The sequence below is a fragment of the Nocardia arizonensis genome (assembly GCF_001310275.1).
Lineage (GTDB): Bacteria > Actinomycetota > Actinomycetes > Mycobacteriales > Mycobacteriaceae > Nocardia > Nocardia arizonensis.
Genome location: NZ_LGYZ01000129.1, coordinates 115,344 through 172,300 on the forward strand (window position 1 = coordinate 115,344; position 56,957 = coordinate 172,300).

Sequence of the window (56,957 nt, forward strand, 5' to 3'; positions counted from 1 at the left end):
TTGAGCGCCCAAGGCTTCCAGATCACCGGCCGGGCCAACTACTCACAGGGCATGTCGGCGACGACCAAGGTCAGGTACGGCCCGGGGCACGAGGCCGACGCGGCCACGGTCGCGACCGCGGTGCCCGGCGCGAGCCTGGAATCCGACGGCGAACTCGGTTCCATCGTCGAGGTCGTCCTCGGTCAGGACTACACCGGCACCATCCGCACGCCGACTCCGGTGGGCGATCCGATCAACAATGTGACCACCACGACCGGTTCGAGTGCATCGACGCCCACCGCGCTGCCATCGGATCTGGAAGCGGTGAACGCGGCGGACGAGACCTGCAAGTAACGTAGGAAGAGGATCGCGACCCGCCAGTTACATACCGACAGGTATTCTCACCGCACATTCACTCCCTGTTGGTGACTTGGACAGCGCCTCGAACTAGTGTCTGTCTTCATGCGTGTCATCTACAACGAGCAAATGGCCGAGCTCGCCCACCTGCTGGGTGAGATGGCCGGTCTCGCGGGTTCGGCGATGGATCGGGCCACCCAAGCATTGCTCCAGGCCGATCTCGCCCTCGCCGAAGCGGTCATCAGTGAACACGACCGGATCGCGGAAATGATCAGCGACGCCGAGGAGCGCGCGTTCGCGCTGCTGGCGCTCCAGGCCCCCGTCGCGGGCGACTTGCGTCAGGTGGTGGCCGCCATTCAGATCGTGCAGGACGTGAACCGTATGGTCGCGCTCGCACTGCACGTGGCCAAGGTGGCCCGTCGCCGCCACCCCAACCACGCGCTACCGGAATCGGTCAACGGCTACTTCGCCGAGATGGGCCGCATCGCGGTCAATATGGGCGAGGGTGCGCGCGACGTGCTCGAGAACCGCGACCCGGAACGCGCCGCCCAGCTCAAAGAGGACGATGACGCGATGGACGATCTGCACCGTCATCTATTCACCCTGCTGATGGACCGGGACTGGAAGTACGGGGTGGCGGCCGCGGTCGACGTGACCCTGCTCGGCCGCTACTACGAGCGTTTCGCCGATCACGCGGTGGAGATCGGCCGCCGGGTGATCTTCCTGGTCACCGGCGTTCTTCCGCCGGATCCCGAAGCGGAGGTCTGACCGACCCGACCGGACACGTGTCGCCTGCCCCGGACATATCGACATGTCCGGGGCAGGCGCGTTCATCCGCGGCTTACGGGCGATCCTCCGGCAATGACCCCCGGCGTGCCGATAGCCGAGCGCTCGCCACAATGTCTCCGAAATACGAACAGGCCCACACGGTTTCCCGTGCAGGCCGTTGTCGTCGCCGGATTTATCCGAAGCGGCCGGAGATATAGTCTTCGGTCGCCTTCTGGCCCGGGTTGGAGAAGATCTTCTCGGTGTCGTCGATCTCGATCAGTTTGCCGGGCTTGCCCTGGGCTTCCAGGTTGAAGAATCCGGTCTGATCACTCACGCGCGCGGCCTGCTGCATATTGTGCGTGACGATGACGATGGTGAATTCCTTCTTCAGTTCGGTGATCAGATCCTCGATCGCCAGGGTGGAGATCGGGTCGAGCGCCGAACAGGGCTCGTCCATCAGCAGCACGTCGGGCGAGACCGCGATGGCACGCGCGATGCACAGACGCTGCTGCTGACCGCCGGACAGGCCGCCGCCCGGCTTGTCGAGCCGGTCCTTGACCTCGTTCCAGAGGTTGGCGCCGCGCAGCGAGCGCTCGGCGACCTCGTCGAGTTCCTTCCTGTTGCGCACGCCCTGGAGCTTGAGCCCGGCAACCACATTGTCGCGAATGGACATGGTGGGGAACGGGTTCGGCCGCTGGAACACCATGCCGATCGTGCGGCGCACACCCACGGGGTCGACGTTCGATGCGTAGATGTCCTCACCGTCGAGCAGCACCGCACCTTCGACGCGGGCGTTCGGGGTGACCTCGTGCATGCGGTTCAACGACCGCAGCACCGTGGACTTACCGCAGCCGGAGGGGCCGATGAAAGCGGTGACGCTGCGGGGCAGCACGGTCAGATCCACGTCGGCCACCGCGTGGAACTTGCCGTAGAAGATATTCAGGTCTTTGACGTCGATGCGCTTGGCCATGCGAGTATCCGTTTCGCTTTATCGGTTGCGGGTGAGCAGCTTGTTGACAACCGCCGCGGCCGCGTACAGCAGGGCGATGAGCAGGATCAGCGTCAGGGCCGCGCCCCACACGCGTTCACGACCCGCGGGCTCCGGGTTCGCCAGCTCTTGGTAGATGAGCAACGGCAGGGAGGCCATGTTGCCGTCGAACATGTTGGTGTTGATCGACTTGGCGTAGCCGACCAGCACGAGCACCGGGGCCGTCTCACCCATGACGCGGGCGAGAGCGAGCAGGATGCCGCTGATCATGCCCGGCGCCGCGGTGGGAACCACGATGCGGACGATGGTCTTCCACTTCGGCACGCCGAGTGCGTAACTCGCCTCGCGCAACTCGTCGGGGACGAGTTTGAGCATCTCCTCGGTGCTGCGCACCACCACCGGCAGCATCAGCAGCACCAGGGCCAGCGACACCGCGAAGGAGCTCTGTGGGAAGCCGAGCGTGGCGATCCACAGGGCGAAGATGAACAGCGCCGCGACGATGGACGGCACACCGGCCAGGATGTCGACCATGAAGGTGGTCACCCGGGCCAGCCTGCCGCGGCCGTACTCGACCAGGTAGACCGCGGCCATGATGCCGAGCGGCACCGCGAGGACCGCCGCCACCAGGGTCTGCACGATGGTGCCGTAGATCGCGTGATAGACACCGCCGCCGGTCTGGTCCGGCAGGATGCCCTTCTGCGACTTCTGCCACCAGTCCAGCGATGCGACGGCATCGATGCCCTTGCTGACCACCATCCACAACACCCACACCAGCGGGACGAGCGCGATGGCGAAGCAGGCCGCCACCAAGCCGGTGGCGAGGTTGTTCTTGATCTTGCGGCCACGGCTCACTTCGCGGAACGTGGGCGCCTTGACCGGCTTGTCGAGCGTCGAGGTGGTGGCCATCACGAGTTAACCTTTCCGCCCGCCGCGAGCCGAGCGAGCGCGTTGACCACGAAGGTCAGCGCGAAGAGCACGAAGCCCGCCGCGATGTAGGCGCCGGTCGGCAGGGGTGAACTGAATTCCGAGGCCGCCGAGGCGATCTTGGAGGCGAAGGTGTAGCCGCCGTCGAACAGCGACCAACTGCCCGCCTGCGCCGAGGTGCGCAGCACCACGAGGACGGCGATGGTCTCACCGAGGGCGCGGCCGAGGCCGAGCATGGAACCCGCGATCACACCGCTGCGCCCGTAGGGCAGCACGGTCATGCGCACGACCTCCCACTTCGTGGCGCCCAGCGCCTGGGCGGCCTCGATGTGATTGACCGGGGTGAGGTTGAACACCTCGCGCGAGACCGAGGTGATGATCGGCAGGATCATCACCGCGAGCACGACGCCCGCGGTGAAGATCGTGCCACCGCCGCCGATCGACACGTTGCCGTCGGCGAACAGGAAGAACCAGCCGAGGTTGTCGTTCAGGAATTCCTGTACCGGTCCCAGCTGGGGCGCCAGCACCAGGAAGCCCCACAGGCCGAAGACGATGGATGGCACCGCCGCCAGGAGGTCGACCAGCGCGGCGAACGGGCGCGCCACCCGCTTCGGCGCGTAGTGGGTCAGGAACAGTGCGATACCGACGCCGATGGGAACCGCGATCACCAGCGCGAAGATCGAGCTCAGCACCGTGACCATGAACAAGTCCTTGATGCCGAACTTCAGGTGGTTGGCATCGGTGGTACTGAACTCGGTGCTGGTGAAGAAGTTGACTTCGTCCGCCCTGAGCGAGGGAACCGCGCGAATCAGCAGGAACAGCGCGATCAACACGATCGACGCGACGATGGTCGCGCCCGCCGCGACGGCCAGGGACCGGAAGATGGTCTCGGCTCGCTTACTGTGGGGCTGACGCACCGCCGGGGATCCCTTCGCTGAAGGCTCCTTCGTAAGGCTCACGTCGTCTTTCAGTTCGCTCGACATATGCGCAGTTTCTCCGGCCGCCTGCGGGCCCGTCGTGTCCGACGAGCCCGCTGCGGTCACCTCTTCAGGGTGCACGGTCATGATGCTGCGATCAGGAGATGGCGTTGATCGCGGTGGTCAGCTTAGCCTTGAACTGCTCGGGAACCGGGATGTAACCGGCCTCGTCGAGTCCCTTCTGGCCGTTGGTGACCGCCGAGGTCAGGAACGCCTTGACGGCCTTGGAGGTCTCCGGATCGGCGTACTTCGAGCAGACGACCTCGTAGGTCGGCAGGATGATCGGGTACGCGCCCGCCTCGGTGGGGGTGTAGAACGAGGAGACGTCCAGGACGAGGTCGTTGCCCTCACCCTTGATCTTCACGCCGTTGATGGCCTTGCCCGCCGAATCCACCGACAGCTTCACCGGGGTCTTGGAGGCGGTGGTGACGATCTGGGCGATCGACAGGTTCTGCGCCTTGGCGAAGGACCACTCGTTGTAGGTGATGGAGTTCTTGGTGTTCTTGATCGCGGCCGAGGTGCCCTCGTTGCCCTTGGCGCCCTCGCCGACACCGCCGTTGAAGGTCTTGCCGGCACCCTTGCCCCACGCGCCGGCCGAAGCGGCGTCCAGGTAGAGCTGGAAGTTGTCGGTGGTACCCGACTCGTCGGAGCGGAAGATCACGGCGATCTTCTCCGAGGGCAGCTTGGCGCTCGGGTTGAGTGCCTTGATCTCGGGGGCGTCCCAGGTGCTGATGGCGCCGTTGAACACCTTGGCGGCGGTCGGGCCGTCGAGCACGAGGTCGGTCACGCCGTCGATGTTGTAGGTGATGGCGATGGGGCCGAAGACGGTCGGCAGGTTCCATGCCGGGGCGCCGCAGCGCTCCTGCGCTTTGGCGGGCTCTTCCTTCTTGCTGCTCAGCGGGGAGTCGGAGCCGCCGAAGTCGGTCTGGCCGCCGATGAACTCGTTGACACCCGCGCCGGAACCGCTCGAGGTGTAGTTCAGCGTGTAGCCGTCGCAGTTGGCCTCGTAGGCGGCGATGAAGCGCTCCATGGCGTTCTTCTGGGCCGAGGAACCACTGGCCTTCAGGGACTTCTTACCGCCACAGGCGACGCTGCTGTTGGCGGCGTTGCTCGAACCGGTCGACGAGTTGTCGTCGCTGCCACAGGCGGCCAGCGGCATGGCTACAACGGCCAGCACTCCGATAAGGGCGCTGCTGCGCTTGAGCTTCACTATTCCTCCGGGAATCACGTCCGAACACGCCCGATCCCTCACCGGCCCGGGCGGGTGCTGTGGTGCCGTTCGCGGGGAACTTGCGCACCAGGCAGCAAATGCGCTGCCCCTTAGTAACGTAAAGTCGCCCGGTTGACAGCTGGACCAGTCTCGGTGAACGGAAAATGAACAGGCCGGCGCGATTGATCAGAGCTCGTGTGAGGTTTGCTCCGATTTTACTGGGATACCTTCTATGATGCGATACCCATTCGGTCGGAGTTGCCGGAGACGCCCGCCGGCATCGTGTAGGCGACATCGATATGAGACGGCGCGAAACCAAGTCGGGTGTAAGTGCGCACGGCCGCGGTGTTGTCGGCCTCGGTGTAGAGCAACACCTCGGCCGCACCCCGCTCGCGCAAGTGGTGCAAACCCGCCAGGGTGAGCAACCGTCCCAGGCCGCGGCCCTGCGCCGCGGGATCGACACCCACCACGTACACCTCACCGACCGGGGTCTGTTCCTCGGCGTGCACCTTGGTCCAATGGAACCCGAGAACATGTTCCGGCGCACCGGTCTCCGAGACCAGGAACACCCCGTCGGGATCGAACCATGATTCGGCCCGGCGCGCCGCTATTTCACGTTCGGACCAACCGCCCTGTTCGGGATGCCAGGCGAACGCCGCATTGTTGACCCGCAGCAACTCGGCATCGTCTGCCGGGCCCGCGTAGGTCCGCAGCGACAGCCCCGCCGGAATGACAAGTTCTGGTAGCTCAGGTGTTGCCAGCGGGCGACGCATCTGCCACAATTCGCGCGCGGTCAGCAAGCCGAGCCGCGCCGCCACGGCCTTGGCCGGACCGAGATTTCCGTGCGCCCACACCCGCGCGCCCGCACCGCCCTCCGACAGCGCCGCCGACACCGTTTCCGTGCCGATGCCCGCGCCCCGCGCGCCCGGGTCGACCGCGACCTCGGCCATGGCCGGATGCTCGTCATGCGGGTCGGTCAGATTGGCGTAGCCGACGACGACGCCAGCTTCTTCCACGATCAGGTGCCGCGCCGCGCCCGGTTCGGCCAGCGAGAGGACGGCCTGCTCGGAGACCGGCGCGACACCGTCGGCGGTCCGCGCGCGGAACAGCAGCTCCCGCACCGTGTCCGCGGTGTCGCCGTCGAGTTCTCGCAACCATCGCGCCCGCGTCATCGCCTCACGCCCCTGTCTCCGGCCGCACCGGAATCTGTCCTCGGATTCACCTACCGACAGCATCGCCGCGGCGGTGCGCATTCCCGCGCCGCCGAACCGGACACCGCCGTGGCCCCGCGCTACGGCACGGAACCGTTGGCGGGCGTCAGTGGGGAATCGTCGCCCTCGGCGGACTCGCCATCGGGAAACGGCGCCGAGTCGCCCTTTGCCGCGGCACGGGAGGGACGCACCGCCTTGTAGCCGACATTGCGCACCGTGCCGATGAGCGATTCGTATTCGCTGCCCAGCTTGGCGCGCAGGCGCCGGACATGGACATCGACGGTGCGGGTGCCGCCGAAGAAGTCGTAACCCCACACCTCCTGCAACAGCTGCGCCCGGGTGAAGACCCGGCCCGCGTGCTGGGCGAGATATTTGAGGAGTTCGAATTCCTTGTACGTCAGGTCGAGTGGACGGCCGCGCAACCGGGCGGTGTAGGTGCCCTCGTCGATGACGAGTTCACCCAGGGTGATCTTGCCGGTGTTCTCCGGACTCGCCACGCCGCCGTTGCGCCCGACCAGCAGGCGCAGACGCGCGTCCAGTTCGGCCGGGCCGGTGCCCGGCAGCAGGATGTCGTCCAGGCCCCAGTCGGCGTTCACGGCGACCAGACCGCCCTCGGTGAGCACCGCGACGACCGGCACCGACGACCCGGTGCTGCCCAACAGCCTGCACAGTCCGCGGGCGGCGGCCAGATCCGTGCGCGCGTCGACCAGTGCGACATCCGCGGTGCCCGCCTCCAACAGCGATGCCACCTCGGTCGGCGCGGGCCGCACATTGTGCGCCAGCAGGGCGAGCGAGGGCAGCACCGACTCGGGATCGGGGTCGGAGGTCAGCAGGAGCAGCTCCACGGCACTCCTCCTATCTCGTAGCTCCGCAGGACACAGCAACACTGCTTGGCCACGTCGCTGATCACAGGTAATTCGGATGCAAGATTAGCGCGTGATGCCCGATGACCTCGCCCTCCGGGTGAACTGTCAACCAAGAACGAGACCATCGATAGCCGAAATGCGCGGCCAAGTACTGTTTCTGGCATGCGCAAGCTGATCATCGGGTTACTGGTACTCGCCGGATTGGCCGTCGTCATCGATTTCGGCGCCGCGGCCTATTCGGAGTACCGCGTGTCCCGTGCCTTGCGCGTCGGCGCCGATCTCAGCGCCGACCCGGAGGTGACGATCCACGGATTCCCCTTCCTCAGCCAGGCGCTGGACAGTCGCTACCAGAGCGTCGGCATTCGGGCGCAGGTGGTCCGGCCGGATATTTCTGGGCAGATCTACGTCGAGGCCAATATGACGGGCGTGCGGCTGCCGTTCGGCGATCTGTCCGAGGGAAATGTGCGCCGGGTGCCGGTGGAGAAGTTGGACGCCAGGATGGTGATCGAACCGGTCGAACTGGGCAGGCTGTTCGATATCCCGGATCTCCAGGTGCATTCACGACCCGCCGACAAATCCGACGGCACCGGCGGATCCGGCGGCTCGGGGATGACCACCGCCGACGGGTTGATCCTCACCGGCACACTGCCCGGTCTGGTGACCAAACCCGGCGGCAACAACGCGCGGTTGTCCGGCGACCGGGTCAGCGTGCAGGCGGAACTGCGGCTGGTCGGCGACCAGGTCGAGATCACCGCGACCGGCTTCTATCGCGGCGCGGGCCCCGAGTTGCCACCGAGCACGGCCGAGGTGCCCGAAGCCGACCGCCCGGCGGTGCTCGCCATGTTCTCCCGCATCATCGATACGAAGGAACTGCCCTTCGGCATCAAGCCGACCAAAGTGTTCGCCCTCGGCGGCCAGATCCACGTCGAGGGAAAGGGCGAGAACGTGACGATCGATCTGGACAGATTGCAGAGACCATGATTCAACTCACAATTCTGGCGGTAATGCTTATCGCCGCCACCGCCATCGGCCTGGCGATACGGAGCCGCGAGGGCGCGGTGCGGGCCACCGAAAGGCCCGACGATGCCTCGACGCGGGCGCAATTGCTCGCCGCGGCCGGTGTCACCGGATCGGTGCCGGCGGTGCTGCACTTCTCCGCCGACTGGTGCGGTCCCTGCGCGGCCGTGCGGCGGGTGGTCGCGGGAGTCGCCGAGGATCTGGCCGACGCCTCGCTGCCGCCGCGCGATATCGAGATCGATATCGACGACGATCCGATGCTGGCGCGCGCGCTCAACGTCCTGTCACTGCCCACCACGTTCGTCTTCGACGCCGAGGGTCGCGAGCGCTTCCGTATCTCCGGCGTGCCCAAGGCGGGCGATCTGCGCAGCGCGCTGGCCCCCTTGACGGCCCGGAATCCGGCCTGACATCGACCGATCGGGTCCGTCCCCGACCCCGGGGTCCAATTCCCCTGCGGAATTGGGTAAACTGCTCGACGTGCAATCCGACCACGAGCTGATGCTCACCCGACGTCGCACAGTTGACCTGTGTCGACTCGGCGGTTGTTGCTGCCTGTGCCGCTGACCGGTCGGCCGTCCGTTTCCTGACGCCCGACCCCATTCACCGCGCGAGTGATCCGCGATCCCCCGGTGAATCGGCGAATATCCCGCCTTCCGAGATGTTTCAGCGCAGGAGTACCCCGATGTCGTCACATTCCCCCACCGTCACCGATCCCGACCGCGTCGATGTGCGCGGCCCCCGCTTCGCCGCCTGGGTCACCACCGCGGTCCTTGTGCTCGTCCTGTTGGTCGCGGCCTTCTCGCCCGCCCTCGCGGCCGTGCTGATCGCAGTCCAGGCCGTCGTCTTCGCCGTCGGCGCGGCCCTCGGACCGCGCCGGCACCCATACGGGCGGATCTTCGCCGTGCTCGTCGCGCCACGGCTCGGCCCAACCGTCGAAACCGAACCGGCGACGCCGCTGCGGTTCGCCCAATTGCTCGGCCTGGTCTTCAGCGCCGTCGGCCTGCTGGGATTCCTGGCAGGCTCCACCGTGGTCGGCGGGGTCTTCGCCGGCTTCGCCCTGTTCGCGGCGTTCCTGAACGCGGCGTTCGGGATCTGCCTTGGTTGCCGGATCTATCCGCTGGTGACCCGCCTGCGCCGGGTCGAACCGGTCGAGGTTCCAGCACCGAACTGATCTCTCCTGCAAGTCACCACCCCGAAAGGAACAACATGGCTCGCTCCGATGTCCTGGTCTCCGTCGACTGGGCCGAAGAGAACCTCAACGCCCCCGGCGTAGTGTTCGTCGAGGTCGACGAGGACACCTCTGCCTACGACAATGGACATATCGAGGGCGCCGTCCGGCTCGACTGGAAAAAGGACCTGCAGGATCAGGTTCGCCGCGACTTCGTGAATCAGGAGCAGTTCTCCGACCTGCTCTCGGCGCGCGGCATCTCCAACGACGACGAGGTCGTGCTCTACGGCGGCAACAACAACTGGTTCGCGGCCTACGCGTACTGGTACTTCAAGCTGTACGGCCACAACAACGTCAAACTGCTCGACGGCGGCCGCAAGAAGTGGGAGCTCGACGGGCGCCCGCTGTCCACCGAGCCCGTGAACCGCCCGGCCGCCCAGTACAAGGCCGCCGCCCCCGACCTGTCCATTCGCGCCTTCCGCGACGAGGTCATCGCCGCCATCGGCACCAAGAACCTGGTCGACGTGCGTTCGCCCGACGAGTTCTCCGGCAAGATCCTCGCCCCCGCGCACCTGCCGCAGGAGCAGAGCCAGCGTCCCGGCCACATCCCCGGCGCCATCAACGTGCCGTGGAGCAAGGCCGCGAACGAGGACGGCACCTTCAAGTCCGACGCCGAGCTGACCGAGATCTACAAGGACGCGGGCCTGGACGGGGAGAAGGACACCATCGCCTACTGCCGGATCGGTGAGCGTTCGTCGCACACCTGGTTCGTGCTGCAGGAACTGCTCGGCCATCAGAATGTCAAGAACTACGACGGCAGCTGGACCGAATACGGCTCGCTCGTCGGTGCACCGATCGAGTTGGGAGAGTAATCACATGTGCGCAGCACCTACGCAGGGTCAGGCCATTCCCGCGGGCGTCGATGTGGAAAAGGAGACGGTCATCACCGGCCGTGTCCTGAGCACCGACGGCCAACCGGTCGGCGGCGCCTTCGTGCGCCTGCTCGACGGTAACGGCGACTTCACCGCCGAGGTAGTCGCCTCCGGCACCGGTGATTTCCGTTTCTTCGCCGCTCCGGGCGCGTGGACCGTGCGCGCGCTGTCCTCCTCGGGCAACGGCTCCGCCGAGGTCCGTCCCGAGGGCGCGGGCATCCACAGCGTGGACGTCGCGGTCGCCAAATAGGCCGCGGACCGCAACGGCCCCGACGCCTCCCGAACGGGTGGCGCCGGGGCCGTTGTGTCGGATGCGGTGCGAGTGGTTAGACTCCGAATGTGGTCCTCTTCTTCGAGATTCTGCTGGTGGCCGTCGCCATCCTCATCGGGTGGTTCGGGCTGTACGTCTTCTACCGGCTTTTCACCGAATCATGAGCGATCTCGCGAGCGAAGGTTCCGATCCGGCCGAGCGAGCGAGTGAACACATGAACGGCAACGGGCATCCCGCGCGTCGCAGTGGCGACGAAGCGGTAGCCGAGGCGGCCGAACGGGCGAAATCGACCGGCATCCGCAATATTCCGGTCCTGCCGGATCTTCCGCTGCCCGAGGACACCGCCAATCTGCGGCTCGGGCCGGATCTGAGTTCTTCCATGCTCGCACTGCTGCCGATGGTCGGCGTGTGGCGCGGCGAGGGCGAAGGCAATGCTCCCGACCGCGGTGACTACCGCTTCGGCCAGCAGATCGTCGTCTCACACGACGGCGGCGACTTCCTGGCCTGGGACTCCCGTTCCTGGGTCATCGAGGCGGACGGCTCCTACGGCGGCCCGGACCTGCGCGAGAGCGGTTTCTGGCGGGTCGGCGTCGACGGCGACGACGAGGTCATCGAACTGCTGCTCACCCACAGCACCGGCATCGTCGAACTCTTCTACGGCACCGCACTCACCCAGTCCTCCTGGGAACTGGCGACCGACGTTGTCATCCGCTCCCAGTCCGGCATCGTCGTCGGCGGCGCCAAACGCCTCTACGGGATCGTCGAAGGCGGCGACCTGGCCTACGTCGAGGAACGAGTGGTAGCCGACGGCCCACTCGAACCCCGCCTCTCCGCCCGCCTCCGACGCTACATCGGCTGAGCTGTTCGCCTGGCCTCGGACGGGGTCAGGCGCCGCCGCTTCCGCTTCCATCGATCGGCATTCGCACATATCGCCCATACGGAACGGCCCCCGAGCCATACCGGTGCGGTGGATAACCTGCACGGGTCCCGGTCGGACAAGACCGGGGGCTCGGGGGCCGGGTGGCTGTTTTGGATTCACCAGCGCTCGCGCGGATGGAATCCACCTACAGCGGTGGCGCTAGCGGACAGCCACCTCACGTGTCCGTTGATCTACCATTCTTCGAACCACCTCCTTCCTGTGTATGGACGAAGGTAGCGAAGGTGTCGGGGGCGTGCAACGGATTATTCGGGAGGCGGAATCCGGCGGTCGCCGATGGTGACCCTTCCGGCAACGTCGAGGTGGACGACTTGGTCGGCGCGGTGATCGGCCGGGAGTTGGTGGGTGACGACGACCACGGTGCGGTCCGGGTCGACCAGACCGCTCGCCGGGTCGAGTAGGTCGCGCAGGAGGCGGGCGCCCGCTTCGGCCTCCATGTGTTCGGTTGGTTCGTCCAGCAGGAGGACGCGAGCGGGGCTCACGAGGGCGCGCGCGAGCAGGATGCGGCGGCGTTGACCGCCGGAGACCGCCGCGGCGCCGCCGACGAGGTCGGTGTCGACGCCGTTCGGGAGGGTGTCGAGCCACTCGCCGAGGCCGACCGCGCGCAGCGCCTTCTCCGCTTCCGCTTCGGTCAGGTCTCCGCGGGCGACGCGCAGGTTCTCGAGGACGGTGGTGCCGAAGAGGTGGGCGTCCTCGGCGAAGAAGGTGACTTCGGGATGCCGAGTCGTGAACAGTCCCGCCCAGTGCATGAGCAGGGTGGTCTTGCCCGCGCCGCTCGGGCCGACGACCGCGATCCGCTTACCCGACGGGCGGTCCGGGAAGGTCGACGGCAGTGGGTCGCTATCGGCCTTCGGGCGGTCGGCATCGAGATCGACCAGTCGGTGGTACGCGGCGCGGGCGGTGGTCAAGGTCTGGGCCGCGACGGGCAGCGGACCCACCGCTTCGAAGGCCGACAGCGGGAGCAGGACGAGGATGGTCAGCGCCATCGGGGTCATGGCCACGGGCGTGCCGCCGTACGCGGTGACGCCGATGAGCAGCGCCGCCAGGACACTGATCCCCACCGAGGCGGGAGTCATGGCGACGGCCAAGGCGCTGCGCGACGCCGCGGCGTCCTCGGCTGCGACCGCCCGCCGACCGGCCTCGCCCGCCGACCGAACGGCCCCGTCCAGTCTGCCCGCGACCCGCAACTCGGCCGCGTGGTCGAGGACGGTGAGAGCGCGGGCGGTGAACTCCGCGCGATCGGTACGCACCGCGATCTCGGCATCCCGGGCCGCCCGCGCCGACAACCACGGGGCCACCGCACCGGTGACCAGCAATGCCACCGCCAGAATCCCCGCCGCGGCGGGCGAGATGGTCGCCAACAGCCCCACCGCGGCCGCCGACAGGACCAGCGCGACCGCGACCGGTACGAGGACACGGACCACCACCGCACCGAGATCATCGATATCGCCACCGACCCGGACCAACAGATCCCCGCGCCGCACTTCCGGTTCGCGCTCGTTCGACTCGCCTCCGCGGTCCGCGTATCGGTCGGCGGCCACCGTGATTTCTCGGTCGGCCGGGACAACGCGATCGGCACGCACGCCCTCTACACCGGGCGCATCCCGGTTCGACTGCGCGCCAGTCGTTTTCGAGGTGCGCCGACGCAGCCAGATGTCGGACCCGGCCAGTGCCCGGTACACCGTCGTTCGGGCGATGGTCATCGACCGCAAGGCGACATCGTGGGTGGCGAGGCGTTCCAGGTAGCGGGCCAGACCGCGCGAGATGCCCAAGGCGCGCACCGCGACCACGGCCACGCTCAGATCGAGTACCGGCGGCATCTCCCACGCCCGCGCGATCAACCACGCCGAGAGTGCGGCCAGCCCGAGCGCGCTGCCAAGAGCGACCGTGCCCCAGGCGACGGCGACCGCGACCCGCCACGGTGACAGCTCGAGCAGTCGCCACATACCCCGGAGGTCGCCGATCAGCGATTTGTCCCTGCCGTGTTCGCGGGGATCCTTCGCGGGCTGGTCGGCGCGATCGCGCCGGCGCGTGGTCCTCACGGGATCGCTGGTCGGCGCGCTATCGGCCACCTCGACCGACCCGGTGTTCGCCGAGTCGGACGCTGTCGACGCGGCTGAGGTGTCGAGGACATTCCGGCCGCTCATGACCTCACCCGACCTCGGCCATCGCCCGGACCGGCACGATGTGGTCGGCGGCGGCGATGACGGTGGGGCGGTGACCTACCACTATGACCGTCGCTCCCCGGGCGGCGCGAGTGCGCAGGGCGGTGAGGACCGTGGCTTCGCTGTCGGGGTCGAGGTGGGCGGTGGGTTCGTCGAGGAGCAGGACGGGGCGGTCGGCGGCGAGGACTCGGGTCAGGGCCAGGCGTTGGCGTTGCCCGAGGGACAGACCGAGGCCACCCATGCCTACGACGGTGTCCCAGCGGTCCGGTAGTCGGGCCAGAACGGTATCGAATCCGGTTGCCGCGCAGGCTGCTTCGAGTCCGTCGCGAACACCGGCCGCGCCGAAGAGTTCGAGGTTCTCGCGCAGGGTGCCCGGCACAACGACGGGCCGCTGCGGCAGCCAGGCCACCCGCGACCACCACACCTCGGAGTCGAGTTCGCGCACGTCGACGCCGTTCACCGTGACCGAACCGCTGTCCGGTTTCACGAGCCCCAGAATCGCTTGCAGTGCAGTCGATTTACCGCTGCCGTTCGGCCCCGCGAGAACCGTGACCGCGCCGGGCCGCAGCACCGCGGACAGATTCGCCGGAGCCCGTGCGCCGCGGGTGTCGACGCACAGACCGTGAATCACCACCAGCGCACTGGATTCGGCTTCGCTCGCCGCGTCGGGATTCCCGTCGCCCGTCGCCACGACCGCGTTGCCGGCGGCCGAGACCGCACCGGCGACGCCTGCGGTCCGCACCGTCACCGAACCCGCGCGAGCCGACGCACCCTCCTGCGGATCGAGTACCGCGAAGGCCCGCTCGGCGGCGGCGATGCCGTCCTGGGCGGCGTGGAAGCGCTCGCCCACCGTGCGCAACGGCAGATAGACCTCGGGGGCGAGGATGAGGGCCACGAGTCCGGCGTAGAGGCTCATACCGCCGTAGACCAGCCGCAGGCCGATGGAGACGGCGATGAGCGCGACGCTGAGGGTGGCGAGCAGTTCCAGGACCATCGAGGATAGGAACGCCACGCGCAGCGCGCGCATGGTGCGGACGCGCAGGGCCTCGCCGAGGGCGCGGACTCGGGGCGCCATGGTGCGCGAATGGTCCGAGGTCTCGCGGCCGAGGGCGCGCAGGGTCGGCATGCCCGCGAACAGGTCGAGGAGCTGGTCGGACAGGCGGGTGGCGGCGGTCAGGGTTGCGGCTGCCCTGCCGTGGGTGAGCAGGCCGATGAGGACCATGAAGACCGGGATGAGCGGCAGGGTCACCACGGCGATAACGCCCGAGATCGGATCGTGCGCGGCGATGACGATCAGCACGATCGGCGGGACCAGACAGGCCAGTATCAGCGCGGGCAGGTATCCGGCGAGGTATGCGCGCAGTCCGTGCAGCCCGGAACCGATGACGATCGCGAGTTCGGTTCGGCGGGTGTCGAGTTCGCGCGGCGGGAGTCGCGCGCCGGTGACGAGTGCCGCGGTCTCCAGTTCGGTCACCGCGTCGGCGCCCGCGCGGTGCGCCAGTCGTGACTGCCACCAGGCGGCGAGGACCCGCACGCCGATCGCGCAGGCCGCCAGCGCGATCTCGGCCGTCCACCCGCCTACCGAGCGCCGCGCGGGATCGGTGATCACCCCGGCGAGCACGCGGGCCAGCGTGACCCCGGTGACCACGATGCACACCGTGACGACCACGGACAGGCCGACACTCAGCGCCAGGTACCGGCGCGTCGAGCGCGCGTATTTCCACAAGCGCGGGTCGACGGGCGGACGTGCCATGCGTATCAGTCCTTCACGGGCCGGAGCGGCAGGCCGATCGGCGCCGGAATCTGTTCCACCGTCAGGCGTTTGCGGAACACCCAGTACGTCCAGCCCTGGTAGCCGAGCACCACGGGAGTGACGATGACCGCCGCCCAGCTCATGACCTTCAGCGTGTACGGGGTCGAGGACGCGTTGTCCACCGTGAGACTGAAGGCGTCATTGATGCTGGAGGGCAACACATTCGGGAACAGCGACCCGAACAGCAGCACCGTCGCCGCGGCGATGGTCATGGTGGTGCCGGCGAAGGCCGAGCCGTCCCGGTCGACGAGCACCCCCGCGCCCGCGAGCACCAATCCGATCACCGCGACCGCCAAGGCAATCCACGTCCAACCGACGCCGTGGGCGAGCTGGGTCCAGATGCCGAACGCGGCCACCACCACCGCGGTCGGCGCCAGCAGCAGCCGCGCGATGCGCACCGAGTCGGCGCGCACCTCGCCGCCGGTCTTGAGGGCGAGGAAGATCGCGCCGTGCAGCGCGAACAGCAGGCCGGTGGTCAGTCCGCCGAGCAGCGCGTACGGACCGAACAGGTCGCCGATCGAGCCGCCGATGTTCTTGTCGGCCTCGAGCGGAACACCGTGCACGACATTGCCGAACACCCATCCCCAGGCCAATGCCGGTATCCAGGAACCGATTCCGATGCCTGCGTCGCACCAGGCCCGCCAGCGCGGGTCGTCGATCTTGCTGCGGTACTCGATGGCGCAGATACGCAGGATCAATGCGACCAACACGAGCAGCAGCGCGATGTAGAACCCGGAGAACAGGCTCGCGTACCACTCGGGAAAGGCCGCGAACATGGCACCGCCCGCGGTCAGCAGCCACACCTCGTTGCCGTCCCACACCGGTCCGATGGTGTTGAGCACCACGCGCCTGCGGGTGTCGCTGCCCCTGCCGAGTACGGGCATGAGCATGCCGACGCCGAAATCGAATCCCTCCAGCACGAAGTAGCCGGTGAACAGGACGCCGATGAGCAGAAACCAGAACTCTTGCAGATTCATCGTCGGCTCCTAGTAAGCGAAGGAGAGTTGTTCGACCGCGGGTTCTTCGGCGCGATGCCGCCCCGGCGTGCCGTCGTCCGGCCCGCCCGGCTTCGGCGGGCTCGGCGGCTCCTCCGGCCCGGCGATCACGTAGCGCCGCATGAGGTAGAACCACACCACCGCGAGCGCGCCGTAGAGCAGCGTGAACACCACCAGCGAGGCGATGACGGTGCCCGCGACGTGATCGGAAACACCCTGCTGCACGGTGAGTCGCAGGCTCTGGTCGCCGGTGGGATTCGGCGCGACCACCCAGGGCTGGCGGCCCATTTCGGTGAAGACCCAGCCCGCGCTGTTGGCGAGGAACGGCGTCGGTATGGCGAGCAGGCACAGCCACGAGTACCACCGTCTGTCGGTGACGCGCCCGCCCCTGGTCATCCACATGCCGACGAGCCACAGCAGGATCGATCCGGCGGACAGGCCGATCATGGCGCGGAAGGACCAATAGGTCACGAACAGGTTCGGCCGGTAGTCGCCGGGTCCGAATTTCTCGATATACGCCCGTTGCAGATCCTGGACGCCGTCGAGGGTGACTCCGCTGAATTTCCCTTCCGCCAGATACGGCAGGACATAGGGCACCTCGATGACGTGGGTGACGCTGTCGCAATTGTTGTGCGTGCCCACGGTGAGGACGGAGAAGTCCGGATCGGTCTGCGTGTGGCACAGCGACTCCGCCGAAGCCATCTTCATGGGCTGCTGCTGGAACATGAGTTTGCCCTGGATGTCGCCGGTGAAGAACAGCGCGACGCCCGCGACCAGGATCACCCACATGCCGGCCCGGCCGCCCGCGCGCCACATCGTGCGCGCCTCGACCATGCGGGCCTCGTCGCCGCTGCGGGCATTGCGTACCATCCACCAGCCGCAAATGCCCGCGACGAAGGTGCCCGCGGTGAGGAAGGCGCCTGCCACCACGTGCGGGAACGCCGCCAGTGTCGTGTTGTTGGTGAGCACTTCCCAGATGCTGGTGAGTTCGGCGCGCCCGCGTTCGGGGTTGTAGCGCGCGCCCACCGGATGCTGCATGAACGAGTTGGCGGCCACGATGAAGTAGGCGCTGGCGTTGACGCCGATGGCGACCAGCCAGATGGTGCCGAGATGCAGCAGTTTCGGCAGTCGGCTCCAGCCGAATATCCACAGTCCGAGGAAGGTGGATTCCAGGAAGAAGGCGACCAGAGCCTCGAGGGCGAGCGGCGCGCCGAAGACGTCGCCGACGAAACGGGAGTATTCACTCCAGTTCATGCCGAACTGGAATTCCTGCACGATCCCGGTGGCGACGCCGAGCGCGAAATTGATCAGAAAGAGTTTGCCGAAGAATTTCGTGAGCCGGTACCAGTGGTCTTTACCGGTGACGACCCACGCGGTCTGCATACCCGCGACCAGGGGTGCGAGCCCGATGGTCAGCGGAACGAAGATGAAGTGGTAGACGGTCGTTATGCCGAACTGCCAACGGGATAGGTCGAGAACGCTCATGCGTCCCCCTCACCGCGGCTCGGCCCACTGCGTTCGCTCATAACCAGCCTCCAGCGATCTACGACGTGTCGTAGTAAAGCGTACGCCCGGCCGGTACCACGAAAAACGTGCTCTAGGACACGACATGCCATCAATTAGCTGTGTCGCCTCCGATGCGATGCGTGAGCCCCGTTTCCACCCCGAATCGGGGCCGGCCGCACCGCGCGAACTCACCAGTCGCCGATAGCCCCCGCCCGCTCGACTCCCTTGTCCACCAGCGCGATGATCTCCTCGGCGTTATCGGGAGCCATCATCCGCAGCCCGTCGAGCGAATTGACCCGGGCGGCCAGGGTGATACTCGACAGCAGCCAAATGCTGTCGCAGGTGAGCAAATCCGCAGTGAACAACTGGTCGTACTTGCATTCCCAGCCGGCCTTCTCCGCCTCGATGAAGAGCGCCCGCTGGGTGACGCCCGGCAGCACGCCGTTCTTGGCGGGCGGGGTGATGAGCGTCTTGTCCCTGGCGATCACCACCGTCGAACGCGGCCCCTCGAGCACCCGGTTCTCGGTGCTGGTGAAGATCACGTCGTCGGCGCCCATCCGGTGCGCGAACCGCAGCGCGGCCATATTCGTCGCGTAGGACAGGGTTTTCGCGCCGAGCAACTGCCAGGGCGCGGCCTGGGCCAGATCGATCGAGATACCGCGCGACAGACTCACCACCTTGATGCCCTCGGTCCTGGCCCGCGCGACCCGCTCCGGCACCGGAAGCACGAGGACGTAGCAGGTGGGCACCGGCACCGCGGCGGCCAGATCCCCGGATTTCACGCTCGACGGCGCACCCGAGAATTCCGACTCGCGGCCGCGGGTGAGCACGAGGCGCATCATGGCTTCGCTCTCGTCACCCCACTCCTTGGCCGCCGCCTCGATCGCCGTGCGCCAGCGCCCCAGTTCGGGTTCCGGCAATTCGAGTGCCTGAGCCGAACGCCGTAACCTCCCTAGGTGGTATTCGACCGCACACGCGGCGCCATTGCGCACCAGCAATGTCTCGAATACGCCATCACCGCGCAGCACTCCGATATCGTCGGCAAACAGCAACGGCGCGTCCGCATCTCGGACCGCACCGTCGAGCGTCACAAGAACTCGATCTACCATGCGTCGAGCGTAGGCCAGTCGGCCCCGGCGCGTGCCCAAGCCGACCCGGTCTCGGGGGATTTTCGTCGAGCGCGCCCGGTGCGGTGCTCGCGCGCGGAGGGTGACCGCGACGGATGTCGGAGGGCACGCCTAGAGTGGATGACGTGTCGGTGGTCGCAGTGCCCAGTCCGCTTCTCACAGTGCCGGGTGCCGTACCGGGTGCGCCCGGATCGGTCGATGCCGCGGTGGCGTGGCATTACGGCGATCCATTCGGGGAGCAGAAAGCCGCCGTGGAGCGGGTCGCGATCGTGGATCGGTCGCACCGGTTCGTCCTCGTCATCGGCGGCGGCGAACGGCTCACCTGGCTGCACACCATCAGCAGCCAACACGTCGCGAACCTCGGTGACGGCCGTTCGGCGGAGAATCTCGACCTCGACCTCAACGGCCGCGTCCTGCACCATTTCGTCCTCACCGACCTCGACGGCTCGGTCTGGATCGACACCGAGGCCGAACGCGGCCCGGATCTGCTGTCCTTCCTGACCAAGATGGTCTTCTGGGCCGATGCCGCGCCGCGCGAGGCGAGCGACCACGCGGTGCTGAGCCTGCTCGGTCCGCGCGTCGGTGATCTCGCCGAGGCGCTCGGCGTGGCCGAACTGCCCGGTGTCTACGAGGCCGTGCCGCTGCCCGACGGCGGTTTCCTTCGCCGCATGCCGTGGCCCACCGCCGAGTCCTACGATCTCGTCGTCCCGCGCGAGAAATTGGTCGACCTCTGGACGCGGCTGACCGGCGCGGGCGCGGAACCCGCGGGCATGTGGGCCTTCGAGGCGCTGCGAGTGGCGGCGCTGCGCCCCCGGATCGGCCTCGACACCGACGAGCGCACCATTCCGCACGAGGCCCGCTGGATCGGCGGCGTCACCGAATTCGGCGCGGTGCACTTGGACAAGGGCTGCTACCGGGGTCAGGAGACGGTGGCCCGAGTGCACAATCTCGGCAAACCGCCGCGGCAACTGGTCCTGCTGCATCTGGACGGCTCCGCCGACGAACGTCCCGCGCCCGGCGCCGATGTCACCGCGGGCGGGCGGGTGGTCGGCCGCCTCGGCACGGTGATCGACCACTACGAATTCGGCCCGATCGCCCTCGCGCTGGTCAAACGCGCCGTCCCCGCCGATACCGAACTTGTCGTGGGTTCGTCCGCGGCCGCCATCGACCCGGATTCGGTGCCGGTCGACGACGCCCCGCAGGCGGGCCGACTCGCCGTCGACCGACTACGCGGACGGTGATCCGCCCGCCCGTCGCGGGCCGCGACGCCGCCGTGCCCGCCAAGACCGTGCCCGCCACGACTGTGCCCGCCACGACTGTGCCCGCCACGACCGTCATCCCAGTCCATCGTTCAGCGTCGAACATCCCACGACACCGCGACGAGAGGGACCCATCGATGCCATCGAAGGATTCGGCGCCATCGGAAGATTCGGCCCGCGTGCTGGCGGTCTGCACCCTGCACGCCGAAATCACCGTGCCCGGCCGGGTCGGACGCACCGCGATCGACAAGCGGCCGCGACCGGACCGCGTGCGGGTCGGGACGCTCGGACTCGACGGCGACCACGTCTGCAATACCGAGCACCACGGCGGCAGCCACCAGGCCGTCTACGCCTACGCCGAACACGACGCGCACCGCTGGGCCGCGGAACTGGGCCGTGACCTGCCCGCGGGATGGTTCGGCGAGAATCTGCGCATCGAGGGTCTGCCGGTCAGCGATGCCGTGATCGGCGCGCGCTGGGCGATCGGCGACACCCTGCTCGAGGTCAGCGCGCCACGGGTGCCCTGCGCCACCTTCGGGCACTGGTCCGGCGAGCGGCAGTGGGTCAAACGCTTCGCCCGGCGCGGCGACACCGGCGCCTACCTGCGGGTCCTGGTCGAGGGCAGTATCGGCGCGGGCGATCCGGTGCGCATCGTGCACACCCCGGCCCACGGCGTCACGGTCCGCGACCTGTTCGACGGCGTCGACATGGACCGGCTGGCGCTGTTGCTGGCCGAGGAGCCCACCGTTTCCGAGGATGTGCGCATGCAGATAGACCGGCACGAACGCAGGCACGCGAATGCGGCGCGCGCGCTGCGGCAGCGCGCGGTATCCGGTCGACCGGATACCGAACCGGCGGCGGAGGCGAGCTGATGGGCGTCGAACTCGTCGAAGTGGTCCGGTCGGGATTCCGGGAGTGCGTGCACCGCGGGTCGGCGGTCATCCTCGGCCCGGACGGTGCGCCCACCCATGCCGTCGGCGAAGTGCACGTGCCGATCTTCCCGCGCTCGACCAACAAGCCCATGCAGACGATCGCCCTGCTGCGCAACGGCTTCGAACCCGCCGACGACGCGGAGCTGGCGATCGCGACCGCCTCGCATTTCGGTGAGCCCGACCATGTCGCGCTGGTGCGGCGGCTGCTCGACCGGTTCGGATTCGACGAGGACACGCTCGAATGTCCGGCGGACTATCCGTTCGAAGACCGCGCCCGCGCCGCCGCACTCGCCAACGGCCCCCGGCGGATCTACATGAACTGTTCGGGCAAACATGCCGCGATGCTGGCGACCTGCGCGGTCAACGGCTGGCCCACCTCGGGCTACACCGACCGCGCCCATCCGCTCCAGCAATCGGTGATCTCCACGGTCATCGAGTTGACCGGCGAACCCGAAACCGATCTCGGCATCGACGGCTGCGGTCTGCCGATCATTCCGGTGTCGTTGATCAATCTGGCTCGCGCCTTCTCCGCGATGGCGACGGACTCGCCCGAATCACCCGGCCGTCGCGTCGCGGAGGCGATTCGGGCGAATCCCCGAGTGATTTCGGGCACCAACGGTCCCGATTTCTCGATCATGCGGGCAACCCCGGAATTGTTCTGCAAGATCGGCGCGGACGGTGTGCACGCCGGTGCGCTGCCCGACGGGCGGGCCTTCGCCTACAAGATCGATGACGGTCACGACCGGGCCCGCATCCCCCTGACGCTGGCGATTCTGCATCGAATGGGGATCGATTGGAGCGACGCCCACGCCGATCTGGCGGCCATGCCGGTGCTGGGCGGCGGTGCCAGGGTCGGAGTGATCCGAGCCATCCCGGGTGCACTCGACTAGCACGGACGATGGCGAAAGACGGGCAAACGGCGGCGGTTCCCGAGTTCTTCCCCCACTCCTGGAAGCGCGACCGCCGGACACACGCTAAAGTGTCTGACAGGAAGAGTATTAATTCGAACGGGGCCGCCAACAAACCCCAGGCCGCCCCGCAGTGACGCGAGGGGGTCAGCCATGGGCCGTGGCCGGGCTAAGGCAAAGCAGACCAAGGTCGCACGCGAGCTGAAGTACAGCTCAGCGCCGACCGACTTCGCGAGCCTTCAGCGCGAGCTTTCGGGTAGCCCCAACTCCCAGCGGAGTGGTGGTGTGCTGTCCGATGAGCACGACGCGGACGCGTCCTCATCCCGCTGGGATGAGGACGATGACTACGACGACTGGCGCCGCTGACTACGGATTCACGTCCGAAGGGGGAGGCCGACGGGCCTCCCCCTTCGGACGTTGGCCCGTGGTGCGGACATCGCCTTAGAGGCTTGCCACACCGACATCGGTGTCCCGCATCGAAAGATGCGGGACACCGATGTCGATTCTGCCGTTCCCGCGAGGGAACATCGGATTGCGGCCGATCCGAAACGAAGAAACCCCGTGGGCGCACCCACGGGGTTCTTTTTTGCGTCCCTGTTCAGAAGCGGGGATGCTCACCCACCAGGACGGCGCGAACGGCATCGATGTCCTTGGCCTTCTTCACGCTGCCGAGGGTCCAGCATTCGATATGCCGCGCGGTCAGCACCGCGAGTGCGCGGTCCACATCCTCCGGCGCGACGACGGCGACCATGCCGACGCCCATATTGAACGTCTTCTCCATCTCGGCGCGGTCGACGCGACCGCGCTGAGCGATCATCTTGAAGACCGGCGCGGGATTCCAGGTGCCGCGATCCAATTCGGCCATCATGCCCGCGGGCAGTACGCGACCCAGGTTCGCGGCCAGTCCGCCGCCGGTGACGTGGGCGAAGGTGCGCACATCGGTTTCGGCGATCAGCGCCAGGCAGTCCTTGGCGTAGATGCGGGTCGGCTCCAGCAACTCCTCGCCGAGGGTTCGGCCGAATTCCTCCACGTGACCGGTCAGCGACATGCGGTCGATATCGAGCAGCACCTTGCGCGCCAGGCTGTAGCCGTTGGAGTGCAGACCCGAGGACCCCATCGCGATCACCACGTCGCCGGGCCGCACCCGGTCGGGACCGAGCACCGAATCGGCCTCCACCACACCGACGCCGGTCGCGGACAGGTCGTAGTCGTCGGGATCCATCAGGCCGGGATGTTCGGCGGTCTCACCGCCGAGCAGCGCGCAGCCCGCCTTCACACAGCCCTCGGCTATTCCGGAAACCAGTTCGGCGACCTTTTCCGGGACGACCTTGCCGACGGCGATGTAATCCTGGAGGAACAGCGGCTCGGCGCCGCAGACCACGAGATCGTCGACGACCATGGCGACCAGGTCGAGTCCGACGGTGTCGTGCTTGTCCATCGCCTGCGCGACCGCGATCTTCGTGCCGACTCCGTCGGTGGAGGCCGCGAGCAACGGCTCGCGGTAACCGCCCTTGAGCGCGAACAGGCCGGCGAATCCACCGAGTCCGCCCTGCACCTCGGGACGGCTGGCCTTCTTCGCCAATGGTCCGAACAACTCGACTGCGCGGTCACCGGCTTCGATGTCCACACCTGCCGCGGCGTAGGAGGCGCCGCTGGGGGTCTGTTCAGTCATTTTCGGGGAAAGCTCCAAACCGATTCGGCGGATAGATGCCTGCTCACGCTACCGGAGTCGGATAACGGTTCCCCCGCCCGCCCGCGACTGTCCCCGGTGGTGAGCGCCGCGAATCCACGTACCCGGGGTCGCGCGGCTAGGAAACATTGTGCCAGTTCGCCGCTGAACCGTGGGCCACTCCGCGTACGCGGGCCGATATACGCGCGCGGGCGCTAGGGACGGCTCAGGGCGCTCGCATTCGCGTTCTCACCCAACAGCATTGCCTCGGACTGACCGGTGAGTACACCCTCGAGGACGTTCTTGCCGATCGCCGCCTCGGCGGGCAGCTCGATCGGGTATTTGCCGTCGAAACAGGCACAGCACAACCGTGAGCGCGGCTGTTCGGTGGCGGCGATCATGCCTCCGGTGGAGATGTAGCCGAGGCTGTCGGCGCCGATGGACCGCCGCACGCCCTCGATCATCTCCTCGTAACTGTCCTGCGCGCCCGCGCCGTTGGCGATCAACTCGGCGCGCGAGGCGAAGTCGATGCCGTAGAAGCAGGGCCATTTCACCGGCGGCGAGGCGATGCGCACGTGGATCTCCACCGCGCCGGCCTCGCGCAGCATGCGGATGAGCGCGCGCTGGGTGTTGCCGCGCACGATGGAATCGTCGACCACGACGAGCCGCTTGCCGCGGATCACCTCGCGCAGCGGATTGAGTTTCAACCGGATGCCGAGTTGGCGAATGGTCTGGCTGGGTTGGATGAAAGTGCGCCCGACATAGGCGTTCTTCATCAGACCCTGCCCGTACGGCACGCCCGAGCCCTGCGCGTAGCCGACCGCGGCGGGGGTGCCCGACTCCGGGACCGGGATCACCAGATCGGCCTCGACCGGATGTTCCTTGGCAAGGCGGCGGCCGATCTCGACGCGGGTCGAGTGCACCGAGCGGCCCGCGATGGTGCTGTCCGGGCGGGCGAGGTAGACGTATTCGAAGACGCAGCCCTTCGGCTCCGGATTGGCGAAACGGGTCGAGCGGACACCGTCGGCATCGATAGCCAGTAGTTCGCCAGGCTCGATTTCGCGGACGAAGGCGGCGCCGACGATATCCAGTGCCGCGGTTTCGCTGGCTACGACCCAGCCGCGCTCGAGGCGGCCGAGGCACAACGGCCGGACACCGTGTGGATCGCGGGCGGCGTAGAGGGTGTGCTCGTCCATGAAGGTCAGGCAGAACGCTCCGCGCAGGGTCGGCAGCAGTTCCATCGCGGCCTGTTCGATGGTGGAATCGGCGGAGCCGTGTGCCAGCAGCGCCGTCATGACGTCGGAGTCGGAGGTGGCGGCGATCGGCTGGGCGCGCCTACCGGAGCTGCCGATGAGGCCCAGTTCCCTTGCGCGACCGGCTAATTCCGCGGTGTTGACCAGATTTCCGTTGTGGCCGAGCGCGAGTCCTGAGCCAACGGAGGTGGTGCGGAAGATCGGCTGGGCGTTCTCCCAGGTCACGCCGCCGGTGGTGGAGTAGCGGCAGTGTCCGACCGCGATATGTCCCGGCATCGCCGCGAGGGTCTGTTCGTCGAATACCTGACTGACCAGACCTAGATCCTTGAACACCAAGATCTGCGAACCGTCGGAGACCGCGATGCCCGCCGCCTCCTGGCCGCGGTGCTGGAGAGCGTAGAGACCGTAGTAGGTGAGTTTGGCCACATCCTCGCTCGGCGCCCAGACTCCGAAGACTCCGCACTCCTCGCGTGGCTCGTTCTCGTCGACATCCGCGGGGGCGGATATCGCGGTGGAGGCGGCGGCGGAGGGAAGAGATTCGCAGGACACCGTCATTTCGGCGTTGGTCACCGTTTGCTCCCTGTTCGGGCGGGCTGGGGGCATATGTCATTCTACGGGCGAAAGTGAAGTGGTGATCACCGCCGGTCATACCCGCCTCCGTCCCGCAGCAATCCTCCGGCGAAGGTTGCCGGGAGTTCGACGCGGCAGCTGTTAGCGTCCGAGACGTGACGACGACGGAGAGCGGGAGCACGGCGCACAGCGGTCGAAATCGGTCGGGACCGGGCTTCTGGCTACGCATGACGGGTGCGCCGGTGGTCGTGCTGGCGCTGCTGACCACGTTGCTTGGCATCATGTATCTCGACTACGTCATCGATCCGAACCAGAACCTGCACCACTTCGGGATCGCTCTGGTCAACCAGGATGTCGGCGACACGCTCGGTCCACAGGGGCAGCGGGTGAACTTCGGTGATCAGGTCGCCGCGGGCCTGAAGCAGGCCGTGCCCGCCGATCGGATCGACCTGCGCGAGGTCGGCATCAGCGAGGCCGAGCGGCAGATGCGCTCGGGCAAGATCTACGGCGCGATCATCATCCCGAGCGACTTCACCAAACGGCTCGGCATCCTCGGCGTGGCGAGTGTGGTCGCGGGCGAGGTGGAACGCCCGATCATCACCTTGCAGACCAATCCGCGTACCGGCGCGTACGCGACCTCGATCGTCGACCAGATCGGCGACCAGGTCTTCCGGCAGGTGAACTCTCAGCTCGGCGAGCAGCTCACCGACCAGGTGCGCGCCCGGCTGACCCCGCCCGCACCAGAACTCAGCGGCGCGGCCCTCATCACCCTGCGAGAGCCGCTGCGACTGGTGACCGCACAATTCCACCCGCTGCCCAGCGGGACCGGCCAAGGACTCACCGCCTTCTTCTACGCGCTGCTGCTGCTCCTGGCCGGGGTGATCGGGTCGATGACGATCCACACGATGGTCGACGCGGCGCTGGGGTTCGTGCCGACCGAATACGGACCCTGGTTCGTCCACTACCCGCCAACACCCATCTCGCGACTGCGCACCCTGCTGATCAAGTGGGGCGTAATGCTGGTGGTGGCGAATCTGGTGTCGGGCATCTTCATGCTCGTCTCCTACGCGCTCGGCATGCCGATCGAGGAACCGCTGACACTGTTCCTCTACGGCGCGTTCGCGATCCTCGCGGTGGGAATCACCGGACTGTCGATACTCGCCGCGATCGGGTCGGCGGGTCTGCTGGTGAACCTGATCCTGTTCGTCATCCTTGGCCTGCCCTCCTCGGGCGGCACCGTCCCGATCGAGGCAACCCCGCGGTATTTCGGCTGGCTGTCGCGGTTCGAGCCGATGCACCAAGTCTTCCTCGGTATCCGCGCGATCCTCTATTTCGACGCGAGCCTCGACGCCGGACTCGGCCGCGCGGTGTGGATGACCTCCGTGGGACTGGTCATCGGCCTCGTCCTCGGTTCGACGATCGCGCGGTACTACGACACCAAGGGCATGGCGCGCGGCGCGAGGATGACGTCGTGAATTCCTAGGATGTCGGGCGGGTGATGGGCAGCCAATGCGCGACCTCGCCCGCCCGACTCCCCGACGCCGACACCGCACCCGACTCCACCGCGGAATCGAAATCCATCAGCCCCGTCGCCAACAGCAACCACGTCCGCGGATCGGTCTCCACCACATTCGGCGGCGTCCCCCGCGTATGGCGCGGTCCCTCGACGCACTGCACCGCGACGAACGGCGGCACCCGCACCTCCACCGAATGTCCGGGCGCGATGGCCGCCAGGGTCCGCGCGGTGGTCCGTACCGCCGCCGCCAACTCCGTCCGCGCGGGCGCGCCGACCCCTTCGTCACGCAACCACCCACTGACGGCCCGCACCGCGTCCCGCAACTCCCCCGGATCCACATTCCCACGTCGTGCCACCCGCCCGAGGCTACCGGCCTGCTCCTGTACTCAGGTAGTGAGATGATTGTCGAATCTACCCACGTACACTTGATCATCTTTCACCGCGAAATGCACCCGATTGCGATGCGGTTCGAGTTTCGCATGCCACTCACACACGATCTCTCGGTCGCCGAATCGCACTCGGCGCTGCCGCATCGCCCCTCGATTCCGGTGAGTACGAGCGCTTTCCGGCGAGCAGTCGACGCCTGCGATCGAACTCATCAAACGTTGCCGCTTGTCCGACTCGACATCTTGGTCCCATATGCGAACAGCATGATCGTCCAGCCCAGCGAGGTTGTGCAATAAGCGCGGCCAGACATCGCGAAGAGAACCCGCGAAACTGTCGAGTTGGTTCCATACCGATGCGGCAAAAACAGTGTTAGGAAATGGAAGATGGCTGTGCGATGCGAGCCGAACCACAGAATCGGGCTCAGAGTAAAATAGATCACGCCAGTAGGCAGGTCCATCGCTGCGGTTGACGAGAAAATGCATAATGCCCGCGAGTTCACTTCCGTACACGCGGACCTCACGCGCCCCGCTGATTTCAGCGACCTCTGTCGTGAGACACGCCATCGATCGACCATCAGCGGTCAACGACAATCCCAACGCCGCGCTCGGAGCCATGTGCATCAGCCGTCCATCGACAATGATATCCAGGCCTGGCGGATTCGCGTCATATACTCCGATCTTGTCCAGCCTCCTGAATAATTCGTGACGCAAGTCACGATCGAAATCCGCGCTTGTCAGCACCTCGTGCAACTCTCGGCCATCAACTGACTGAATCTCGAAAAGTATCTCCGATCGCATAACGATCCCATCCGACTCACGGATATATTCAAGAAGGTCGAGAAACTGCGCCAAGATATTATCGACAACTGCGGGCTCGAGTACGCGGAACGCGAAGCCGCATTCATCGACAAGAAATCGCCACCCCCACATGGATTCTTACCTACGCCTCTTTCGGTTGATGAAACCCAAGTCAATTTCCATTTGATCGAAAAATCCATCCGGCCATGCGCTCATGGCTCCGGTAGGGCCAATGGCGAGCCGCTCCGGATCACGGTCACGCCCGAAGTAATGAACGACAACCGCAGTATGCGACAGCGGAGGTACGCCGTCGCCAACAGACGTGCCATTCGCGATCGCCCGACGAATACCGTTAAGGATGTGATCGCTGTGCGTCTCGATCAGTATCTGCACCCCGCCGGCGGCGGCGATAGTGAGGAACTGACCGAGCGCCGACTGCGCGGACGGGTGTAGATGCGCTTCCGGGCTGTCGATGATCAACAATCCCCCCTCCGGAACAGACAGAGCCGCTACCACAATCGGAAGGCTATAGCTGATGCCGAACCCGGTATTGGTCAAGAGCATCCACTCGGATTCGAATCCGCCCGCGTGAACATGAACTGTCGCGAGACCGGTTCGCGGCACCAGGCCGGCGTCGATCCGCAGTCGGCCGACCAGCTCGGACATCCATGCCTCGACCTGGGCCTGAAGCAGGATCGATGTCGCGTCCGGGTGGCGACGCGCCTCTGACACGATTTTGTCCGGCTCGGCAAGCGCATGGCCTACATATCGGCCATCCGCGCCCAGAGCCACACCGCCATCGGTCCACGGAGACATCGGGTGCGCGATACGGGGTCCCATTCGCTCGGCCGCGAGATATGTGAAGTCGTTCCCTCGGCGCCCGATCGGATGCGGCGGCTCCGACGGGCATTCCAGCACCGCCAGGCAGCTGGCATCCGGGTTGTCTCCGACTCCGAATCGCCATTGACGTAGCTCGGGGGCGTCGATGCCGATCACGATCTCGTCGGCACTCGCACTGGCGCACAGCACGTCCGACGCTTGCCCCAAGTCGAGTCCAGGCAAACCGCTCAGCGGCGCGATACGTTGATCCGCCAATGCGCACTGGTGGAGCAGGTTCAGCGCCTGCACAACGGTACTTTTCCCGCCGCCGTTCACACCCGTCAATACGGTCAAACGACCGAGTTCGAACACTGCGTCATCGAACTTTTTGAAGTTGGAAATCGCGAGACGATCGATCATGAAATTGCCGCGCGCAGGATTTTGCGAGGAAGTTCGAACCGCACTCGAACTCTGGACATACTGGCCGTGGATGAACTGATAGAGTCGACATAGCCAGGGTTATGCGCCATCTCGTAGCGGGCCGCATTCAGGACTTCTTCGCGAACCGGCATTACATCTTCCGGACTGAAATCGGCTAGCGCGACCGCCCAGCTTTCGAATAGCGCACGATTGAATGGCGCTCGCCTTCCAGAACCTGACGGCCACTTTCTGAAGGCTCGATCACCGAAGACTATCTTCGCATTGACCATTGCACTCTCGAATTCTGTGAAACGATTCTCCAGTTCATCGTCTGTCAGGTTGCCGGGCTCATCGATTGTGCGCACGGTTTCATCGAGAAGGCCCTCCAGCGATTCGAACTCGCTATATTCTTCTATGTCCGCAAGACCCCGAAAGGCGATAAAACGCAGCGCCGCTTCCCGGTCCTGCATTCTGACATGATTCAGTAGAACTTTACCGGTAGCCTCGATGAACGCTTCGCTTGCGGCGAAGCGTTTCAGGAGGTTCCTGCTACGCGCACCGCTCATACAGTGCCGGATCTCCATCGAATTCAAGGGCTCGCCGCCCGTGTTCAATCGTTTGAAAATATCGAAAGTCACCCTATGCGGGGTCGAAGGCTCGATGACATGCACGTTGATCTGGGAGTTCAACAATCTCCGCCGCAATGGCCCGGCAAGATTCGCAATTTCCTTTCCATGTTCTTCATGAAGATACTCCAGATCCCCGAGTTCAAAGGTTCCCTTCACGAATTCATGGATTGTGGACAAGCGCTGCAAGCCATCGACGACTCTGAATTTTCCATCACTGTCCGATGCAAAATAGAAAGCGGGCAACGGGATCTGTAGCAGTAGACTCTCGATCAGACGTGATTTCTGACGCCCTTTCCAGACGCGATTCCGCTGGAAATCTGGAGCCAATTCGAGATCGCCGCCATCGATCATGTCCATGACATTACGCAGAGCGAAGCTTTTGGTGGACACACGAATCTTTTCGGGATCCCATGGTCTAATGGGAGCCTCGTCGTCGGGCACCGAGGTCCCTGGGCTCGACTCGGACTCTCTTTCCACTTCGACCCCGGTTGGTTCCCCGTTGAACAGTTCCTCAACAATCTCGCCGAAGTCATCGGCCACCGACTCGTCCACGCCCGCCATGGCACCGAATTGTACGCACCGCCCGATCGCGGCACGGCTCCGAATCCATTTGACGACAGCAGGTGATCACTGAACCCAGTCGAGATGGACGCGCGGCCGAGGGCACATCAGCGACGAGATGTCTTCACCGCGCGACCAGCAGACGGGCGAGTCGAGGAGCGAGAACTCCGCCCGTGTTGACTGCCAGGTGTAAGAGAGCGGGGGCGGTCGTACTGCCCGTGCGACGGGCTAGGGCGCTGAGGATCGCGCCTCCGAGAGCGGTGGCGAAGACCGTGGCCGGGATGCTGTCGCCCGCCGCGCGGGCCGGGTCGATATGCCACAGGCCGAAGGTCGCCGCGCCGGCGATCGGGCCGAGTCGGGGGCCGAGGACGGTATCGAGGACGGGATCGAGGGTGGCTCGGAAGACGAGTTCCTCGCTGTAGACGGTGCCGATCGGGATGTGGATCGCGACCCATTCGGCCGTATCGGCCTCCGCGTCGCGGCCGGCGAATTCCCCGACTCGGGCACGCAGGGGCGGTACGGCCACCGCGACCGCGTACCCGGCGATGACGGCGGCGGCCGCGCCGAACCCGGAGCGCAGCCCGCGCCGCGAATTCCAGTGCGGGCGGCCGCGCAGGGCCAGTGCGTAGCTCGTGGCGAACACGACGTTCGCGGCCGTGCGGCCGCGCTGATCCAGCGCCGACGCGGGGCGAATCCTATTGGCCCACAGCAATGGAACGGCGACGGCGACGGTCGCTTTCACCACCGAAGCCGCGGCGCTCACCCCGATCTGCCGATCGGCGGTGGCCTTCGTCACCGCGGCATTCACTTGGTCTCCCGTTCGAAATCCTCGGCGGCCTCGAGTTGGAAGCGGACCTTCTCGGCGAGTTCGGGAGTCCAGTCCGGCGGCTGGGCGACGGCGGCCCAGCCGTCGAGCACCAGACTTCCGTAGCGGTGACCGTGGCCGTCGGATACCCCTTGGGCATTGGTCAGATCCGCGGCGACCTGCCAGAACGTCACGAACGGCCACCAGCGCATCTGGGAGGAGACATCGGAGCCGCGCGGTTCGGACAGCCAATCCGGTTGGGAGAAGATCAGATCCGTCGACCACCAGACGATGGGATCGGAGGCGTGCTGGAGGTAGGCGATACGCGGGGGGCGCCATTCGGTGTCGGGATACGCGAGATCGGCGCTGTCGGAGGCGAATCGGACCACGAGTCCGTCGGCGTAGACCGGCTCGACCTCGCGCGAACCCGGATCGCGGCGCGAGATGAACTGGTCCCACAACCGATTCGAATTCGGTGGCCCCACCCACAGCGCCCCGTCCACTTTGGCCCGCAGATCGGCCAGACCGTCGAATGCCGCCTCCGACCCCTGCGAGCCGAGACTCTCGCCGTATACGAGCAGCTTGGGCCGATGCTCCGGTGGCCGCCGCGACCAGCGCTGATACACCGCGTCGAACAGGTCGCGCCCCGCGGCCGCGGCCTTGCCCCGGTCCGCCAGGAACGACAACACGCTGGGCAGATACGAATACTGGGTGGCGACTATGGCGCTGTCGCCGCCGTACATGTATTCGATCGCGCCCGCCGCCATCGAATTGACCCATCCGGTCCCGGTGGTGGTGACCACCACCAGCGCCGCGCGGTCGAACGCTCCCGTGCGCTCGAGTTCATCGACGGCCAACTGGGATTGATCCACGCCCGCGGGCGCCGACTCCAGGCCCACGTAGGCGCGAATCGGTTCGCGCGCGGGTCTACCGGTCACCGCGGCGATACGACTGGCGGTCGGTCCGTGCGAGACGAACCAGCGGCCCTCGAATCCGAGGCTCTGCCACGACGCCAGCGACGCGGGACTGCCCGAGCGCTCCGGCAACTGCGGCTGCACGGCGTTCGGCGAGGTGTGATCGTTGCGCACGCTGAAGGCCGAATTGGCCACGGCGAACAACGCCCGTGACGCCACACCGTTGAACAGGGTCACGGTGAGGACCACCAGCAGCAGGATTCCCACGGCGGGCGCGAGTTCGCGCGGCACCTTGACCCATCGGTTGAGCTGGCGGGCCAGCGCCAGCACGATCTCGCGCACGGTCCGATATACAGCCACCACCGCCGCGCCCACCGCCAGACTCAGCAACCCGGTCCGAAGATAGGCCGCGGTCTCGGTGCCGACCATTCCCATGAGCGCGGTGATCTCCCGCTGCCAGCGCGCCGACTGGACCAGCATCAGACCCGCGCACAACGCGCAGGTCAGCAGCACGGCGGATTTCACGGCGTACCGCACCCAGGTGGGTGGCGGGCCAAGCGGTATGCGCGGCCTCATCCATCGGCGATACACCCATTCCAGCAGGCAGCCGAGCCCGTAACCGAGCGCGGCATTGACACCGCTGATCAGCCCTTGGAACAACCAGTCCCGGGGCACCAGCGACGGCGTCACCGACAGCGCGAAGAACAGTGTCGCGACCACGAGTCCGGCGTAGTTCAGATCGATGGTGTCCTCGACCCGCCGCACCACGACGATGCCGCGCTTGCGCAGTTTCGCGAGGGTCGAGGCCGACTCGAACATTCGAACAGTATGGCCCGCGGCCCCGAATGCGGGCCGGCTCGGCCCGCCGCCACGCGGTGGATCGGGCGCAGATCACACCGCGCGCGATACGCGCTGTTGATCCCGCCGACCAGCCCCGGACCGGCTCACATCGCTGCGGCCCCGAACAACTTCGGCAGCGTGCCCTCGTACGCCGCACGCAGTTCCGCCAGCGGCACCGAGAACTGGCCCTGCACCTCGACCGAATCCGAACCTTGGTCGACCACGCCGATCCTGGTCCACGGCAGCCCGCGGGCGTCGCACATCTTGGTGAACCTGGTCTCCTCGGTGCGCGGCACCGCGACCAGTACCCGGCCCGTCGACTCGGAGAACAGCGCGACGAACGGGTCGGCGCCCTCCGGCAGCAGGATGCGGCATCCGGTCTCGCCCGCAAGCGCGGCCTCGATCACCGTCTGGGCGAGCCCGCCCTCGGACAGATCGTGCGCGGCGCTGATCAGGCCGTCACGCGACCCGGCGGTGAGGATTTCGGCGAGCAGCTGCTCACGCGCGAAATCGACCTTCGGCGGTTCACCGCCGAGATGGCCGTGTTCGACCTGCGCCCAGATGGATCCGCCGAATTCGTCAGCGGTGTCACCGAGCAGGATCAGCGTCTCGCCCGGCTCGAGACCGAGGCCGGTGGGGATGCGACGGTGCACATCGTCGATGACGCCGAGCACGCCGACCACGGGGGTCGGCAGGATGGCGTCCTGACCGGTTTGGTTGTAGAAGCTGACATTGCCGCCGGTGACCGGAATGCCAAGTGCCACGCATCCATCGGCGAGCCCGCGCACGGCCTGCTGGAACTGCCACATGACGCCGGGATCCTCCGGGGAGCCGAAGTTCAGGCAGTTGGTGACGGCCTTCGGGGTCGCGCCGGTGGTGGCGACATTGCGAAACGCCTCGGCCAGCGCCAGCTGCGCGCCCGCGTACGGATCGAGTTTGGTGTAGCGGCCGGAGGCGTCGGTGGCCAGCGCGATACCGCGGCCGGTCTCCTCATCGATGCGGATGACGCCCGCGTCGGCATGTTCGGCCAGCACCGTATTGCCGCGCACGTAGCGGTCGAACTGTTCGGTGATCCACTTGCGGCTGCACAGCTGCGGGCTCGCGATCATCCGCAGCAGGGTGGCGCGCAGTTCCGCCGGGGTGTTCGGGCGCGCGAGCCGATCGGGAGTGTCCGCGACCAGGGCGTCCTGCTCGTCCGGGCGGCACACCGGGCGCTCGTAGACCGGGCCCTCGTGTGCGACGGTGCGCGGCGGCACGTCCACCACCGTCTCTCCGTGCCAGTTGACCACCAAGCGCTCACCGTCGGTGACCTCGCCGATGACCGTGGCGAGCACGTCCCACTTCTTGCAGACGGCCATGAAGGCGTCGACGTTCTCGGGGGTGACCACCGCGCACATGCGTTCCTGCGACTCGCTGGACAGGATCTCGGCGGGGGTCATATTGGCCGCGCGCAGCGGCACCTTGGTCAGGTCGATGCGCATACCGCCGTCGCCCGCAGCCGCGAGTTCGGAAGTGGCGCAGGACAGGCCCGCGCCGCCGAGATCCTGGATGCCGACGACCAGACCGGCCGCGTACAGCTCGAGACAGCATTCGATGAGCACCTTCTCGGTGAACGGGTCGCCCACCTGCACGCTCGGCAGTTTCTTGCGACCCGACCCGGATTCGTCGCCGGAGAAGGTGTCCGAGGCCAGCACCGACACACCGCCGATACCGTCGAGTCCGGTACGCGCGCCGAACAGGATGATCTTGTTGCCCGCGCCCGACGCGAAGGCCAGATGCAGATCCTCCACCCGCATCACACCCGCGCACAGCGCGTTCACCAGCGGATTGCCCTGGTAGGAGGCGTCGAAGACGGTCTCACCGCCGATATTGGGCAGGCCGAGCGAATTGCCGTAACCGCCGATGCCGCGAACCACGCCGTCGACCACGCGCTTGGTGTCGGCCGCCTCGGGTGCGCCGAACCGCAGCTGGTCCATGACCGCGATGGGCCGCGCGCCCATGGCCATGATGTCGCGCACGATGCCGCCAACGCCGGTGGCCGCGCCCTGATACGGCTCGACGTAAGAAGGATGGTTGTGGCTCTCGACCTTGAAGGTGACCGCCCAGCCATCGCCCACGTCGACCACGCCCGCGTTCTCGCCGATGCCCGCGAGCATGCTCGAACGCATCTGCTCGGTGGTGGTCTGGCCGAAGTAGCGCAGGTGCACCTTCGAGGACTTGTAGGAGCAGTGTTCGCTCCACATCACCGAATACATCGCCAGCTCGGCATCCGTCGGCCTGCGACCGAGGATTTCCTTGATGCGGGCGTACTCGTCGTCCTTGAGGCCCAACTCCTTGTACGGCTGCGGGGCATCGGGTGTTGCTGCGGCTGCGCTGACGGTATCGACCTGCGGAGTCACGGAGTACCAAGGTCCTTTCGGCCGGGCAGGGACGGCAAGCCGGCGTATCACTGGAGAGCGGCGTCACTGGGTTGCGGCGAGATGCCTGCGTTCAGTCTAGATGGGTGGTCGCGGCGGGTACGCACGCGACCGCCCGGTCGTGACCGGTATCGCGTTCACGGGTTCGAAACAGCCCGTACGCGGGGCGGATCGATGTCACCGCGGCGGCACGACTCGGTCCGGCCACCGCGGCCACGGCGGCCACCGATACGCTGTCGGCGTGACAGAACGAGCGCGGGTCGCGAAAGCGGTGAATCCCCCGACTGCCACCGACTCCACCCCGCCCGTCCCGGCGGACGAATCCGTCTCCACGGCGCATCCGTTCGCCGACCACCGCAACCGTTGGCTGCTCGCCGCCGTCGGACTGTTCGCGGTGTCAGTGCTGGTCTCGCTGCTGATCCACTGGTGGAGCGGCTACCTCGACCTGCGCGTCTACCGCAATGGCGCCCGGGTCTGGCTCGACGGCGGCGAACTGTACGGTCCGATGCCGCCCGTCGACGGGATCGGCCTGCCGTTCACCTATCCGCCGCTGGCCGCGCTGTTCTTCGCACCGCTGGCGGTGATGCCGCTGCATCTGGCCGAGGTACTGGTCGTCCTCACCAACGTGGCGAGTCTGAGCATCACGCTGTGGCTGGTCCTCACTCGCATCCGTCCCGAACTCGACCGGCTCGCCACCCTGACCCTGCTCATCGCGGCGATCGGATTCGCGAACTTCCTTGAACCGGTCCGCGCCACCTTCGGCTTCGGCCAGATCAACCTGGTGCTGATGGCGGCCATCACCTTGGACGCGCTGGTGCGCAAGCCATTCTGGCCGCGCGGCATGCTCATCGGCATCGCGGTGTCGGTGAAGCTGGTGCCCGCCGGATATCTGCTGTACTTCCTGCTGCGCCGGGACTGGAAGGCGGCGGGCACCCTGGTCGCCTCGGCCATCGCCGCGGTCGGTGTCGGATTCCTTTTGTTCCCCGACGATTCGGCCGAGTACTGGTTCGACAAACTGGCCGATACCGGACGCATCGGCCCGCCCTATTTCGCGAGCAATCAGTCGCTCAAGGGATTGGCCTTCCGGCTCGGCGTCCCCGATTCCGCGGCCACGGTGATCTGGATCGGCCTGTCGGTGGTGGCGGTCGCGCTGGCGGCGGTGTGGATGCGGCGGCTCATCGACGCGGGCGCGACGGTGGCGGCGCTGCTGGTCAATGCCGCGGCGGTGCTGCTGGTCTCGCCGGTGTCCTGGTCGCACCACTGGGTGTGGGTCGCGCCCGCCTTCGTGGTCGCCGCGGACAGCATAGTGCGCGGCCGACGCGGACGCCGGTATGTCGGCGCGGTCGGCGCGATCACCGTGCTGTTCCTCATCGGACCGCATTTCCTGCTGCCGCATTCCAAGGATCGCGAACTGGACTGGGCGTGGTGGCAGCAGCTCATCGGCAGCAGCTATGTGTGGGTGACCTTCGCGGTGCTCGTCGTCGCGGTCCTCACCTACCACCCGACGCGCCGGCGAGCTGCCTCCACAGTCAGCGCGTGACCGATCGCGAGACCTTCGCTCCCCTGGTCTTCTTCGAATACGACCACAAGCCCGACAACTCGGCCTCCTGCTCAGCAATGACGAGATGCTCGCCGCGCAGGGGTTTTCGCCACCGCGCGGGCCACGAGGGCGGCGGCGGCTACGACCGGGCGGGCGTGGCCCGTTCGGCCGTGCACACCCTGATGCGCTTCGACTGATCAGTTCCCCGCGGTCGGGGTGAGGAAGGCGGCCAGCGCGGCGGCGTAGGCCCCGACGTCGGCGGCACCCATCATCTCCCTGGCCGAATGCATCGCCAGCTGCGGTGCGCCCACGTCCACGGTGGACATGCCGGTGCGGGCCGCGGTCATCGGGCCGATGGTCGAACCGCACGGCAGATCGGCGCGATGCACGTACCGCTGCAACGGAACTCCCGCCTGCGCGCAGGCCAACGCGAACGCGCCCGCGCCCGCGGCGTCGGTCGCGTAGCGCAGGTTCTGATTGACCTTCAGCACCGGACCGCCGTTGACCTCGATGCGGTGCGCGGGTTCGTGGCGCTCCGGGTAGTTCGGGTGGGTCGCGTGCGCCATATCTCCCGAAGCGCACACCGATCCGGCCAGCGCCGCGAGGTAGTCCGCGCGACCGCCGCCGCGCGCCAACACGATTCGTTCGAGCACGCTCGGCAGCAGATCCGATTGCGCGCCGCGATCGGATTGACTGCCGACCTCCTCGTGATCGAACAACGCGAGTACCGGCGTCGCCGCGCCCGGTGTGTCGGCGGCAGCGAGGAAGGCGCGCAGTCCCGCGTAGCAGGTGCCCTGATTGTCCAGTCGCGGCGCGCTGACCAGGTCAGCGTCGCGTCCGATGACGCGGCTCGGGTCGAGGTCGTGCGTCATCAGCTCCCAGCCGAGCACGTCCGCCATCGGCACCCCGGCCCGCTCGGCGACGTACTCCACGAACGACCGCGGCTCGTTCCCCAGACCCCACACGCCGTTGAGGTGCCGCTGCGGGTCGAGGGTGACCCCGCGCCGATCCTCGGACAGGTGGATCGCCAACTGCGGGACCCGCAGAATCGGATCGTCTATGCGGACGAGCTTCTCGCGCACCGCGTTTCCCTCGCGCACGCTCAGCCGCCCCGAGATGCCGAGTTCCCGGTCGAGCCAGGAGTTCAGCAGCGCACCGCCGTAGGGTTCCAGCCCGACCACCTGCCAACCGGCGACCACCAGATCCGGATGCTGCTTCACCCGCAGATTCGGGCTGTCGGTATGCGCACCCACCACCCGGAACGGCCCGGGCTCGGCATCCGGCACCGCCCACGCCACCAGCGACCCGCCGCGCACCACGTAGTACCCGCCCGGCGCGCTCCCCGGCCATACGGCCGCCTCGGTCAGCCGGGTGAACCCGCGTCCATCCAGTTCCTCCGCGACCGTCCGGCACACGTGGAACGGCGAGGGCGAGGCATCGATGAAGGCACAGAGCCCTTCGGCGGAGGCGGTGGTACTGGAAACCGGCATATCCGCGATCCTAGGTCCACCCCCGCCTCCTCGATCGTCGACGTTCGCCCGGCCGCCCCGAACCGCCCTATTACCGCCCACAGTCCGCCCGACAGCGGCAGCACGCCGACGGTGCCCGACCCGGCGACGACCGGCAGGCGGTAATTCCGGTGCGAAGTGAGTTATGCGGGGCGATGGCTCGAAATGAAAACATCGGAATTCTTCCGTGGCGGACCCATAGTTGTCACGACAACCGGGCGACCTGAATTTGCCCGACCCGCGTGTCCGTTATGTCACCCTGGTCCGAATTATCGTTAGAGGTTCGAACGGCTTTCATCGAGTCGTCCGATAATTGGGCAAACGTCCACTTCGGAATTCGTCCATCAATTCATCGGACGAATTCCGGCCGACTCGGTGCGGCCGGTAATCCGCGTTCCGTATCAGTCGACATCAGTCGACGCTGGCGGCAACGAGATCGAGCAAACGCAGGAGTTCGGCGTATCGGCGTGCACCCATGCGCGACTGTAATGCCTGCTCAGCGCGGCTTTCCTCGGCTCGTACGGCCGTGACGAGCTCCGCGCCGAGATGGCTGAGACCGATCAGGATGCGGCGGCGGTCCTCTTCCGCGGCGACACGGAAGATCAGGCCGCGTTCGGCGAGATAGTCGGCATGTCGAGTTGCCGATGAAGGCGGTAACTGACTGCGGGACGCCAATTCGGTCATCGTCATACCGACCTCGGTGGACAAATTGCACAGCATTGTCCATTGGTCGGCCGACAGCTGTTTGGCGCACAACGTGTCGTCCAGGTGATGCAGCCAACGGCGCTCCGCGGCTCGCAGCGCACCATGCAGCGTGGAATGTCCGCTTACAATGGTCGTCATCAATTTCCGCCCGCCGTGAATTCGCTCGAACGAAAAGAAGAGTACCCAATGCGCGCGTTCGGCGAGCGCCCAGACGGGGTGCTGGAGATCATCAACATCGTGCCGCGACAGGGTCCCGGCGGGATCCTGGCGCCCTCATGCGATGCCGCGACCGCCCTGGCGGTACACGAAATCAACAGCGGCACAGGATGCTCGGCCATGTGGACGCGAATCGAGGACTGTTCGTCCCGTCCAGCTTCTTCCTCGGCGACCGCCTGCCCGACGGACGTGACCGCCGCGAGCGCTATCGCCGCATGCACGGCGACTTCACGCCCGCGCTGACCTGCTTCGGCAACGCGACCTACGAAGGCATCCACACCCTACGCGCGCTCGTCGAATCCATACGCTCGCTGGATGTTTCGCGCCTGCACCGCGCGTTGTCCACGGCAATCAGGCCGTGCGGCCGGGCCATATCGCCCGCGCCGACGGCGTCGACTTCGAGATAGTCGACCGAATCTACTGAGCGTGGTCCAAAGGTCAGGCGCCGACCAGACTGTCGAGCACCGAGAGGAACAGGCCCATACCGTCATCGCTGGGACCGGTGAGCGGTTCCGTGGCGTGTTCGGGATGCGGCATGAGTCCGACGACCCGGCCGTTCGCCGAGGCGATACCGGCGATACCGCGCTGCGAACCGTTGGGATTGTCGCCCGCGTAGCGGAACACCACGCGACCCTCGCCCTCGAGTTCGTCGAGCACCTCGGCCGAAGCCTGGTAGCGGCCCTCACCCGACTTCAGCGGGACCAGGATCTGCGCACCGGGTTCGTAACGCGAGGTCCACGCGGTCCGCACCGATTCCACCGTGAGCCATTCGTCACGGCAGACGAAGTGCAGGCCCTCGTTGCGGGTGAGCGCGCCCGGCAACAGACCCGCCTCGCACAGCACCTGGAAACCGTTGCAGATGCCGAGCACCGGCAGACCCTGCCGCGCGCCCTCGACGACCTTGCCCATGACCGGGGCGAACCGGGCGATCGCGCCCGCGCGCAGATAATCACCGTAGGAGAAGCCGCCCGGCACCACGACCGCGTCGACCTGTTTGAGGTCGGCGTCGGCGTGCCACAGGGTGACGGCCTCGGCGCCCGAGCGCCGCACCGCCCGCGCCGCGTCGACGTCGTCGAGCGTGCCGGGGAAGGTGATCACGCCGATCCGCGCGGTCACAGACGGACGACCTTCCACTCCTCGATGACGGTGTTGGCCAGCAGCGCCTCGGCGATCTGCTCGAGTTCGGCATCGCTGACGCTGTCGTCCACGTCGAGCTCGAACCTCTTGCCCTGCCGCACATCGGAGATTCCGGCGAATCCCAGGCGCGGGAGCGCACCGACGATGGCCTGTCCCTGCGGGTCCAGGATCTCGGCCTTCGGCATCACCTCGACCACGACTCGTGCCACGCGTTGCTCCTCAAGTGGTATCCGGGGGGTTACCACGAAATCCTAGTTGCCGTCACCGCCCGCGCACATGTCGGGGTCGGGTGATGTCGGCGCGGTCGCTTCGCGCGAACCCGCAGGCAAATAGCATGGTCCCATGCGCATAGCCCACTTCGGTCACTCCTGCATCCTCGTCGAGCTGCAAGGCAAGAAGGTGCTGTTCGATCCGGGCAATTTCTCGCACGGATTCGAGGGCATCACCGGACTCGACGCCATCGCGGTCACCCACCAGCATCCCGACCACATCGATCCGGCCCGCGTCGACGCGCTCGTTGAGGCCAATCCCGGCGCGCGGCTGTTCTCCGATCCGCAGACCGCGGCGCTGCGCGGCGACCGCTGGGAGGCGGTGCGCGCCGGTCAGGTCGTCGACCTGGACGGTCTGCGCATCACCGGCGGCGGCGGTAGGCACGCGGTGATCCACCCCGAGATCCCGGTGATCGACAACACCGTCTTCCAGCTCGGCACGGCCGAGGATCCCGCCCAACTGGTGCATCCGGGAGATTCGCTGTGGGTGCCCTCGACACCGGTCGGCGTGCTGGCGACCCCGGCGGCGGCGCCGTGGATGCGGATCAGCGAGGCGGTGGACTATCTGCGCGCGGTGAATCCGCGCACGGCCTTCCCCATCCACTTCGGCATCATCGAACCGCGGGCCCAGGGCATCTATTTCGGCAGGCTCGCCGAAATGGCGCCCACCGGAACCGAATTCACCGTCATGCGGCCCGAGGACGATCGCGAACTCTGAGCGCGGCTACCCCGCGGGCCGATCCCAGCCGCCGTCCGCGCCGTAGGTGGTGAGGAACAGGGCCTCGGCGAGCGCGATGTGTTCGATCTCGCTCGGGTCGACGCTCTCGTTGGGCGCGTGGATCAGACATCTCGGTTCCTCGACGCCAAGCAGCATGATCTCGGCGTCGGGATAGGTGTCGGCGAAGACATTGCACAGCGGAATGGAACCGCCTTGCCCCTGGGTGGTGGCGGGTCGGCCGTAGGCGGCGGCCAGCGCGGACTCCATGGCGGCGCGGGCCGGACCGCCGGTGCCGGAGCGGAACGGCGCGCCGGTCGACTCGGGCCGCACCGTGAGACGGGCGTGCCAGGGTGTGTGCGCCGTCAGGTGGGCGGTGAGCGCGCGCAGAGCGGTCTCGGGATCGGTGCCGGGCGGTATGCGCAGATTCAGCCGGGCCCGCGCGCTCGGCTGGATCGCGGCGGCGGAGCCGACCACCTTCGGCGCGTCGATGCCGAGCACGGTCAGCGTGGGCCGGGCCCACAGCATATCGGCGACCGAGCCGTCACCGGTGAGGTCGACACCGTCGAGTACGCCCGCGTCCATACGGAACTGCTCGGGCGGATAGCGCACACCCGACCAGGTCTGGTCGGCGGGCAGTCCGGCGACGGTGGTGTTGCCGTGCTCGTCGCGAAGCGAGGCGAGCAGGTGGATCATGGCCGCCAGCGCGTCCGGCGCGGGTCCGCCGAACATGCCCGAATGCACCGGACTCGCGAGGGTTTCGACGGTGACCACCACGTTCACGGTGCCGCGCAGGGTTTCGGTGAAGGTCGGCACGCCCGCGGCGAAGTTGCCGCAGTCGCCGATGATCAGGGCGTCCGCGCGCAGCAGGTCGGCGTTGCCGGGCACGAACGCCTCGAGTCCGCCCGTGCCCTGCTCCTCCGAACCTTCGGCGACCAGGGTGAGGCCGACCGGGAAGTCCTCACCGCAGATCTCGCGCACGGCGCGCAGCGCGGTGAGGTGGGCGACGATATTGCCCTTGCAGTCGGCGCTGCCGCGGCCGTACCAGCGGCCGTCCTTCTCGGTCAGCTCCCAGACCGGCGTGCGCCACGCGGCCTCGTCGAGCGGCGGCTGCACGTCGTAGTGGCAGTAGAGCAACACCGTCGGCGCACCGGGCGGCGCGGCGCGGCGGGCGACGACGGCCTTGCTGCCGTCCGGGGTCTCGTGCAGACCGACATCGGTGAGCCCCGCCGCGGCGAAGGCGTCGGCGACCCACTGGGCGGCCGATTCGCACTCCCCGGGCGGGAACTGCCGCGCGTCGGCCACCGACTTGAACGAAACCAAATGCGCGAGATCCTGTTTCGCCCGCTCCATGAGTGCGGCGACCCGTTCGCGCAGACCGGCGGCGTGCGAATCCTCCGATGTCATCTCATGCCTCACTTCGTCGTATCGTCCGAATCTCCATCCTGCACCCGCCTGGCCGTTCCGCCCGGCCCGAACCGGCGTCGCCGTGACACGATCCGGCGATTCCTCCACCGCGCGAACCCGACCGAACGGTCCGTGTCGGATGTGCCAGCGACGGACCGGCTATTGGCACGAAGATAGCGACCGATCCGGTGCGGATAGATAGCCGACACGCAGTACGCCGGCGACGAATATCCATGAATACCACCCGGTAACCGCACCGACCGGACTTTATTTCCGTGCAAGACAACTAAATTCGACCCAAGTAATGCTTAGATACAGGAAATCGGCAACTATTTGCTGCGGACACGCGCTGGAGGCGACATGCCCGAAGACATCGAACTCGACGACCTGTTCGCCATGGCCGGGCTACGCGGCGGCGCACCCAAGGGCGGCTTCCCGGACCGCGAGATGTTCCCGCATGTCGCCTACGAGATCGTGCACGACGAACTGCTGCTCGACGGGGTGTCGCGGATGAACCTCGCGACCTTCTGCACTACCTGGGCCGACGACTACGCGCGCAGGCTCATGGCCGAATCCATGGACAAGAACATCGTCGACAAGGACGAATACCCGCAGACCGCGGAACTGGAGCAGCGCTGCGTCGGCATGGTCGCCGACCTGTGGCACGCCCCCGATCCGGCCGCGCACACAGGCACCTCGACCACCGGGTCGAGCGAGGCGGCCATGCTCGGCGGACTCGCCGCGAAATTCCGCTGGCGCGAACGCGGCGGCACCGGCACGCCGAATTTCGTGTGCGGACCGGTCCAGGTGTGCTGGGAGAAATTCGGCCGCTACTTCGACGTGGAGATGCGCCGAATTCCGCTGCGCGGCGACCGGCTCACCATGCATCCCGAGGATGTCGCGGCCTACTGCGACGAGAACACCATCATGGTCGTGCCGACCTTCGGCCAGACCTACACCGGCCTGTTCGAGGACGTGGCGGGCATCAGCAAGGCGCTCGACGACCTGCAAACCGCCACCGGACTCGACATCCCCATCCACGTCGACGCCGCCAGCGGCGGATTCCTCGCCCCGTTCTGCGCACCCGACCTGGTGTGGGATTTCCGCCTGCCCCGCGTGAAGTCCATCAACGCCTCGGGCCACAAGACCGGACTCGCGCCGCTCGGCGCGGGGTGGGCGATCTGGCGCGAACGCGCGGACCTGCCCGAGGAACTCGTCTTCGAGGTCTCCTATCTCGGCGGCTCCATGGCCACCTTCAACCTCAACTTCTCCCGTCCGGGCGGTCAGGCCATCACCCAGTACTACGACTTCATCCGCCTCGGCCGCCGCGGTTACACCCGGGTGCAGAGCGAGATCTACCGCGTCGCACAGCATTTGGCCCAAGGACTGAACCAATCCGGGTTGTTCGAGATGATCCACGACGGTGACCCGCGGCACGGCATCACCGCGGTGTCGTGGCGGCTGCGCGAGGGACAGGATTTCAACCTCTACGACCTGTCGGACCGGCTGCGCGGCCGAGGCTGGCTCATCGCGGCCTATCCGCTACCGCCCGATCGCGGTGACGAGACGATCATGCGCGCGGTGATCCGGCACGGCTTCACCCACGACATGGTCGACCTCCTGCTGGCCGACTTCGACCGCTGCCTGACGCTGCTGCGCAAACATCCGCTCGGGCTCTCGCTCGCGGAAGCGGGCGGATTCACCCACTCCGCGACCGCGGTCGTGCCCACCCGCCCGGTGGCGCCCGTCCGCGGCTGATCCGACGCCGCGCGTCGCCGCCCGCACACGCCATATACCGGGCGGCGACGCCGATCGGGCGTCTGCGTGGTGGTCCCGACCGAATCCACCCGCCACGTCCCCGACCACACCGCACATGGCGGCGTCTGTGTTACGCCGCCCGCGCGGCGACGAACGGCTCCCAGCGGTAGACCTCGCTGACGGCGCCGTGGTACAGGGCCAGATCGACCGCGTCGATCACGGCCTGACGCGGACCGGAACGCTGCAACTGGGCGGCCGAGATCGCCAGCCGCAGCACGCCGCCGCGGCGCGCGGTGCGGGCCGCGCCCATCACCAGGGCGCGGCACCACCACGGTTCGGCACGGAATCCCTCACCGATCCCGTAGACCCGGGCCCGCTGGGCGATATTGCGTTCCAGATCGATGATCGAGGTCAGCCCCAGCGCCAACCGGAACCCGACCTCGGGCAGCACCTCGAGCGCGCCCGTGGAGATGTCCCAGCGCGGCGCGGCGAAAAGCCTGGTCCGCAGCTCGACCTGTTCCATAACCCGATCGGCCGCGGTCAGCCGCAGCTTCGCCTCGTGCCGTGGCAGCGCCGCGAATTCGGCCCTGCGGCGTTTGGTGGCCGCCTGGTCGTAACCGTGCAGCACGATGGCGTCACCCGCCGCTCTGCGCCCGCGCAGCCAGGACTGCGTCGCCGGATCCTCGACCAGCCGGTACTTCCCCTTCAACCGGGGCGCCACCAGCAATGAGAGCCGGACGTCGCGACGATCCATCTCCGCGGCGAATTCGATCGCGGCGTCGCGGGTGGTGTCCCGGATCCCCGAGACCGACACGATCAGTTCGGCGTTCATATCGATACGGTGTCAGGCCCACATGACGGGCACGTGCAGCCGACGTGACCGGGCGACGAACTCCCCGTCACAGGCAATGATCGCTAATTTCCGGCGAGCCCGAGGATGTCGAGCACCCAGGCGTACTCGAACGCCACTTCCTTCCACTTCTCGTAACGTCCGCTGACCCCGCCGTGCCCCGCGCTCATCTCCGTCTTGAGCAGCAGCGGGGAATCGCCGGTCTTGGTGGCGCGTAGCCGGGCGACCCACTTGGCGGGTTCGACGTAGAGCACGCGGGTGTCGTTGAGGCTGGTGATCGCCAGGATCGCCGGATAGTCCTTGGCCTCGACGTTCTCGTACGGCGCGTAGGACTTCATGTAGTCGTAGACGTCCTTGTCCGCCAGCGGATTTCCCCACTCGTCCCATTCGATGACGGTGAGCGGCAACGACGGGTCGAGTATCGAGGTCAGCGGGTCGACGAACGGCACATTGGCCAGAATCCCCGCGAACAGTTCGGGGGCGAGATTGGCGACCGCGCCCATCAGCAACCCGCCCGCGGAGCCGCCGTCGGCCACCATTCGGTCCGCCGCGGTGCGTCCGGTGTCGATCAGATGCCGCGCGCAGGCCACGAAATCGGTGAATGTGTTCTTCTTGCTGAGGGTCTTGCCGTCCTCGTACCAGAGTCGGCCCATCTCGCCACCGCCGCGCACGTGCGCCACCGCGAAGGTCGCGCCGCGATCGAGCAGCGACAGCCGCGCCACCGAGAAGGACGGATCCATACTGGCCTCGTAGGAGCCGTATCCGTACAGCAGCAGGGGTCGCGGCTCCTCGGCCCGCGCCTGCTTCTTCCACACCAGCGAGATCGGGATCCGGGTGCCGTCCTCGGCCACGGCCCAATCGCGATGCTGCTCGTAGTCGTTCGGGTCGTAGCCGCCGAGCACCGGCTGTTCCTTGCGCAGCAGCAGCGCACCGGTAGCGGGCACGTAGTCGAACACCTGCATCGGGGTGATGAAGGAGGTGAGACCGATGCGAAGAGTTGGCTGTTCCCACTCGGGATTCGAACCGGCGCCGACCGCGAACAGTTCGAGGTCGAACTCCAACTCGCGCAGTCGGCCGTAGCCCTCGGCCGTCAGCGGCCACACCGCGACCCTGGTCAGCGCGTCGCGCCGATAGCTGAGCACCAGGTGATCGGCAAACGGATCGACGTCTTCGAGCCGGACGTCGTCGCGGTGCCCGATCAGCAGCGTCGTATTCGTCGGATCGGCGACCGGCGCCTCGACGAGCACGAAATTCTGCGCCTTGACCCCGTCCACCACGTCGTTGTGCAGGATCAGGAACCGGTCCTCGCCCGCGACCACCGCGTGCTCGGCCGAGTATTCGACGCCCTCGCGACGCGGGAGGATGACCCGGAACTCGCCCTCGGGATCGTCGGACTCGAGCACCCAGCCCTCGGTGGTGATCTTGGAGCCGACCCAGATCATCAGGTACTTCTCCGACCGGGTCGCCCCTATGCTGACCCAGTACCGCTCGTCGGGCTCGTGGAAGACCCGCACGTCGGTATCGGTGCCCGCGCCGAGGCGGTGCCGCCAGACGGTGTCGGGCCGCCAGGACTCGTCCACGGTCTGATAGAAGACGTGCGTCCCGTCCAGCGACCAGGTCGCCCCCGGTGCGGTGCCGGAGATCTCGTCGCCAAGCGACTCACCGGTGCGCAGATCCTTGAAGCGCAGGTTGTAGCGCTCGTCGCCGACGGTGTCGACCGAATAGGCCAGCAGGGCGCCGTCGTGGCTGACCGAGAACGCGCCGAGAGCGAAGAAGTCGTGGCCTTCGGCGAGCACGTTGCTGTCGAGCAGCACCTGCTCACCCGGGACCTCGGTGTCGGCCTCTAGCCGCGGCGGCGTCCAGGCGTCGATGCCGTCGGCCTCGGCGTCGATCGGGCATCGGCAGTGCACGCCGTACTGTTTGCCCTCGAAGCTGCGCGAGTAGTACCAGAACTCGCCCATTCGGGTCGGCACCGACAGGTCGGTCTCCTGGGTGCGTGACTTGATCTCTTCAAAAATCGTCTTCCGCAGTCCGTCCAGGTGGGCGGTACGCGCCTCGGTGTAGGCGTTTTCCGCCTCGAGGTACGCGATGACCTCGGGATTCTCCTTGTCGCGCAGCCACTCGTACTCGTCGACGAAGACGTCGCCGTGATGCACCCGCTCGGTCGGCACCGTCTTGGCGATCGGCGCCGCCACCACACTCTCGACAGACATGCGGTCCACCCTACTGTTCGGCCGCACCGCTCCCCCGACGTGCGGCCCGCGCCGTTAGTAGGCTCACCGAATGCGCACCCACCTCGCAGCTCGCCTCGCCGCAGCCGCCGCGCTGTCGGTGTCCGCCCTCGGTATCGGGGCCTTCGCACCCGCATCGGCCTGCGCCTGCGGCGGCGTGGTCAGTCCGGGCGACTCCGCGACCGTGCGCGACGAGGTCGCGCTGGCCGGATGGGACGGTCGCCACGAGACCATCCTCATGCGCCTGGGACTACAGGCTGGCGGCGACCGCGCGGCGTTGATCGTGCCGACGCCGACGCCCGCGCGGGTCACAGCGGGATCGGCGCGGACCTTCACCGAACTGACGCGGCTCACCGCACCGGAGTTCGTCACCGAGCGACGCTGGTTCTCCGGCGACGGTTTCGGCGATGCGTCGGGCGCGGCGGCGCCGGGCGGCGGCCCGACCGTGCTCGACCAGGTGCGGCTCGGCCCCATCGAGGCGACCACCCTGTCCGGCGGCACCCTGGACGGATTGCGGAACTGGTTGAGCGCCAACGGTTACGAGATGCGGCCCGCGGTCGTCGCGTCATTGGATCCGTATCTGCGCGAGAACTGGTTTTTCGTCGCGGTCCGGCTGACCGGCGCCGGAGCCTCGCTCAGCGGCGCGCTCGATCCGATCCGGCTGAGCTTCGACGCCGACCGATTCGTCTACCCGATGCGGATGTCGAGCGCGGCCCGTGACCCGCAGACCGTGCGGCTGTACTTGTTGGGCGAGCACCGATTCCAGCGTTCCGACGCCGATGCGGGCAAGCAGTACAACGCCGTGGAATTCGCGGGCCGCATCGGCGACACCGAGGATCCGCAGTTGCGCGAACTCGCCGCGGGCGGGCACGACTACCTGACCCAGATCACCGTCGGTATCCACCAACCCGGTGCCATCACAAGCGATTTCACCTTCGCCGCCGCGCCGACCGACGAGACCTACCGCAAGCGGATCACCTTCGTCGACCACGTGGAACTGTTCGGATTCCCCGCGGGCACGGTGATTCTCGGGGCAGCGGGTCTCGCGGCCGTGGTCGTGCTGTTCGCCGTGGTCCGCGTGGTGCGCAAACCGTCCTGATCAGGCGCCGATCGCGGGTCCGATGGTCGGCCAGGAGGCGTGCAGCGTGTCCTGCCAATAGGACCAGGAATGGGTTCCGGTGGCGCTGTAGTCGATTCGCGCCGCGACGCCGATCGCGCGCAGTCTGCGGTCGAAGGATAGGGTGCAGATGTTGACGCCCGCCTCGACCGGTCCGCCGAGGACGATGTTCTCGGCCAGTTGCGGTTTGATCTCTGTCTCGTGCGGGCCGGGCACGCCGGTTCCGGTGGAAAGGTAGATCGCCTTGCCGCGCAGTCGATCCGCCATGAGCGAGGGATCGTGTTCGGCCCAGGCGGGGCTGCCCGGCGGACCCCACATGTTCAGCGGATTGCCGCCGCGGTTGGCGATGGAGAACATCACCGCGCCGGTGGCGAGTCCGGTGTCCGGGCAGGCGCTGTAACCCGCGACCGCCCGGTAGAGCCACGGATTGCGCGCGGCGAGGATGAAGGCCGCGTTGCCGCCCATCGAGAGTCCGCCGATGGCGTTGACGCCGTTGCCGTCGAAGGTGTCGTCGATGATCGGGGGCAGTTCCGTGGTGAGGAAGGTCTCCCACTGGTAGCGGCCGAATCGCGGATCGTCGTGCTGCCAGTCGGTGTAGTAGCCCGCCTGGCCGCCCACCGGGAGCACCACGTTCAGGTTCTTGTCGCGGAAGAAGGATTCGGCGTCGGTGGCATTGGTCCAAGTGCTCTGGCCGACGCCTGGATCGAGTCCGTCGAGCAGGTAGTACGAGGGCCGGGACCCGCCGCCCGCGGGATGCAGGACATCGACCTGGATGGTGCGTCCCATGGCCGGGGATGCCACGAACAGGGAGGATCTGGTCGGGCTCTGCTCGTCGACGCGGACGATGCGCGCCGCGGAGGCCGGCGTCGGTGCGGCTATCAGCGGACCGACCAGTCCGATTCCGAGCGACAGCAACATGCTAGCAATCGTTCTTCGACGCATTTCCCCACCTCCACCACCGCACGACAACCGCTTCAAAATTAGCTCACACGGCAAAAGCGCGGACGAGATTCGAAATCCAGGCGTTTCCACAGCAAACATCCTGATATATGGTATTTCCGCACATCCGGCTCATCCAGCGCGGTGCTCGAGATCACTCCAGGCGTTCCAGCGCACCGCGGATCGACGCGGCCAGATAGTCCAGGTCGGCGCGCGGCGGAGTCCGCGGGCGGCCCCGCAGTCCGAAGCCGTCGCCCGCGGTGCGCGGGATCACGTGCAGATGCACGTGGAAGACCTCTTGACCGGCCATCACGCCGTCGGCGAGGAAGAGATTGACCCCGTCGCAGCCCACCTCGCTCTCGCGCAGGGCGCGCGCCAGCATCTGCCCGACCTTGAACAGCTTCGCGCCGATCTCCGAATCGAGCCGGGCCAGATCGGGCGCGGCCACCTTCGGGATCACCAGCAGGTGCCCGGGCGTCATCGGCCGGATATCCATGAACGCCAGCACGTCGTCGTCCTCGTACACCCGGGACGCGGGAGCGCGCCCGGCGACGATATCGGAGAAGATCGTGTACGGATTCACCACCGAACCCTAACCCGCGCGACCGGCCGAACAAGGCCCGGACGGCGGTCAGAGGATCGGCGAGGGCGTGTAGCGCGCGGCGTGGGGATACCGCTCGACGAGTTTGCCCACCGCGGCGATCACCTCGGCGGTCTGCGCCTCGGCCGCGCCGATGAACGCGGATCTGTCGGCCAGCGCGGCCTCGAGTCCGGCACGATCGAGCAGGAACCGGTCGTCGCGGGCCAGGCGGTCGAGCAGATCGGGTTCGCGGCCCTGTTCGCGCATCGCCAGCGCGACCGCTACCGCGTGCTCCTTGATGACCTCGTGCGCCGTCTCCCGACCGACGCCGGCGCGCACCGCGGCGATCAGCATGCGGGTAGTCGCCAGGAACGGCAGGTAACGATCGAGCTCGCGGGAGATCACGGCCGGATAGGCGCCGAATTCGGCCAGCACGGTCAGGAAGGTCTCCATCATGCCGTCGATCGCGAAGAAGGCGTCCGGCAGCGCGACCCGCCGCACCACCGAGCAGAACACGTCGCCCTCGTTCCACTGCGCGCCCGCGAGTTCGGCCGCCATCGAGGCGTAGCCGCGCAGCACCACCTGCAAACCGTTGACCCGTTCGCAGGAGCGGGTATTCATCTTGTGCGGCATGGCCGAACTTCCCACCTGGCCGGGCTGGAAGCCCTCGGTGACCAGTTCGTGGCCCGCCATGAGCCGGATGGTGTGCGCGAGGGAGGACGGCCCCGCGCCGACCTGTACCAGCGCGGAGACGACGTCGTGGTCCAGCGAACGCGGATATACCTGGCCGACGCTGGTCAGCACGGTCGTGAAGCCCAGATGCCGGGCGAGCTGCTGTTCCAGCCGCATCAGTTTCGCCGGATCGCCGCCGAGCAGGTCGAGCATGTCCTGGGCGGTGCCCATCGGGCCCTTGATGCCGCGCAGCGGGTAGCGGTCGATCAGGTCGCGCACCCGCGACAGGGCGATGAGCAGTTCGTCGGCGGCCGAGGCGAAACGCTTGCCGAGGGTGGTGGCCTGCGCCGCGACATTGTGCGAACGGCCCGCCATCACCACGGTCTGGTACTCGGCGGCGCGTTCGGCGAGCCGAGCCGCGACCGCGACGCCGTGTGCGTGCACATGTTCCAGCGACAGCCGGATCTGCAACTGCTCCACGTTCTCGGTGAGGTCGCGGCTGGTCATGCCCTTGTGCACGTGCTCGTGCCCGGCGAGCGCGTTGAACTCCTCGATGCGCGCCTTCACATCGTGGCGGGTGACCCGTTCGCGTTCGGCGATCGAGGCCAGGTCAACCTGTTCCACGACACGCTCGTAGTCGGCGACCACGCCCTCGGGAATGTCGACGCCAAGTTCGGACTGCGCCCGCAGCACCTCGAGCCACAACCGCCGCTCGAGCACGACCTTGTGTTCGGGTGACCACAGGTGGACCAGTTGCGGACTGGCGTACCGGGTGGCGAGGACATTCGGGACGAGGCTCACGAGTCCGTCAGTCTAGTGCCCGGAACCTGTCGGCTTGCTGGGGCGTCGCCGGAGCGACGATATCGATCACCTCGAGCAGCGCGCCGCGCGCCATCCGGCGCGGCGCCGGATCAACCTCGCTCAACGCCGCGACCACCGCGCCGTCGACCACCGCGACCAGTCTGCGCAGTTGTTCCGGCCGCACCACGCGGTCCGAACGTCGCAGCACGTCGGCCAGCAATTCGTCCAGCTGGGCGCGTAGGCGCAGCTGGACCTCGCGTAGCTCGGGATGGCGGGCGGAGGCCACCGACCGTTCGTAGCGGGCGATCAGCTGGCCGCGCGCGCCCTCGTCCGATCCGATCAGCAGATCGAGGACGAGGTCGACGGTCGCCTCGGCGCCGCGGCGACGGTGGCTCACCTCGCCGACCCGGCGGCGCATCGCGTCGAGTTCGGCGTTGCCGCTGAATTCGACCGCGCGCGCGATCAGATCTTCCAGTGATTCGAAATAGTAAGTGGTGGACGCGAGCGGCAAATCCGCTCGCGTGGCGACCGAACGATGCCGTACCGCATCGAATCCGCCTTCGAGTAACAACTCGGCGGCGGCCGCTACCAGAGCCTGGCGACGCCGTTCGCCTTTCGGGGTCGTCGCGGTTATCACCGTGCCATCGTGCCAGTCGTCATCAGTTCATCCGTGCGAAATCGAGTGTGGAAACCCAGCCACACGATTTTCTACCCCATCTGCGCGGTCCGTGGGAGCAAGTGTGCAAACTTGTTGCCTGACTTGACCTTCAAGCACTCAGGTAGCGACCCAACCGTACCAGTGCCTCCTCGATTTCGGCGGTGGCGCCGGCAAATGAGAAGCGCACCGTCCGATGACCGGCGGCGGTGTCGAAGTCGATACCGGGTGCGAGCGCCACGCCGGTGTGGTCGAGGACCTGTGCACACCAGGCCCGCGAGTCATCGGTGAGATGGCCGATGTGGGCATAGGCGTAGAAGGCGCCGTCGGCGGGGGCCAACTCGGTGATGCCGAGTCTCGGCAACCCCTCCAGGAGTAGCCGCCGATTCGCCGCATATCGCCGAACATGTCCGTCCAGTTCGTTTTTGGCCTCCGCGCCGAAAGCGTGCACCGCCGCGAATTGCGATATCGCGGGCGGACACACCGTCATATTCGAGGCCAGCCGCTGCAACGCGGGGCGCAGGCGCCGCGGTGCGAGCATCCACCCCAGTCGCCATCCGGTCATCGAGAAGTACTTCGACACCGACCCGATCACCACCGCCTCCCGCGAGGTCTCCCATGCCGAAGAGGTGCGATTGTCGGAATCGGTGCTCTCATAGGTGATGCCGTGGTATATCTCGTCGGAGATCAGCAGCGTGCCGTGCGCCTCGCACCAGCTCGCCAACGCCGCCAACTCATCCGGGGCGATCACGGTACCGGTCGGGTTCGCCGGACTCGCCACCACCAGTCCCGCGGGCGGCTGCGCCAATTCCTCCAACATGGCCACCGTCGGCTGGAACCGGGTCTGCGGACCGCAGTCGAGTTCGATCACCCGGCAGCCGAGCGCGGTCAGCGTATTGCGGTAGGCGGGATAGCCGGGCCGGGCCACCACCACCGTGTCGCCCGGATCGAAGGCGGCCAGAAAGAGCAGGGTGAACGCGCCGGACGATCCGGTCGTCACCACCACCTCCTCGGGATCCACCGCGTAGCCGTAGGTGTCGCGGTGGTGCGACGCGATCGCCTCGCGTAGCGCGAGGATGCCGAAAGTCTCGGTGTAGCCGAGCAATTCGGCGTCGATCGCGGCCTTGGTCGCGCGCAGCACCGGCTCGGGCGCCGGCGTCGACGGCTGTCCGGCGGCCAGCACGAGCACATCGCCGTGGGTGCGGGCGCGCTGCGCGGCGGCCTTCCACACGTCCATCACGTAGAACGGTGGAATGGTCGACCGGCGAGATTCTCCAGACACCCCGATGACGGTAGCTCCTCCGGCGCGGCGGCGTGTCGGCGGCCGCGCCACGCCCGGCCCACGACGTTTGCCCGCGCGTCCGGCGCCGCTAGGGTTTGCGTAATGCTTGAACAGGTTCGGCGCGTGAAGCTGGAACGAGTACGTGGAGTGGGCGGCATCGGCGTCATTCCACGTACTCGGCATACCGAACCGACCCTCGGGCGGCCCGCCCCGATCGACCTCGCCGGAATACCGCGCCGCCTACGCGAACTGGCCGACCGGCCGCGCCCCGATCCCCGCGAACTCTGGCAGCGCGCGAGGAACCGCGACTACCGGGCGCTGCTCCACCGGCATCGGGTGCTGCTCACCGGCCTGCTAGCCGTCGCCGTCTTCGCCGCCGCCGACAGCCCGTTCACCTGGGGCGTCACCGACCGGACACCCGAGACCTGGGAGGCGCAGCGGGTCGCTTTCGCCTATCCGCAGCAATTCCAGTCCACCCCGCCTTCGGTGCGCCGCTACCTCAATGCCATCGCCAATGGCGAACGCATCCGGGAACAGGCCGTGGTCGCGGCCGCCGCGCGCGCGACACTGGAACGGGCGCGGGCCGAGGCCGCCGCGGCGGTCGCGGGCGAACGACAGGATTGGATGGGCACCGGCGCGACGCCGCTGTCGCCCGGTTCGATCGCCCCGGGCGTCGGCGGATTCGTCCTGCCCGCGCGCGGCGCCTTCACCTCCGGCTTCGGTTCCCGCTGGGGCACATTCCACGCGGGCATCGACATCGCCGGACCCATCGGCACGCCCATCTACGCGGTCGCGGCGGGCACCGTCATCGACGCCGGACCGGCACAGGGCTTCGGACTCTGGGTGCGCATCCGCCACGACGACGGCACCATCACCGTCTACGGCCATATGTACGACTTCTTCGTCTCGGTCGGCGAACGGGTGCCCGCGGGCATGCAGATCGCGCGCATGGGCAACCGGGGCGATTCGACCGGTCCGCACCTGCATTTCGAGGTCATCCAGAGCGGTCAGCACATCGACCCGGCCGCCTGGCTGGCCGCGCGCGGCCTCGGCCTGGGGTGAGGCGGATCAGACGCTGATCCGCGACTGCACCGCGGCCAAGCCGATATCGGTGCGGTAGTGGCTGCCCGCGAGCTTGATCCTCGCGACGCGCGCGTAGGCGTTCTCGCGCGCCTGCGCCAGATCCGCGCCTACACCGACCACGCTGAGCACGCGACCGCCCGCCGACACCAACGCGCCGTCACGGGTCTGCGTACCCGCGTGCAGCACCGCGCTCGACTCGTTCCGGCCGCTGTCCTCGGCGCCGGTGATGACATCGCCGACGCGCGGGCGGCTCGGATAGTTCTCGGCCGCTATCACAACCGTGACCGCCGCGCCGTCACGCCACCGCGGCGGCTCGACCTCGGCGAGGGTGCCGGTGGCGGTGGCGTTGAGCAGTTCGCTCAGCGGGCTGTCCAGTAGGGCGAGCACCGCCTGGGTCTCGGGATCGCCGAAACGACAGTTGAATTCGACCACCGCGGGACCGTCCGCGCCGATCGCCAGGCCCGCGTAGAGCAGTCCGGAGAAGGAGCTGCCGCGCCGCGCCAACTCGGTCGCGACCGGCTGCACCACGTCATCGACGATGGCGCGCACCGTGTCCTGCGGCAGCCACGGCAGCGGAGTGTATGCGCCCATACCGCCGGTATTGGGTCCGGTGTCGCCGTCGCCGACCCGCTTGTGGTCCTGCGCGGGCAGCAGCGGTACCACCGTCTCGCCGTCGACCAGGCAGAACAGCGACACCTCCGGCCCGTCCAGGAAGGATTCCAGCAGGACCGGATGGCCCTGTTCGAGCAATTCCGCGCCGTGGTCGCGGGCGGCGGACCGGTCGGCCGTCACCACGACGCCCTTACCCGCGGCCAGACCGTCGTCCTTGACCACCCAGGTCGGGCCGAAACGGTCAAGCGCGGCGTCGAGATCGGCCGGATTGTCCACGACCTCGCTGTGCGCAGTGCGCACCCCCGCCGCCGCCATCACATTCTTGGCGAACGCCTTGGAACCCTCGATGCGCGCCGCCGCGGCCGACGGGCCGAAGCAGGCGATGCCCGCCGCGCGGACCGCGTCCGCGACGCCGAGTACCAGCGGCACCTCGGGGCCGATCACCACCAGATCGGCGCCGAGTTCACCGGCCAGTGCGGCGACCGCCTCACCCGAGGACGCCTCCACCGCGCGGACCTGCGCATGTTGGGCGATTCCGGCGTTTCCCGGCGCCGCGAACACCGCGGTGACGGCCGGGTCCTTGCGGAGGGCCAGGACGATGGCATGTTCACGGGCTCCTGAGCCGATGACGAGTACGCGCACGGCCTTCAGCTTAAGTGCACGGCCTACGCCGCCGAGCCGGAGCCCGTTACCAGCGAATGACCGGCGACCGACGTTTACGCGAACGGCGCCGAGCGCCGCGCGAAATGCCTTGTCGCCATGCACCCCTCACCGCCCCGGAACGTGGATGATGGATAGCGACGCGGGTTTCGGCCCGTACCGATTGGTTCCGAGTGGCTGAAGGATGTGCGGCGATGGGCCTGATCGACGGACTCATGGGCAATGCGGGCAGGATCGACCCGGCGCAAGCCCAGCAGGAGTACGTGAGACTTCTCGGCAACGGTGAGCAGGTGTATGCGGCGTATCTGCTGGT

General features: G+C 67.4%; 53 protein-coding genes and 1 pseudogene (2 of these 54 cut by a window edge). 21 read left to right on the forward strand and 33 right to left on the reverse strand.

Going from position 1 to position 56,957, the window contains the following annotated elements:
- Both APZ21_RS29375 and phoU read left to right on the forward strand, forming a co-directional pair.
- Positions 1–333 carry the 3' portion of an LCP family protein gene (locus tag APZ21_RS29375; protein ID WP_054816515.1) on the forward strand. 1,818 nt of this gene lie to the left of the window's left edge, so 333 of the gene's 2,151 nt are visible here — the last part of the coding sequence; the start codon falls outside the window, past its left edge; it ends in the stop codon at positions 331–333.
- Positions 334–441: 108 nt separating this feature from the next.
- Positions 442–1,104 carry a phosphate signaling complex protein PhoU gene (gene phoU / locus APZ21_RS29380; RefSeq protein ID WP_054816516.1) on the forward strand — a complete coding sequence of 221 codons (663 nt, stop codon included), beginning with the start codon at positions 442–444 and terminating at the stop codon, positions 1,102–1,104.
- Between the two features lie 193 nt (positions 1,105–1,297).
- Here phoU and pstB read toward each other — a convergent pair whose 3' ends face one another.
- The 6 genes and pseudogenes from pstB to APZ21_RS29410 all read right to left on the reverse strand — a co-directional run.
- Positions 1,298–2,074, reverse strand: coding sequence for a phosphate ABC transporter ATP-binding protein PstB (pstB, locus tag APZ21_RS29385; RefSeq protein WP_054816517.1), 777 nt, complete (start codon positions 2,072–2,074; stop codon positions 1,298–1,300).
- A gap of 18 nt (positions 2,075–2,092) precedes the next feature.
- Positions 2,093–2,998, reverse strand: coding sequence for a phosphate ABC transporter permease PstA (gene pstA, locus APZ21_RS29390; RefSeq protein WP_054816518.1), 906 nt, complete (start codon positions 2,996–2,998; stop codon positions 2,093–2,095).
- The gene (gene pstC / locus APZ21_RS29395) at positions 2,998–4,080 is read right to left on the reverse strand and encodes a phosphate ABC transporter permease subunit PstC (protein WP_054816519.1); all 1,083 of its coding nucleotides are present in this window, start codon (positions 4,078–4,080) and stop codon (positions 2,998–3,000) included. The genes pstA and pstC overlap by 1 nt, the downstream gene beginning before the upstream one ends.
- 10 nt (positions 4,081–4,090) lie before the next feature.
- Positions 4,091–5,203, reverse strand: a complete 1,113-nt coding sequence (gene pstS / locus APZ21_RS29400) for a phosphate ABC transporter substrate-binding protein PstS (RefSeq protein WP_054816520.1) — start codon at positions 5,201–5,203, stop codon at positions 4,091–4,093.
- 230 nt (positions 5,204–5,433) lie between these two features.
- The gene (mshD, locus tag APZ21_RS29405; RefSeq protein WP_054816678.1) at positions 5,434–6,375 is read right to left on the reverse strand and encodes a mycothiol synthase; all 942 of its coding nucleotides are present in this window, start codon (positions 6,373–6,375) and stop codon (positions 5,434–5,436) included.
- A gap of 293 nt (positions 6,376–6,668) precedes the next feature.
- A pseudogene (locus APZ21_RS29410) lies at positions 6,669–7,301 on the reverse strand (winged helix-turn-helix transcriptional regulator); the annotation flags it as partial.
- Between the two features lie 141 nt (positions 7,302–7,442).
- Between APZ21_RS29410 and APZ21_RS29415 the strand changes: the two are divergent.
- The 6 genes from APZ21_RS29415 to APZ21_RS29440 all read left to right on the forward strand — a co-directional run bounded on the left by APZ21_RS29415 (position 7,443) and on the right by APZ21_RS29440 (position 11,527).
- Entirely contained in the window at positions 7,443–8,261 is an 819-nt protein-coding gene (locus APZ21_RS29415) for an LmeA family phospholipid-binding protein (protein ID WP_054816522.1), read from the forward strand.
- Positions 8,258–8,704 carry a TlpA family protein disulfide reductase gene (locus APZ21_RS29420; RefSeq protein WP_054816523.1) on the forward strand — a complete coding sequence of 149 codons (447 nt, stop codon included), beginning with the start codon at positions 8,258–8,260 and terminating at the stop codon, positions 8,702–8,704. The genes APZ21_RS29415 and APZ21_RS29420 overlap by 4 nt, the downstream gene beginning before the upstream one ends.
- 275 nt (positions 8,705–8,979) lie before the next feature.
- A complete protein-coding gene (locus APZ21_RS29425; RefSeq protein ID WP_054816524.1) occupies positions 8,980–9,468 on the forward strand; it encodes a DUF4395 domain-containing protein in 489 nt (162 codons plus the stop codon).
- 35 nt (positions 9,469–9,503) lie between these two features.
- Complete coding sequence (locus APZ21_RS29430; protein WP_054816525.1) at positions 9,504–10,337, forward strand: sulfurtransferase; 834 nt, start codon at positions 9,504–9,506, stop codon at positions 10,335–10,337.
- Positions 10,338–10,341: 4 nt separating this feature from the next.
- A complete protein-coding gene (locus APZ21_RS29435) occupies positions 10,342–10,647 on the forward strand; it encodes a DUF1416 domain-containing protein (RefSeq protein WP_054816526.1) in 306 nt (101 codons plus the stop codon).
- 181 nt (positions 10,648–10,828) lie between these two features.
- Entirely contained in the window at positions 10,829–11,527 is a 699-nt protein-coding gene (locus APZ21_RS29440) for a heme-binding beta-barrel domain-containing protein (RefSeq protein ID WP_054816527.1), read from the forward strand.
- A 323-nt stretch (positions 11,528–11,850) separates the two neighbouring features.
- Here APZ21_RS29440 and APZ21_RS29445 read toward each other — a convergent pair whose 3' ends face one another.
- The 5 genes from APZ21_RS29445 to APZ21_RS29465 all read right to left on the reverse strand — a co-directional run bounded on the left by APZ21_RS29445 (position 11,851) and on the right by APZ21_RS29465 (position 19,193).
- Entirely contained in the window at positions 11,851–13,551 is a 1,701-nt protein-coding gene (locus APZ21_RS29445) for a thiol reductant ABC exporter subunit CydC (protein WP_082393565.1), read from the reverse strand.
- Positions 13,552–13,756: 205 nt separating this feature from the next.
- A complete protein-coding gene (gene cydD / locus APZ21_RS29450) occupies positions 13,757–15,523 on the reverse strand; it encodes a thiol reductant ABC exporter subunit CydD (protein WP_054816528.1) in 1,767 nt (588 codons plus the stop codon).
- Positions 15,524–15,528: 5 nt separating this feature from the next.
- Complete coding sequence (gene cydB / locus APZ21_RS29455; protein ID WP_054816529.1) at positions 15,529–16,560, reverse strand: cytochrome d ubiquinol oxidase subunit II; 1,032 nt, start codon at positions 16,558–16,560, stop codon at positions 15,529–15,531.
- Between the two features lie 9 nt (positions 16,561–16,569).
- The gene (locus APZ21_RS29460) at positions 16,570–18,063 is read right to left on the reverse strand and encodes a cytochrome ubiquinol oxidase subunit I (protein ID WP_054816530.1); all 1,494 of its coding nucleotides are present in this window, start codon (positions 18,061–18,063) and stop codon (positions 16,570–16,572) included.
- A gap of 209 nt (positions 18,064–18,272) precedes the next feature.
- Positions 18,273–19,193 carry an aminodeoxychorismate lyase gene (locus APZ21_RS29465; protein ID WP_054816531.1) on the reverse strand — a complete coding sequence of 307 codons (921 nt, stop codon included), beginning with the start codon at positions 19,191–19,193 and terminating at the stop codon, positions 18,273–18,275.
- A gap of 113 nt (positions 19,194–19,306) precedes the next feature.
- Here APZ21_RS29465 and ygfZ point away from each other — a divergent pair, with 113 nt between their 5' ends.
- The 4 genes from ygfZ (at position 19,307) to APZ21_RS29485 (ending at position 22,676) form a co-directional block, all read left to right on the forward strand.
- A complete protein-coding gene (gene ygfZ, locus APZ21_RS29470; RefSeq protein WP_054816532.1) occupies positions 19,307–20,452 on the forward strand; it encodes a CAF17-like 4Fe-4S cluster assembly/insertion protein YgfZ in 1,146 nt (381 codons plus the stop codon).
- 155 nt (positions 20,453–20,607) lie between these two features.
- On the forward strand, positions 20,608–21,342 hold the full coding sequence (locus tag APZ21_RS29475; protein WP_054816680.1) for an MOSC domain-containing protein: 735 nt from the start codon (positions 20,608–20,610) through the stop codon (positions 21,340–21,342).
- The gene (locus APZ21_RS29480) at positions 21,342–22,292 is read left to right on the forward strand and encodes an asparaginase (protein WP_054816533.1); all 951 of its coding nucleotides are present in this window, start codon (positions 21,342–21,344) and stop codon (positions 22,290–22,292) included. The genes APZ21_RS29475 and APZ21_RS29480 overlap by 1 nt, the downstream gene beginning before the upstream one ends.
- A gap of 171 nt (positions 22,293–22,463) precedes the next feature.
- Complete coding sequence (locus tag APZ21_RS29485) at positions 22,464–22,676, forward strand: DUF3073 domain-containing protein (RefSeq protein WP_054816534.1); 213 nt, start codon at positions 22,464–22,466, stop codon at positions 22,674–22,676.
- Between the two features lie 232 nt (positions 22,677–22,908).
- On the opposite strand, the gene purM is transcribed toward APZ21_RS29485, so the two are convergent.
- Together purM and purF are read right to left on the reverse strand one after the other, a co-directional pair.
- Positions 22,909–23,982 (reverse strand): phosphoribosylformylglycinamidine cyclo-ligase, encoded by a 1,074-nt coding sequence (purM, locus tag APZ21_RS29490; protein ID WP_054816535.1) that lies wholly within the window; start codon positions 23,980–23,982, stop codon positions 22,909–22,911.
- 212 nt (positions 23,983–24,194) lie between these two features.
- On the reverse strand, positions 24,195–25,802 hold the full coding sequence (purF, locus tag APZ21_RS29495) for an amidophosphoribosyltransferase (protein WP_054816536.1): 1,608 nt from the start codon (positions 25,800–25,802) through the stop codon (positions 24,195–24,197).
- A gap of 155 nt (positions 25,803–25,957) precedes the next feature.
- On the opposite strand from purF, the gene APZ21_RS29500 reads away from it, so the two are divergent.
- Positions 25,958–27,277: a YhgE/Pip domain-containing protein gene (locus APZ21_RS29500; protein ID WP_239476893.1), complete on the forward strand. Its 1,320-nt coding sequence runs from the start codon at positions 25,958–25,960 to the stop codon at positions 27,275–27,277.
- 4 nt (positions 27,278–27,281) lie between these two features.
- On the opposite strand, the gene APZ21_RS29505 is transcribed toward APZ21_RS29500, so the two are convergent.
- The 7 genes from APZ21_RS29505 to purL all read right to left on the reverse strand — a co-directional run bounded on the left by APZ21_RS29505 (position 27,282) and on the right by purL (position 35,889).
- Positions 27,282–27,674 carry a sterol carrier family protein gene (locus APZ21_RS29505; RefSeq protein ID WP_054816538.1) on the reverse strand — a complete coding sequence of 131 codons (393 nt, stop codon included), beginning with the start codon at positions 27,672–27,674 and terminating at the stop codon, positions 27,282–27,284.
- 30 nt (positions 27,675–27,704) lie between these two features.
- Positions 27,705–28,634, reverse strand: a complete 930-nt coding sequence (locus APZ21_RS34495; RefSeq protein WP_156371393.1) for a hypothetical protein — start codon at positions 28,632–28,634, stop codon at positions 27,705–27,707.
- 6 nt (positions 28,635–28,640) lie between these two features.
- Positions 28,641–29,741, reverse strand: a complete 1,101-nt coding sequence (locus tag APZ21_RS29510; RefSeq protein WP_054816539.1) for an AAA family ATPase — start codon at positions 29,739–29,741, stop codon at positions 28,641–28,643.
- Positions 29,738–30,931, reverse strand: coding sequence for a DUF262 domain-containing protein (locus APZ21_RS29515; protein WP_054816540.1), 1,194 nt, complete (start codon positions 30,929–30,931; stop codon positions 29,738–29,740). Before APZ21_RS29515 ends, APZ21_RS29510 begins: the two co-directional genes overlap by 4 nt.
- Positions 30,932–31,055: 124 nt before the next feature.
- Complete coding sequence (locus tag APZ21_RS29520) at positions 31,056–31,727, reverse strand: CPBP family intramembrane glutamic endopeptidase (RefSeq protein ID WP_239476894.1); 672 nt, start codon at positions 31,725–31,727, stop codon at positions 31,056–31,058.
- 8 nt (positions 31,728–31,735) lie between these two features.
- Positions 31,736–33,469, reverse strand: a complete 1,734-nt coding sequence (locus APZ21_RS29525; RefSeq protein ID WP_054816541.1) for an alpha/beta hydrolase — start codon at positions 33,467–33,469, stop codon at positions 31,736–31,738.
- A 125-nt stretch (positions 33,470–33,594) separates the two neighbouring features.
- Complete coding sequence (purL, locus tag APZ21_RS29530) at positions 33,595–35,889, reverse strand: phosphoribosylformylglycinamidine synthase subunit PurL (RefSeq protein ID WP_054816542.1); 2,295 nt, start codon at positions 35,887–35,889, stop codon at positions 33,595–33,597.
- 259 nt (positions 35,890–36,148) lie between these two features.
- Here purL and APZ21_RS29535 point away from each other — a divergent pair, with 259 nt between their 5' ends.
- Positions 36,149–37,447, forward strand: a complete 1,299-nt coding sequence (locus APZ21_RS29535) for a glycosyltransferase 87 family protein (RefSeq protein WP_239476895.1) — start codon at positions 36,149–36,151, stop codon at positions 37,445–37,447.
- On the forward strand, positions 37,444–37,644 hold the full coding sequence (locus tag APZ21_RS29540; protein ID WP_054816543.1) for a hypothetical protein: 201 nt from the start codon (positions 37,444–37,446) through the stop codon (positions 37,642–37,644). Before APZ21_RS29535 ends, APZ21_RS29540 begins: the two co-directional genes overlap by 4 nt.
- Here APZ21_RS29540 and APZ21_RS29545 read toward each other — a convergent pair whose 3' ends face one another.
- A complete protein-coding gene (locus APZ21_RS29545) occupies positions 37,645–38,937 on the reverse strand; it encodes a M18 family aminopeptidase (protein WP_054816544.1) in 1,293 nt (430 codons plus the stop codon). It lies immediately after the preceding gene.
- 429 nt (positions 38,938–39,366) lie between these two features.
- Positions 39,367–39,798 (reverse strand): MarR family winged helix-turn-helix transcriptional regulator, encoded by a 432-nt coding sequence (locus APZ21_RS29550; RefSeq protein WP_054816545.1) that lies wholly within the window; start codon positions 39,796–39,798, stop codon positions 39,367–39,369.
- Positions 39,799–39,998: 200 nt separating this feature from the next.
- Here APZ21_RS29550 and APZ21_RS29555 point away from each other — a divergent pair, with 200 nt between their 5' ends.
- The gene (locus APZ21_RS29555; protein ID WP_156371394.1) at positions 39,999–40,283 is read left to right on the forward strand and encodes a type 1 periplasmic-binding domain-containing protein; all 285 of its coding nucleotides are present in this window, start codon (positions 39,999–40,001) and stop codon (positions 40,281–40,283) included.
- 31 nt (positions 40,284–40,314) lie between these two features.
- Here APZ21_RS29555 and purQ read toward each other — a convergent pair whose 3' ends face one another.
- A complete protein-coding gene (purQ, locus tag APZ21_RS29560) occupies positions 40,315–40,992 on the reverse strand; it encodes a phosphoribosylformylglycinamidine synthase subunit PurQ (RefSeq protein ID WP_054816547.1) in 678 nt (225 codons plus the stop codon).
- Positions 40,989–41,222, reverse strand: a complete 234-nt coding sequence (gene purS / locus APZ21_RS29565; RefSeq protein WP_054816548.1) for a phosphoribosylformylglycinamidine synthase subunit PurS — start codon at positions 41,220–41,222, stop codon at positions 40,989–40,991. The genes purQ and purS overlap by 4 nt, the downstream gene beginning before the upstream one ends.
- 133 nt (positions 41,223–41,355) lie before the next feature.
- Here purS and APZ21_RS29570 point away from each other — a divergent pair, with 133 nt between their 5' ends.
- Positions 41,356–42,000, forward strand: a complete 645-nt coding sequence (locus APZ21_RS29570; protein WP_054816549.1) for an MBL fold metallo-hydrolase — start codon at positions 41,356–41,358, stop codon at positions 41,998–42,000.
- A gap of 6 nt (positions 42,001–42,006) precedes the next feature.
- Here the strand turns inward: APZ21_RS29570 and APZ21_RS29575 are convergent, their stop codons facing one another.
- On the reverse strand, positions 42,007–43,404 hold the full coding sequence (locus APZ21_RS29575; protein ID WP_054816550.1) for a dipeptidase: 1,398 nt from the start codon (positions 43,402–43,404) through the stop codon (positions 42,007–42,009).
- A gap of 360 nt (positions 43,405–43,764) precedes the next feature.
- Between APZ21_RS29575 and gad the strand changes: the two genes are divergently transcribed.
- Positions 43,765–45,162, forward strand: coding sequence for a glutamate decarboxylase (gad, locus tag APZ21_RS29580; protein WP_054816551.1), 1,398 nt, complete (start codon positions 43,765–43,767; stop codon positions 45,160–45,162).
- A gap of 130 nt (positions 45,163–45,292) precedes the next feature.
- On the opposite strand, the gene APZ21_RS29585 is transcribed toward gad, so the two are convergent.
- Both APZ21_RS29585 and APZ21_RS29590 read right to left on the reverse strand, forming a co-directional pair.
- Positions 45,293–45,994 (reverse strand): DUF2334 domain-containing protein, encoded by a 702-nt coding sequence (locus APZ21_RS29585; protein WP_054816552.1) that lies wholly within the window; start codon positions 45,992–45,994, stop codon positions 45,293–45,295.
- Positions 45,995–46,077: 83 nt separating this feature from the next.
- Positions 46,078–48,225: a S9 family peptidase gene (locus APZ21_RS29590; RefSeq protein ID WP_054816683.1), complete on the reverse strand. Its 2,148-nt coding sequence runs from the start codon at positions 48,223–48,225 to the stop codon at positions 46,078–46,080.
- 70 nt (positions 48,226–48,295) lie between these two features.
- Here APZ21_RS29590 and APZ21_RS29595 point away from each other — a divergent pair, with 70 nt between their 5' ends.
- Positions 48,296–49,342 carry a DUF2330 domain-containing protein gene (locus tag APZ21_RS29595; protein WP_054816553.1) on the forward strand — a complete coding sequence of 349 codons (1,047 nt, stop codon included), beginning with the start codon at positions 48,296–48,298 and terminating at the stop codon, positions 49,340–49,342.
- Here APZ21_RS29595 and APZ21_RS29600 read toward each other — a convergent pair whose 3' ends face one another.
- The 5 genes from APZ21_RS29600 to APZ21_RS29620 form a co-directional block, all read right to left on the reverse strand.
- The gene (locus APZ21_RS29600; protein ID WP_054816554.1) at positions 49,343–50,302 is read right to left on the reverse strand and encodes an alpha/beta hydrolase; all 960 of its coding nucleotides are present in this window, start codon (positions 50,300–50,302) and stop codon (positions 49,343–49,345) included.
- Positions 50,303–50,453: 151 nt separating this feature from the next.
- On the reverse strand, positions 50,454–50,882 hold the full coding sequence (locus APZ21_RS29605; protein ID WP_054816684.1) for an HIT family protein: 429 nt from the start codon (positions 50,880–50,882) through the stop codon (positions 50,454–50,456).
- Positions 50,883–50,930: 48 nt separating this feature from the next.
- Positions 50,931–52,352, reverse strand: a complete 1,422-nt coding sequence (gene purB / locus APZ21_RS29610; RefSeq protein ID WP_054816555.1) for an adenylosuccinate lyase — start codon at positions 52,350–52,352, stop codon at positions 50,931–50,933.
- A 7-nt stretch (positions 52,353–52,359) separates the two neighbouring features.
- Positions 52,360–52,989 carry a TetR/AcrR family transcriptional regulator gene (locus APZ21_RS29615; protein ID WP_054816556.1) on the reverse strand — a complete coding sequence of 210 codons (630 nt, stop codon included), beginning with the start codon at positions 52,987–52,989 and terminating at the stop codon, positions 52,360–52,362.
- A 130-nt stretch (positions 52,990–53,119) separates the two neighbouring features.
- Entirely contained in the window at positions 53,120–54,289 is a 1,170-nt protein-coding gene (locus tag APZ21_RS29620) for a pyridoxal phosphate-dependent aminotransferase (protein WP_204249177.1), read from the reverse strand.
- A 102-nt stretch (positions 54,290–54,391) separates the two neighbouring features.
- Here APZ21_RS29620 and APZ21_RS29625 point away from each other — a divergent pair, with 102 nt between their 5' ends.
- Positions 54,392–55,351: a M23 family metallopeptidase gene (locus APZ21_RS29625; RefSeq protein WP_054816558.1), complete on the forward strand. Its 960-nt coding sequence runs from the start codon at positions 54,392–54,394 to the stop codon at positions 55,349–55,351.
- 6 nt (positions 55,352–55,357) lie between these two features.
- On the opposite strand, the gene purD is transcribed toward APZ21_RS29625, so the two are convergent.
- The gene (gene purD, locus APZ21_RS29630; protein ID WP_054816559.1) at positions 55,358–56,626 is read right to left on the reverse strand and encodes a phosphoribosylamine--glycine ligase; all 1,269 of its coding nucleotides are present in this window, start codon (positions 56,624–56,626) and stop codon (positions 55,358–55,360) included.
- Between the two features lie 212 nt (positions 56,627–56,838).
- On the opposite strand from purD, the gene APZ21_RS29635 reads away from it, so the two are divergent.
- On the forward strand, positions 56,839–56,957 hold the start of the coding sequence (locus APZ21_RS29635; RefSeq protein ID WP_054816560.1) for a PH domain-containing protein. 259 nt of this gene lie beyond the right edge of the window; 119 of the gene's 378 nt are visible here — the first part of the coding sequence; its start codon is at positions 56,839–56,841; the stop codon falls past the right edge of the window.

What these genes read in the sequence shown, in the direction of transcription:
- phoU (WP_054816516.1), top strand. Translation starts at nt 442, where the DNA reads ATGCGTGTCATCTACAACGAGCAAATGGCCGAGCTCGCCCACCTGCTG.
- pstB (WP_054816517.1), bottom strand. Translation starts at nt 2,074, where the DNA reads ATGGCCAAGCGCATCGACGTCAAAGACCTGAATATCTTCTACGGCAAG.
- pstA (WP_054816518.1), bottom strand. Translation starts at nt 2,998, where the DNA reads ATGGCCACCACCTCGACGCTCGACAAGCCGGTCAAGGCGCCCACGTTC.
- pstC (WP_054816519.1), bottom strand. Translation starts at nt 4,080, where the DNA reads ATGACCGTGCACCCTGAAGAGGTGACCGCAGCGGGCTCGTCGGACACG.
- mshD (WP_054816678.1), bottom strand. Translation starts at nt 6,375, where the DNA reads ATGACGCGGGCGCGATGGTTGCGAGAACTCGACGGCGACACCGCGGAC.
- APZ21_RS29415 (WP_054816522.1), top strand. Translation starts at nt 7,443, where the DNA reads ATGCGCAAGCTGATCATCGGGTTACTGGTACTCGCCGGATTGGCCGTC.
- APZ21_RS29420 (WP_054816523.1), top strand. Translation starts at nt 8,258, where the DNA reads ATGATTCAACTCACAATTCTGGCGGTAATGCTTATCGCCGCCACCGCC.
- APZ21_RS29425 (WP_054816524.1), top strand. Translation starts at nt 8,980, where the DNA reads ATGTCGTCACATTCCCCCACCGTCACCGATCCCGACCGCGTCGATGTG.
- APZ21_RS29430 (WP_054816525.1), top strand. Translation starts at nt 9,504, where the DNA reads ATGGCTCGCTCCGATGTCCTGGTCTCCGTCGACTGGGCCGAAGAGAAC.
- APZ21_RS29435 (WP_054816526.1), top strand. Translation starts at nt 10,342, where the DNA reads ATGTGCGCAGCACCTACGCAGGGTCAGGCCATTCCCGCGGGCGTCGAT.
- APZ21_RS29440 (WP_054816527.1), top strand. Translation starts at nt 10,829, where the DNA reads ATGAGCGATCTCGCGAGCGAAGGTTCCGATCCGGCCGAGCGAGCGAGT.
- APZ21_RS29445 (WP_082393565.1), bottom strand. Translation starts at nt 13,551, where the DNA reads ATGTGGCGACTGCTCGAGCTGTCACCGTGGCGGGTCGCGGTCGCCGTC.
- cydD (WP_054816528.1), bottom strand. Translation starts at nt 15,523, where the DNA reads ATGGCACGTCCGCCCGTCGACCCGCGCTTGTGGAAATACGCGCGCTCG.
- cydB (WP_054816529.1), bottom strand. Translation starts at nt 16,560, where the DNA reads ATGAATCTGCAAGAGTTCTGGTTTCTGCTCATCGGCGTCCTGTTCACC.
- APZ21_RS29460 (WP_054816530.1), bottom strand. Translation starts at nt 18,063, where the DNA reads ATGAGCGTTCTCGACCTATCCCGTTGGCAGTTCGGCATAACGACCGTC.
- APZ21_RS29465 (WP_054816531.1), bottom strand. Translation starts at nt 19,193, where the DNA reads ATGGTAGATCGAGTTCTTGTGACGCTCGACGGTGCGGTCCGAGATGCG.
- ygfZ (WP_054816532.1), top strand. Translation starts at nt 19,307, where the DNA reads ATGTCGGAGGGCACGCCTAGAGTGGATGACGTGTCGGTGGTCGCAGTG.
- APZ21_RS29475 (WP_054816680.1), top strand. Translation starts at nt 20,608, where the DNA reads ATGCCATCGAAGGATTCGGCGCCATCGGAAGATTCGGCCCGCGTGCTG.
- APZ21_RS29480 (WP_054816533.1), top strand. Translation starts at nt 21,342, where the DNA reads ATGGGCGTCGAACTCGTCGAAGTGGTCCGGTCGGGATTCCGGGAGTGC.
- APZ21_RS29485 (WP_054816534.1), top strand. Translation starts at nt 22,464, where the DNA reads ATGGGCCGTGGCCGGGCTAAGGCAAAGCAGACCAAGGTCGCACGCGAG.
- purM (WP_054816535.1), bottom strand. Translation starts at nt 23,982, where the DNA reads ATGACTGAACAGACCCCCAGCGGCGCCTCCTACGCCGCGGCAGGTGTG.
- APZ21_RS34495 (WP_156371393.1), bottom strand. Translation starts at nt 28,634, where the DNA reads ATGTGGGGGTGGCGATTTCTTGTCGATGAATGCGGCTTCGCGTTCCGC.
- APZ21_RS29510 (WP_054816539.1), bottom strand. Translation starts at nt 29,741, where the DNA reads ATGATCGATCGTCTCGCGATTTCCAACTTCAAAAAGTTCGATGACGCA.
- APZ21_RS29515 (WP_054816540.1), bottom strand. Translation starts at nt 30,931, where the DNA reads ATGGCGGGCGTGGACGAGTCGGTGGCCGATGACTTCGGCGAGATTGTT.
- APZ21_RS29525 (WP_054816541.1), bottom strand. Translation starts at nt 33,469, where the DNA reads ATGTTCGAGTCGGCCTCGACCCTCGCGAAACTGCGCAAGCGCGGCATC.
- APZ21_RS29545 (WP_054816544.1), bottom strand. Translation starts at nt 38,937, where the DNA reads ATGCCGGTTTCCAGTACCACCGCCTCCGCCGAAGGGCTCTGTGCCTTC.
- APZ21_RS29550 (WP_054816545.1), bottom strand. Translation starts at nt 39,798, where the DNA reads ATGACGACCATTGTAAGCGGACATTCCACGCTGCATGGTGCGCTGCGA.
- APZ21_RS29570 (WP_054816549.1), top strand. Translation starts at nt 41,356, where the DNA reads ATGCGCATAGCCCACTTCGGTCACTCCTGCATCCTCGTCGAGCTGCAA.
- APZ21_RS29575 (WP_054816550.1), bottom strand. Translation starts at nt 43,404, where the DNA reads ATGACATCGGAGGATTCGCACGCCGCCGGTCTGCGCGAACGGGTCGCC.
- gad (WP_054816551.1), top strand. Translation starts at nt 43,765, where the DNA reads ATGCCCGAAGACATCGAACTCGACGACCTGTTCGCCATGGCCGGGCTA.
- APZ21_RS29585 (WP_054816552.1), bottom strand. Translation starts at nt 45,994, where the DNA reads ATGAACGCCGAACTGATCGTGTCGGTCTCGGGGATCCGGGACACCACC.
- APZ21_RS29590 (WP_054816683.1), bottom strand. Translation starts at nt 48,225, where the DNA reads ATGTCTGTCGAGAGTGTGGTGGCGGCGCCGATCGCCAAGACGGTGCCG.
- APZ21_RS29595 (WP_054816553.1), top strand. Translation starts at nt 48,296, where the DNA reads ATGCGCACCCACCTCGCAGCTCGCCTCGCCGCAGCCGCCGCGCTGTCG.
- APZ21_RS29600 (WP_054816554.1), bottom strand. Translation starts at nt 50,302, where the DNA reads ATGCGTCGAAGAACGATTGCTAGCATGTTGCTGTCGCTCGGAATCGGA.
- APZ21_RS29625 (WP_054816558.1), top strand. Translation starts at nt 54,392, where the DNA reads ATGCTTGAACAGGTTCGGCGCGTGAAGCTGGAACGAGTACGTGGAGTG.